Source organism: Micromonospora sp. NPDC005257, from assembly GCF_042872445.1.
Lineage (GTDB): Bacteria > Actinomycetota > Actinomycetes > Mycobacteriales > Micromonosporaceae > Micromonospora.
Genome location: NZ_JBIAKL010000002.1, coordinates 1 through 55,264, shown reverse-complemented (window position 1 = coordinate 55,264; position 55,264 = coordinate 1). Strand labels below are relative to the sequence as shown.

52 protein-coding genes and 2 pseudogenes (1 of these 54 cut by a window edge) are annotated in these 55,264 nt (G+C 72.2%); 20 read left to right on the top strand and 34 right to left on the bottom strand.

All coding sequences use genetic code 11. The features are described from left to right. Positions 1-624 carry the 3' end of a DUF6350 family protein gene (locus ACFYO8_RS03725; RefSeq protein ID WP_354870681.1) on the top strand. The gene continues 663 nt to the left of window position 1, outside the view, so 624 of the gene's 1,287 nt are visible here — the last part of the coding sequence; its start codon lies off the left edge, out of view; the stop codon is at positions 622-624. Positions 625-699: 75 nt separating this feature from the next. Here the strand turns inward: ACFYO8_RS03725 and ACFYO8_RS03720 are convergent, their stop codons facing one another. Next, positions 700-1,290 carry a DUF4190 domain-containing protein gene (locus ACFYO8_RS03720; RefSeq protein WP_357711086.1) on the bottom strand — a complete coding sequence of 197 codons (591 nt, stop codon included), beginning with the start codon at positions 1,288-1,290 and terminating at the stop codon, positions 700-702. Between the two features lie 35 nt (positions 1,291-1,325). Next, positions 1,326-1,619, bottom strand: a complete 294-nt coding sequence (locus ACFYO8_RS03715) for a CD225/dispanin family protein (RefSeq protein ID WP_354870687.1) — start codon at positions 1,617-1,619, stop codon at positions 1,326-1,328. 179 nt (positions 1,620-1,798) lie between these two features. Here ACFYO8_RS03715 and purN point away from each other — a divergent pair, with 179 nt between their 5' ends. The 3 genes from purN to ACFYO8_RS03700 all read left to right on the top strand — a co-directional run bounded on the left by purN (position 1,799) and on the right by ACFYO8_RS03700 (position 4,540). Then, a complete protein-coding gene (purN, locus tag ACFYO8_RS03710) occupies positions 1,799-2,419 on the top strand; it encodes a phosphoribosylglycinamide formyltransferase (RefSeq protein ID WP_354870690.1) in 621 nt (206 codons plus the stop codon). After that, the gene (gene purH / locus ACFYO8_RS03705; RefSeq protein WP_354870693.1) at positions 2,416-3,990 is read left to right on the top strand and encodes a bifunctional phosphoribosylaminoimidazolecarboxamide formyltransferase/IMP cyclohydrolase; all 1,575 of its coding nucleotides are present in this window, start codon (positions 2,416-2,418) and stop codon (positions 3,988-3,990) included. The genes purN and purH overlap by 4 nt, the downstream gene beginning before the upstream one ends. A 151-nt stretch (positions 3,991-4,141) precedes the next feature. Next, positions 4,142-4,540 (top strand): hypothetical protein, encoded by a 399-nt coding sequence (locus tag ACFYO8_RS03700; protein WP_354870695.1) that lies wholly within the window; start codon positions 4,142-4,144, stop codon positions 4,538-4,540. Between the two features lie 217 nt (positions 4,541-4,757). Here ACFYO8_RS03700 and ACFYO8_RS03695 read toward each other — a convergent pair whose 3' ends face one another. From ACFYO8_RS03695 to ACFYO8_RS03675, 5 genes are all read right to left on the bottom strand, one after another. Next, positions 4,758-5,786, bottom strand: coding sequence for a dipeptide ABC transporter ATP-binding protein (locus tag ACFYO8_RS03695; RefSeq protein ID WP_355094237.1), 1,029 nt, complete (start codon positions 5,784-5,786; stop codon positions 4,758-4,760). Beyond that, positions 5,770-6,807, bottom strand: a complete 1,038-nt coding sequence (locus tag ACFYO8_RS03690; RefSeq protein ID WP_355094240.1) for an ABC transporter ATP-binding protein — start codon at positions 6,805-6,807, stop codon at positions 5,770-5,772. The genes ACFYO8_RS03695 and ACFYO8_RS03690 overlap by 17 nt, the downstream gene beginning before the upstream one ends. A gap of 6 nt (positions 6,808-6,813) precedes the next feature. Then, positions 6,814-7,770, bottom strand: coding sequence for an ABC transporter permease (locus tag ACFYO8_RS03685; RefSeq protein WP_071097812.1), 957 nt, complete (start codon positions 7,768-7,770; stop codon positions 6,814-6,816). An 18-nt stretch (positions 7,771-7,788) separates the two neighbouring features. Next, the gene (locus ACFYO8_RS03680) at positions 7,789-8,727 is read right to left on the bottom strand and encodes an ABC transporter permease (protein WP_354870704.1); all 939 of its coding nucleotides are present in this window, start codon (positions 8,725-8,727) and stop codon (positions 7,789-7,791) included. Positions 8,728-8,816: 89 nt separating this feature from the next. Further along, complete coding sequence (locus tag ACFYO8_RS03675; RefSeq protein ID WP_354870707.1) at positions 8,817-10,415, bottom strand: ABC transporter substrate-binding protein; 1,599 nt, start codon at positions 10,413-10,415, stop codon at positions 8,817-8,819. Positions 10,416-10,807: 392 nt separating this feature from the next. On the opposite strand from ACFYO8_RS03675, the gene ACFYO8_RS03670 reads away from it, so the two are divergent. Together ACFYO8_RS03670 and mdh are read left to right on the top strand one after the other, a co-directional pair. After that, the gene (locus ACFYO8_RS03670) at positions 10,808-11,671 is read left to right on the top strand and encodes a bifunctional methylenetetrahydrofolate dehydrogenase/methenyltetrahydrofolate cyclohydrolase (protein ID WP_354870709.1); all 864 of its coding nucleotides are present in this window, start codon (positions 10,808-10,810) and stop codon (positions 11,669-11,671) included. 98 nt (positions 11,672-11,769) lie between these two features. After that, positions 11,770-12,720 (top strand): malate dehydrogenase, encoded by a 951-nt coding sequence (mdh, locus tag ACFYO8_RS03665; RefSeq protein ID WP_354870711.1) that lies wholly within the window; start codon positions 11,770-11,772, stop codon positions 12,718-12,720. 48 nt (positions 12,721-12,768) lie between these two features. Here mdh and ACFYO8_RS03660 read toward each other — a convergent pair whose 3' ends face one another. After that, a complete protein-coding gene (locus ACFYO8_RS03660) occupies positions 12,769-13,569 on the bottom strand; it encodes an MBL fold metallo-hydrolase (RefSeq protein WP_354870713.1) in 801 nt (266 codons plus the stop codon). Positions 13,570-13,708: 139 nt separating this feature from the next. On the opposite strand from ACFYO8_RS03660, the gene ACFYO8_RS03655 reads away from it, so the two are divergent. Next, the gene (locus ACFYO8_RS03655) at positions 13,709-14,926 is read left to right on the top strand and encodes an NADP-dependent isocitrate dehydrogenase (protein ID WP_354870716.1); all 1,218 of its coding nucleotides are present in this window, start codon (positions 13,709-13,711) and stop codon (positions 14,924-14,926) included. A 312-nt stretch (positions 14,927-15,238) separates the two neighbouring features. On the opposite strand, the gene galT is transcribed toward ACFYO8_RS03655, so the two are convergent. The 4 genes from galT to ACFYO8_RS03635 form a co-directional block, all read right to left on the bottom strand. After that, a complete protein-coding gene (gene galT / locus ACFYO8_RS03650) occupies positions 15,239-16,312 on the bottom strand; it encodes a galactose-1-phosphate uridylyltransferase (RefSeq protein ID WP_354870718.1) in 1,074 nt (357 codons plus the stop codon). Further along, positions 16,309-17,097 (bottom strand): DeoR/GlpR family DNA-binding transcription regulator, encoded by a 789-nt coding sequence (locus ACFYO8_RS03645; RefSeq protein ID WP_357711075.1) that lies wholly within the window; start codon positions 17,095-17,097, stop codon positions 16,309-16,311. Before ACFYO8_RS03645 ends, galT begins: the two co-directional genes overlap by 4 nt. Positions 17,098-17,267: 170 nt before the next feature. After that, positions 17,268-18,797 (bottom strand): adenylyl-sulfate kinase, encoded by a 1,530-nt coding sequence (cysC, locus tag ACFYO8_RS03640; RefSeq protein WP_354870722.1) that lies wholly within the window; start codon positions 18,795-18,797, stop codon positions 17,268-17,270. 128 nt (positions 18,798-18,925) lie between these two features. Continuing rightward, a complete protein-coding gene (locus ACFYO8_RS03635; protein WP_354870724.1) occupies positions 18,926-20,473 on the bottom strand; it encodes a glycosyltransferase family 2 protein in 1,548 nt (515 codons plus the stop codon). A 154-nt stretch (positions 20,474-20,627) separates the two neighbouring features. Here ACFYO8_RS03635 and ACFYO8_RS03630 point away from each other — a divergent pair, with 154 nt between their 5' ends. Genes ACFYO8_RS03630 through ACFYO8_RS03615 form a run of 4 tightly spaced genes read left to right on the top strand, consistent with a single transcriptional unit; the run spans position 20,628 to position 24,082 of the window. Next, positions 20,628-21,542 (top strand): ABC transporter ATP-binding protein, encoded by a 915-nt coding sequence (locus ACFYO8_RS03630; protein ID WP_354870726.1) that lies wholly within the window; start codon positions 20,628-20,630, stop codon positions 21,540-21,542. Further along, complete coding sequence (locus ACFYO8_RS03625; protein WP_354870728.1) at positions 21,535-22,416, top strand: ABC transporter permease; 882 nt, start codon at positions 21,535-21,537, stop codon at positions 22,414-22,416. Before ACFYO8_RS03630 ends, ACFYO8_RS03625 begins: the two co-directional genes overlap by 8 nt. Further along, complete coding sequence (locus tag ACFYO8_RS03620) at positions 22,413-23,372, top strand: ABC transporter ATP-binding protein (RefSeq protein ID WP_354870731.1); 960 nt, start codon at positions 22,413-22,415, stop codon at positions 23,370-23,372. Before ACFYO8_RS03625 ends, ACFYO8_RS03620 begins: the two co-directional genes overlap by 4 nt. Then, complete coding sequence (locus ACFYO8_RS03615) at positions 23,372-24,082, top strand: ABC transporter permease subunit (protein WP_354870733.1); 711 nt, start codon at positions 23,372-23,374, stop codon at positions 24,080-24,082. Before ACFYO8_RS03620 ends, ACFYO8_RS03615 begins: the two co-directional genes overlap by 1 nt. A 43-nt stretch (positions 24,083-24,125) precedes the next feature. On the opposite strand, the gene valS is transcribed toward ACFYO8_RS03615, so the two are convergent. The 5 genes from valS to ACFYO8_RS03590 form a co-directional block, all read right to left on the bottom strand. Further along, the gene (valS, locus tag ACFYO8_RS03610; RefSeq protein ID WP_355094245.1) at positions 24,126-26,690 is read right to left on the bottom strand and encodes a valine--tRNA ligase; all 2,565 of its coding nucleotides are present in this window, start codon (positions 26,688-26,690) and stop codon (positions 24,126-24,128) included. A gap of 331 nt (positions 26,691-27,021) precedes the next feature. Then, positions 27,022-28,854: an ABC transporter ATP-binding protein gene (locus ACFYO8_RS03605; protein WP_354870804.1), complete on the bottom strand. Its 1,833-nt coding sequence runs from the start codon at positions 28,852-28,854 to the stop codon at positions 27,022-27,024. A gap of 86 nt (positions 28,855-28,940) precedes the next feature. Next, positions 28,941-30,761, bottom strand: coding sequence for an ABC transporter ATP-binding protein (locus ACFYO8_RS03600; RefSeq protein ID WP_387188761.1), 1,821 nt, complete (start codon positions 30,759-30,761; stop codon positions 28,941-28,943). 37 nt (positions 30,762-30,798) lie between these two features. Further along, positions 30,799-31,311, bottom strand: coding sequence for a methylated-DNA--[protein]-cysteine S-methyltransferase (locus ACFYO8_RS03595; protein ID WP_354870735.1), 513 nt, complete (start codon positions 31,309-31,311; stop codon positions 30,799-30,801). After that, positions 31,308-32,759, bottom strand: coding sequence for an AlkA N-terminal domain-containing protein (locus ACFYO8_RS03590; protein ID WP_354870737.1), 1,452 nt, complete (start codon positions 32,757-32,759; stop codon positions 31,308-31,310). Before ACFYO8_RS03590 ends, ACFYO8_RS03595 begins: the two co-directional genes overlap by 4 nt. Before the next feature lie 243 nt (positions 32,760-33,002). Here ACFYO8_RS03590 and ACFYO8_RS03585 point away from each other — a divergent pair, with 243 nt between their 5' ends. Next, positions 33,003-33,467, top strand: coding sequence for a hypothetical protein (locus tag ACFYO8_RS03585; protein ID WP_354870739.1), 465 nt, complete (start codon positions 33,003-33,005; stop codon positions 33,465-33,467). Between the two features lie 50 nt (positions 33,468-33,517). On the opposite strand, the pseudogene ACFYO8_RS03580 reads toward ACFYO8_RS03585, so the two are convergent. Next, positions 33,518-34,339: pseudogene (locus ACFYO8_RS03580) on the bottom strand (EamA family transporter); the annotation flags it as partial. Positions 34,340-34,431: 92 nt separating this feature from the next. Here ACFYO8_RS03580 and ACFYO8_RS03575 point away from each other — a divergent pair. Genes ACFYO8_RS03575 through ychF form a run of 3 tightly spaced genes read left to right on the top strand, consistent with a single transcriptional unit; the run spans position 34,432 to position 36,861 of the window. Continuing rightward, positions 34,432-34,944, top strand: a complete 513-nt coding sequence (locus tag ACFYO8_RS03575) for a MarR family transcriptional regulator (RefSeq protein WP_354870741.1) — start codon at positions 34,432-34,434, stop codon at positions 34,942-34,944. A 26-nt stretch (positions 34,945-34,970) separates the two neighbouring features. Next, the gene (locus tag ACFYO8_RS03570; RefSeq protein ID WP_354870743.1) at positions 34,971-35,717 is read left to right on the top strand and encodes a peptidase E; all 747 of its coding nucleotides are present in this window, start codon (positions 34,971-34,973) and stop codon (positions 35,715-35,717) included. A 58-nt stretch (positions 35,718-35,775) separates the two neighbouring features. Beyond that, positions 35,776-36,861, top strand: a complete 1,086-nt coding sequence (gene ychF, locus ACFYO8_RS03565) for a redox-regulated ATPase YchF (RefSeq protein WP_354870745.1) — start codon at positions 35,776-35,778, stop codon at positions 36,859-36,861. A 184-nt stretch (positions 36,862-37,045) separates the two neighbouring features. Here ychF and ACFYO8_RS03560 read toward each other — a convergent pair whose 3' ends face one another. Further along, entirely contained in the window at positions 37,046-37,354 is a 309-nt protein-coding gene (locus ACFYO8_RS03560) for an aminotransferase class IV (protein ID WP_354870809.1), read from the bottom strand. On the opposite strand from ACFYO8_RS03560, the gene ACFYO8_RS03555 reads away from it, so the two are divergent. Then, a complete protein-coding gene (locus tag ACFYO8_RS03555) occupies positions 37,338-37,925 on the top strand; it encodes an isocitrate lyase/phosphoenolpyruvate mutase family protein (RefSeq protein ID WP_387256786.1) in 588 nt (195 codons plus the stop codon). The genes ACFYO8_RS03560 and ACFYO8_RS03555 overlap by 17 nt on opposite strands. Positions 37,926-37,973: 48 nt before the next feature. Here the strand turns inward: ACFYO8_RS03555 and ACFYO8_RS03550 are convergent, their stop codons facing one another. Then, positions 37,974-38,909 (bottom strand): NAD(P)H-binding protein, encoded by a 936-nt coding sequence (locus ACFYO8_RS03550; RefSeq protein ID WP_355094960.1) that lies wholly within the window; start codon positions 38,907-38,909, stop codon positions 37,974-37,976. Between the two features lie 63 nt (positions 38,910-38,972). Between ACFYO8_RS03550 and ACFYO8_RS03545 the strand changes: the two genes are divergently transcribed. Beyond that, positions 38,973-39,587, top strand: a complete 615-nt coding sequence (locus tag ACFYO8_RS03545; protein ID WP_354870747.1) for a TetR family transcriptional regulator — start codon at positions 38,973-38,975, stop codon at positions 39,585-39,587. A 145-nt stretch (positions 39,588-39,732) separates the two neighbouring features. Here the strand turns inward: ACFYO8_RS03545 and ACFYO8_RS03540 are convergent, their stop codons facing one another. The 9 genes from ACFYO8_RS03540 to ACFYO8_RS03500 form a co-directional block, all read right to left on the bottom strand. Further along, on the bottom strand, positions 39,733-40,428 hold the full coding sequence (locus tag ACFYO8_RS03540) for an ABC transporter permease (protein ID WP_354870749.1): 696 nt from the start codon (positions 40,426-40,428) through the stop codon (positions 39,733-39,735). Then, complete coding sequence (locus ACFYO8_RS03535) at positions 40,425-41,303, bottom strand: ABC transporter ATP-binding protein (protein WP_355094958.1); 879 nt, start codon at positions 41,301-41,303, stop codon at positions 40,425-40,427. Before ACFYO8_RS03535 ends, ACFYO8_RS03540 begins: the two co-directional genes overlap by 4 nt. Further along, positions 41,300-41,659 carry a GntR family transcriptional regulator gene (locus ACFYO8_RS03530; protein ID WP_354870754.1) on the bottom strand — a complete coding sequence of 120 codons (360 nt, stop codon included), beginning with the start codon at positions 41,657-41,659 and terminating at the stop codon, positions 41,300-41,302. Before ACFYO8_RS03530 ends, ACFYO8_RS03535 begins: the two co-directional genes overlap by 4 nt. A gap of 188 nt (positions 41,660-41,847) precedes the next feature. Continuing rightward, positions 41,848-42,339 (bottom strand): N-acetyltransferase family protein, encoded by a 492-nt coding sequence (locus tag ACFYO8_RS03525; protein ID WP_355094956.1) that lies wholly within the window; start codon positions 42,337-42,339, stop codon positions 41,848-41,850. A 99-nt stretch (positions 42,340-42,438) separates the two neighbouring features. Next, the gene (locus ACFYO8_RS03520) at positions 42,439-43,170 is read right to left on the bottom strand and encodes a class I SAM-dependent methyltransferase (protein WP_355094954.1); all 732 of its coding nucleotides are present in this window, start codon (positions 43,168-43,170) and stop codon (positions 42,439-42,441) included. A gap of 206 nt (positions 43,171-43,376) precedes the next feature. Then, entirely contained in the window at positions 43,377-44,090 is a 714-nt protein-coding gene (locus ACFYO8_RS03515; RefSeq protein ID WP_354870760.1) for an ElyC/SanA/YdcF family protein, read from the bottom strand. A 13-nt stretch (positions 44,091-44,103) separates the two neighbouring features. Next, the gene (locus ACFYO8_RS03510) at positions 44,104-44,466 is read right to left on the bottom strand and encodes a PH domain-containing protein (RefSeq protein ID WP_354870762.1); all 363 of its coding nucleotides are present in this window, start codon (positions 44,464-44,466) and stop codon (positions 44,104-44,106) included. Between the two features lie 93 nt (positions 44,467-44,559). Then, entirely contained in the window at positions 44,560-44,892 is a 333-nt protein-coding gene (locus ACFYO8_RS03505; protein WP_354870765.1) for a hypothetical protein, read from the bottom strand. 125 nt (positions 44,893-45,017) lie between these two features. Further along, a complete protein-coding gene (locus ACFYO8_RS03500) occupies positions 45,018-45,326 on the bottom strand; it encodes a 4a-hydroxytetrahydrobiopterin dehydratase (RefSeq protein WP_354870768.1) in 309 nt (102 codons plus the stop codon). A 184-nt stretch (positions 45,327-45,510) separates the two neighbouring features. Here ACFYO8_RS03500 and ACFYO8_RS03495 point away from each other — a divergent pair, with 184 nt between their 5' ends. Beyond that, complete coding sequence (locus tag ACFYO8_RS03495) at positions 45,511-45,951, top strand: (deoxy)nucleoside triphosphate pyrophosphohydrolase (protein WP_354870771.1); 441 nt, start codon at positions 45,511-45,513, stop codon at positions 45,949-45,951. 150 nt (positions 45,952-46,101) lie between these two features. Here the strand turns inward: ACFYO8_RS03495 and ACFYO8_RS03490 are convergent, their stop codons facing one another. From ACFYO8_RS03490 to ACFYO8_RS03470, 5 genes are all read right to left on the bottom strand, one after another. Further along, positions 46,102-47,238, bottom strand: a complete 1,137-nt coding sequence (locus ACFYO8_RS03490; protein WP_354870773.1) for a succinate dehydrogenase/fumarate reductase iron-sulfur subunit — start codon at positions 47,236-47,238, stop codon at positions 46,102-46,104. 3 nt (positions 47,239-47,241) lie between these two features. Continuing rightward, positions 47,242-49,152 (bottom strand): fumarate reductase/succinate dehydrogenase flavoprotein subunit, encoded by a 1,911-nt coding sequence (locus tag ACFYO8_RS03485; protein ID WP_354870775.1) that lies wholly within the window; start codon positions 49,150-49,152, stop codon positions 47,242-47,244. A gap of 10 nt (positions 49,153-49,162) precedes the next feature. Then, positions 49,163-49,984 carry a hypothetical protein gene (locus tag ACFYO8_RS03480; RefSeq protein ID WP_354870777.1) on the bottom strand — a complete coding sequence of 274 codons (822 nt, stop codon included), beginning with the start codon at positions 49,982-49,984 and terminating at the stop codon, positions 49,163-49,165. A gap of 224 nt (positions 49,985-50,208) precedes the next feature. Further along, positions 50,209-51,618 carry a metallopeptidase TldD-related protein gene (locus tag ACFYO8_RS03475; protein ID WP_387256784.1) on the bottom strand — a complete coding sequence of 470 codons (1,410 nt, stop codon included), beginning with the start codon at positions 51,616-51,618 and terminating at the stop codon, positions 50,209-50,211. A 76-nt stretch (positions 51,619-51,694) separates the two neighbouring features. After that, the gene (locus tag ACFYO8_RS03470; RefSeq protein ID WP_354870782.1) at positions 51,695-53,131 is read right to left on the bottom strand and encodes a TldD/PmbA family protein; all 1,437 of its coding nucleotides are present in this window, start codon (positions 53,129-53,131) and stop codon (positions 51,695-51,697) included. A gap of 139 nt (positions 53,132-53,270) precedes the next feature. On the opposite strand from ACFYO8_RS03470, the gene ACFYO8_RS03465 reads away from it, so the two are divergent. Together ACFYO8_RS03465 and ACFYO8_RS03460 are read left to right on the top strand one after the other, a co-directional pair. Next, positions 53,271-54,896, top strand: coding sequence for a hypothetical protein (locus ACFYO8_RS03465; RefSeq protein WP_355047485.1), 1,626 nt, complete (start codon positions 53,271-53,273; stop codon positions 54,894-54,896). Between the two features lie 189 nt (positions 54,897-55,085). Beyond that, a pseudogene (locus ACFYO8_RS03460) lies at positions 55,086-55,264 on the top strand (ABC transporter ATP-binding protein); the annotation flags it as partial.

Sequence of the window (55,264 nt, the reverse complement as noted above, 5' to 3'; positions counted from 1 at the left end):
GTCGCGGCGCTGCTCCTGTGCGGCGCGGGCGCCGGTGCGGCCGGGCTGGCGGTGGCCACCGGCGGCGGCGACGCGGCCGACATGATCGGGGCGTACCGGACCGGGGTGGCCGGTCAGGCGGGCATCACGCTGGTCAGCCTCGCCTACGCGCCGAACGCCGTCGCCTGGTCGGCCAGCTACCTGCTCGGTCCCGGGTTCGCGGTCGGCACCGACAGCGCCGTACGCACGAGCGAGGTCTCCGTCGGCGCGCTGCCGGCCGTACCGCTGCTGGCCGGCCTGCCGCGCGGGCCGATGGACGGGCTGGGTGGCGCGTTGCTGGCCGTGCCGGTGCTGGCCGCGATGGCGGCCGGCTGGCTGCTGGCCCGGCGGCTGCTGCGCACGGCGGCCGAGGAGCGGGCCGAGGTGGGCTGGCCGGCGCTGCTGCTGCCGGCAGCGCTCGCCGGGCCGGTCGCCGGCGCGCTGCTCGGACTGTTCGCGGCGGCCTCCGGCGGGCCGCTCGGCGGCGGCCGGCTGGCCGAGATCGGCCCGTCGCCGTGGGCGGTGGCCGCGGTGGCCACGCTCGTGATCGGCGTGGGCGCGGTGCTCGGCGCCGCCGCCACCCGCACGCTCGCCCGCGCCCGCTGACGCGCGGCGCCTGGCGGGGCCGGAATACGCGTCAGGGGCGCCCACCGGTCGGCGGACGCCCCTGAACGGGGACGATCAGGGCTGGGTCGGCAGGCCGATGTTGGCGACCACGCCCAGGATGATCAGGATGATGCCCAGGCCGGCGCCGATCGCGCCGCAGATCAGACCGGTCTTGGCCTGACCGTCGTTGTTGGCGAGCCCCTGCGCGGCCTTCTGGCGGCCCAGGTAGCCGGTGATGACCGCGGCGATACCGAGCGGGATGCCCAGGTAGAAGCAGCAGACCATCGGGATCGAGGCGATACCGAGGATCATCGAGACGAGACCCAGCGTGTTGCTCGGGGCCTGGCCCGGCCCGGCCGGGTAGCCGGTGCCCGGGTACTGCGGCGCGGCGCCGTACGGCTGCTTCTGCGCGTACGGGTCCTGGCCGTAGGCGGGCTGACCCGAGGTGGGCTGGCCGTACGGCTGGCCCGAGATGGGCTGCTGTCCGTACTCCGGCTGCTGTCCGTACTCCGGCTGCTGCCCGTACTGCGGCTGCTGCCCGTACTGCGGCTGCTGGCCGTACTGCGGGGCCTGCGGCGGCGGGGCGTACGGGTCATGCGGCTGACTGGTCGGATCCTGGTTCGGCTGCTGGCCGTACGGGTCCTGTCCGGGGTAACCGGGCTGCATGTCTGGGTGCTCCTCAGATCGGTTCGGGTTGTCGGTCAGTTCGTGCTGCTGCCACCGACGAGACCGGCCAGGCCGCCGAAGAGGCAACACACCACGATGATGCCGATCCAGATCAGGCCGACGATGAGGGCCCACTTGGACCACTTCTTGGACTCGGCGGCGGCGGCCTGGGCGCCGGCGTAGTCACCCTGCTGGATCAGCGGGTTGACCTTCGACGCGTTGATGATGGCCGGGATCGCGAGCGGCCAGAACAGGAAGATCGCGACGATGGACATCGTCATGTTGTTGTCGATCTGCTGCGGCTGCTGCGGGGGGTATCCGGGCTGCATGCGAAGACTCCTCGGTCCGACGGCACGCGGCGTGCCGGGTTCTACGTGGGGGTGCGGGCCGGGCGCGAGACCGGACACCGAGCGACCGGCAGCGTACCGCGATCGTGCCATCGGCGAGGTCAGCCGATGGGCTGCCGCCCCGTAACCGAGCCGCCTGACCTGCCCGATAGGGTTGCCCGGTGACCGAGCCCGCGTCCGTCGCCCGCCTCGTCGTCCTCATCTCCGGCTCCGGCAGCAACCTCCAGGCGCTGCTGGACGCCACCGCCGACCCCGGGTACGGCGCCCGGGTGGTCGCCGTCGGCGCCGACCGGGACGGGATCGCCGGCCTGGACCGGGCCGCCAACGCGGGTGTGCCGTCCTTCGTCGAGCGCGTCAAGGACCACCCCACCCGCGTCGACTGGGACAAGGCGCTCACCGCGCGGGTCGCCGAGCACCGGCCCGACCTGGTCATCAGCGCCGGTTTCCTCAAGCTGGTCGGCCCGGAGTTCCTGGCCGCGTTCGGCGACCGCTACCTCAACACGCACAACACGCTGCTGCCGGCGTTCCCCGGCATCCACGGCCCCCGCGACGCGCTGGCGTACGGCGTGAAGGTCACCGGGGCCACCCTGTTCTTCGTCGACGCCGGCATGGACACCGGGCCGATCGTGGCCCAGGTCGCCGTGCCGGTGCACGACGACGACGACGAGGACGCGCTCACCGAGCGCATCAAGTCCGCCGAGCGGCGCCAGCTCGTCGAGCAGGTCGGCCGCCTGGTTCGTGAAGGTTGGACGATCACCGGCAGAAAGGTCACCATCCCGTGAACGCCACTGAGGACGCCGGCCGCCGCCCGATCCGGCGCGCGCTGGTCAGCGTCTACGACAAGACCGGCCTGGCCGAGCTGGCCCGCGCTCTGCACGAGGCCGGCGTGGAGATCGTGTCGACCGGGAGCACCGCGTCGACGATCTCCGGCGCCGGGGTGCCGGTGACGCCGGTCGAGCAGGTCACCGGCTTCCCGGAGATCCTCGACGGGCGGGTCAAGACGCTGCACCCGACGATCCACGGCGGCCTCCTCGCCGACCTGCGCAAGGACGCGCACGCCGCCCAGCTCGACGAGCACGGCATCGCCGGCATCGACCTGCTGGTCTCCAACCTCTACCCGTTCCAGGCCACCGTCGCCTCCGGCGCCGACGCCGACGAGTGCGTGGAGCAGATCGACATCGGCGGCCCGGCGATGGTGCGGGCCGCGGCGAAGAACCACGCCTCGGTGGCGGTGGTGACCGACCCGGCGGCGTACCCGGCGGTGGTCGCCGCGCTCGCCGACGGCGGCTTCACGCTGGCCCAGCGCCGGGCGCTCGCCGCCCGCGCGTTCGCCGACATCGCCGACTACGACGTCGCGGTGGCCGACTGGTTCGCCACCACAGTGGCGCCGGCGCAGGACGGCTGGCCGCAGTTCGCCGGGCTGGCGCTGCGCCGCCAGGCGGTGCTGCGGTACGGCGAGAACCCGCACCAGGCGGCAGCGCTCTACACCGACCCGGGCGCGCCGGCCGGGCTGGCCCAGGCCGAGCAGTTGCACGGCAAGGAGATGTCCTACAACAACTACGTCGACGCGGACGCCGCCTGGCGGGCCGCCAACGACTTCCCGGACCAGCCGGCGGTGGCGATCATCAAGCACGCCAACCCGTGCGGCATCGCGGTCGGCGCGGACGTGGCCGAGGCGCACCGCAAGGCGCACGCCTGCGACCCGGTCTCCGCGTTCGGCGGCGTGATCGCGGTGAACCGGCCGGTCGGCGCGGCGATGGCCGGTCAGGTCGCGGAGATCTTCACCGAGGTGCTGGTGGCGCCCGGCTTCGACGAGGCCGCGCTGGAGTTGCTGCGGGCCAAGAAGAACCTCCGCCTGCTGCGGGCGCCCGCGTTCGCCGTACGGCCGGCGGAGTGGCGGCAGGTCAGCGGCGGCGTGCTGGTGCAGACGCGGGACGCGGTCGACGCGCCCGGCGACGACCCGTCCGGCTGGACGCTGGCCACCGGCGACCCGGCCGACGAGGCGACGCTGCGCGACCTGGCGTTCGCCTGGCGGGCGGTCCGCGCGGTGAAGAGCAACGCCATCCTGCTGGCCCGCGACGGCGCCACCGTCGGCGTCGGCATGGGCCAGGTGAACCGGGTGGACTCGGCGCGGCTGGCGGTCAGCCGGGCCGGTGACGAGCGGGCCCGTGGCTCGGTCTGCGCCTCGGACGCGTTCTTCCCGTTCGCCGACGGTCCGCAGATCCTCATCGACGCCGGGGTACGGGCGATCGTGCAGCCCGGCGGCTCGATCCGCGACGAGGAGACCATCGCGGCCTGCAAGGCGGCCGGCGTGACCATGTACCTCACCGGCACCCGGCACTTCTTCCACTGACCGGTCGGGCCCTGCCCGTCCGGGTGCGTCAGTCGTCCACACGGCGGACGCACCCGGACGCCGGGCCGTTGCCCGCCGACGGAGGCGGTTGCTAGCGTGTGCGCGGCGACGATCGATCGTCTCCGCTGTCTGTGAGCCCGGCAGGTGTGCCATGCGCGTTCGCGACCGGTTGATCGCCGTCGTCGTCACGCTGGCGTTCGTCCTGGCCGGGCTGGGAGCGGCGGCCGCGCCCGCCGTCACCGCACCGATCGTCGCAGCGCTCGCCGACGCGCCGCCCGCCGCGGCCGCCGCCTCGGCGAGCGGAACGAGCCCTGTCGCGCTGCGTGGCACGTACCCCGGAATCTCCCGGCCGGAGCTCGTCGCCGGGCCGTGGCACGAGCACGGCGGCGGCCTCGGCTACACCGACGGCCCGGACGACCCGGCCCCGGCCGCGCTCCCGCGCGTGGCCGGCCCGGTCGTGCCGGAGCCGGTCGCGCCCGCGCCCCGACCGCCGGTCGTGCCGCTGCCGCCGCGCGGCCCGCTCGCCGCGCGCGCCCCGCCGGCCGCCTGAGCGCACCGAACCCGCAGCCCGCGCCGGGACGCCGCGCTCGCGCCGTACCGGAACCGCCGCGTCGACCCGGCGGTTCCGCCGCGAGCTGCCGTGCGCCGGTACGGCGGCGCGCCTCACGCCGCCGGGCCCTCTCGGGTTCGTCCGGGTCCGCCGTCCGCACGCGTGCCCGCATCGGAGGCCCCGCCCCCTCTTCCTCCGGGGGACGGGGCCTCCGTCGTCACGCCTCGGCGCGTACCTCGGCGAAGTGGCAGGCGCTGGGGTGCGGGTCCGCCGCGCGGGGCACCGCCTGCGGATCCTGCGTCGCGCAGACCTCCTCGGCCTTCCAGCAGCGGGTCCGGAAGTGACAGCCGGACGGCGGCTCGGCCGGGCTGGGCACGTCGCCGGTGAGCCGGATGATGGTCCGCCGGTCGCGGGCCTCCGGGTCCGGCACCGGCACCGCCGACAGCAGCGCCTGGGTGTACGGGTGGGTAGCGCGCTGGTAGATCTGCTCCTCGGTGCCGATCTCCACGATCCGGCCCAGGTACATCACCGCCACCCGGTCGGAGATGTGCCGCACCACCGACAGGTCGTGGGCGATGAAGATGTACGACAGCCCCAGCTCGTCCTGGAGCTGCCCCAACAGGTTGATCACCTGGGCCTGGATGGACACGTCGAGGGCCGACACCGGCTCGTCGCAGACGATGATCTCGGGCCGCAGCGCCAGCGCCCGGGCGATGCCGATGCGCTGCCGCTGGCCGCCGGAGAACTGGTGCGGGTAGCGGTTGACGTGCTCCGGGTTGAGCCCGACCACCTCCAGCAGCTCCTGCACCCGCTGCCGCCGGCTGCGCTTCGGCGCGACCTCCGGGTGGATCTCGAACGGCTCGCCGACGATGTCGCCGACCGTCATTCGCGGGTTCAGCGAGGTGTACGGATCCTGCATCACCATCTGCATGTTGCGGCGCAGCCGGCGCAGGTCCGCCCCGGTGGCCCGGAGCAGGTCGCGTCCCTCCAGCGTGACCCGCCCGGCGGTGGGCGTCTCCAGGCGCATGAGCAGCCGGGCCAGCGTCGACTTGCCGCAGCCGGACTCGCCCACCACGCCGAGCGTCTCGCCGCGCCGCAGCTCGAACGAGACGCCGTCGACGGCCTTGACCTGGCCGATGGTCTTCTTGAACAGCACGCCCTGGCTGATCGGAAAGTGCTTGACCAGGTGGTCGACGGCGAGGAGCGTCTCGCCGCGCACCTTGGCGGGTTCAGCCGTCGCGGTCATCGTGCACCTCCTGGGCGAAGTGACACGCGCTGGTCCGCCCGTCGCCGAGCACCAGGTCGTGCGGCACCTCGTCCACGCAGACCGGCTGGACGTACGGGCACCGGGGGTGGAACGGGCAGCCGGACGGGATCGCCATCAGGTTCGGCGGCAGCCCGCGGATGCTGGACAGTGCCTGGCCGCGCACGTCCAGGCGCGGGATCGACTCCAGCAACCCCTTCGTGTACGGGTGAGCCGGCGCCCGGTACAGCGCGTGCACGCCGGCGTGCTCGATGATCCGGCCCGCGTACATGACCGCGATCCGGTCCGCCACGCCGGCGACCACGCCCAGGTCGTGGGTGATCAGGATGAGCGCCATGCCGAGATCCCGGCGCAGGTCGGCCAGGAGGTCCATGATCTGCGCCTGCACCGTGACGTCCAGCGCGGTGGTCGGCTCGTCGGCGATCAGCACCTTCGGGTCGAGCGCCAGCGCCATGGCGATCATGACGCGTTGCCGCATGCCGCCGGAGAACTGGTGCGGGTAGTCGCCGAGCCGCTTCGCCGCCGCCGGGATCCGGACCAGGTCCATCAGCTCGACGGTGCGCCTGCGCGCGTCGGCGCGGGACATGCCGGCCCGCTCGCGCAGCGACTCGCCGATCTGCCAGCCGACGGGAAAGACCGGGTTCAACGCCGACAGCGCGTCCTGGAAGATCATCGCGATCTCGGCGCCGCGGACCTGCCGGCGCTCCTCCTCCGGGCGGGTGAGCAGGTCCCGCCCCTGGTAGAGGATCTGCCCGCCGCGCACGTACGCGGGCGGAGTGTCCAGGATGCCCATGATCGCCTGCGCGGTGACGGACTTGCCGGAGCCGGACTCGCCGAGCACCGCGAGCGTCTCACCGGCGTCCAGGTGGTACGTCACCCCGTTGATCACCCGGGCCACGCCCTCCCGGGTACGGAACTCGACGTGCAGGTCCCGTACCTCAAGCAGGTGCCCGCCCGGCGGGGTGGGTGAGGCCGGCGTGGGCCGGACCGCGTTCTGAGACATGAACGGTCACCGCAGCTTCGGGTCGAAGGCGTCGCGGATCGCGTCGCCGAGCATGATGAAGGCGAGCACGGTCAGGGCGAGGAACGTCGACGGCACGATCAGCGGGGTGGCCGACTCGCGCATGTGCACCCGGCCGGCGTCGATGTCGATGCCCCAGGAGATGGTCGGCGCCTTGAGGCCGATGCCGAGGAAGCTCAGCGTCGCCTCGGCCGCGATGAAGGACCCGAGCGCGATGGTGAGGACCACGATGGCCGGGGCGAGCGCGTTCGGCAGGATGTGCCGCCACATGATCCGGCCGTTACCGGCCCCGAGCATCCGGGCGGCCGCCACGTAGTCCTGCTCCCGGGCGGTGATCACCGAGGAGCGGACCACCCGGGCCGCCGTGGTCCACCCGAGCAGCGCCAGGACGAGGATCACCGCGAACAGCCGTACCGTGTCGCCGCTGGTGCTCACGCGCTTGAGCAGCACGATCGCGGCCAGCAGCAGCGGGATGCCGAGCACGATGTCGATCACCCGGGACAGCACCGCGTCGACCCAGCCGCCGAAGTAGCCGGCGAGCATGCCGACGACCAGCGCGATGACGCCGGTGATCAGCGCGGAGAACGCGCCGACGAGCAGCGAGGCGCGAGCGCCGTAGACCGCCCGGGCGAACGTGTCGCAGCCCTGGAAGTCGTACCCGAAGATGGCCCCGCCGGACGGTCCGGCGTGCTGCCGGGACAGCACGCAGTCACGCGGGTCGTTGGCGGCGAACAGCCCGGGTGCGACGGCCATCGCGGCGACCAGCACCACCAGCAGCAGGCTGATCCAGAAGACCGGGTTGCGGCGCAGGTCCCGCCAGGCGTCCCCGGCCAGGCTGCGGGCCCGGTCCGGCCGCCCGGCGCGGCCGGGCGTGCCCGGTTCGCCGGAGACGCCGCGCCGCGCGGCCTGGTTCTCGGTCGCCGCCACCGTCTCGAAGTCGCTCACGGCCGCACCTCGCTGCGCTCACTCATAGCGGATCCTCGGGTCGAGGACGGCGTAGAGCACGTCCACCACCAGGTTGGACAGCAGGTAGACCACGACGAGCACGCTGACGATGCCGACCACCAGCGGGCCGTCCTCGGTGCGGATGCCGCGGAACAGGTTGAAGCCGACGCCGGGGACGTTGAACACGCCCTCGGTGATGATCGCGCCGCCCATCAGGTTGCCCAGCTCGACGCCGAGGAAGGTGATCACCGGGATGAGTGAGTTGCGCAGCACGTGCACGCCGACGATGCGGCGCCGCCGCAGCCCTTTGGAGCGGGCGGTGCGGACGTAGTCGGCGCGCAGGTTCTCGGTCACCGAGGTACGGGTCAGCCGCAGCGCGGTGGCCAGGGACAGCGAGCCGAGCACGATGCCGGGCAGCAGCAGCGCGTAGAAGGACGGCTGGGCCCCGGCGGTGGGCGGGAAGACCGGCCACCGTACGCCGAGGAAGTACTGGGCCAGCGGAGCCAGCACGATGGTGGGGATGCCGAGCACCAGCAGCGTGAGCACGAGCGTGGCGTGGTCGAACACGCCGGAGCGGCGGATGGCCGCGATCACGCCGGCGGTGACCCCGAAGATCACCGTCACGGCCATCGCGATCACGGCCAGCTTCACGGTGACCGGCCAGGCGGCGGCGAGGATGTCGCTGATCTGCCGCCCGGTCAGCGACTGCCCGAGGTCCCCCTGGACCAGGCCGCCCAGGTAGTCGAAGTAGCGGTAGAAGAAGCCGCCGACCCCCGTCGCGTCCAGGTGGTACTTCTCGGTCAGGTAGGCCCGCTGCGCCGCGGTCACCGGCCGCTCTCCGGCGAGGGCCTGGATCGGGTCGCCCTGCCCGGCGAACATCAGCGCGTAGACGATCAACGTGGTCCCGAAGAACGCGAGGACCATCTGGAGGAGTCGCCGCAGGATGAAGCGGAGCATGCTGGCAAGTCTGCCGAAAACAGGGTAAATGCGGGCCAATGCCAGGGCCGGGCCACCCGGTGGGGGTGGCCCGGCCCGTCAGCGGGGTGTCAGGCGATTTCGATCTTCAGCAGGTCCACCCGGTCGAACAGGTCCACGTGGACGTTCTTGACCTTGGTCGAGTGGCCGAAGTTGTTCTGCCCGTACCGCAGCGGGATCACCGGCATGTCCTGCGCCAGCAGGTCCTCCGCCGCCTGGTACTTCTTGATCGCCTCGTCCTCGGTGGCCGCGCGGGCGCCCTCGGCGAGCAGCTTGTCGAACTCCGGATTGCTGTAGCCGTAGTAGTTCGACGAGCCGGTGCTGCTGTACAGCGGGCCGAGGTAGTTCTCCATGGACGGGTAGTCCATGACCCAGCCCATCCGGAACAGGCCGACCGGCTGCTTCTGCTTGACCTTGGTCAGCAGGTCCGCGAACTTCGGCTCGGCGGTGCCGACGCAATCCACGCCCAGGTTGGCCTTGAGCTGGTTGCAGGTGGCGTCGACCCAGTCCTTGTGGCCGCCGTCGCCGTTGTAGGACAGCTCGATCTTCTTCGGGCCGCCCGCGGCCTCGTACGCCGCCTTGGCCTTGACCGGGTCGAACGCGCCGGCCGTGCCGATGGTGTTCTCCCGGTAACCCGCGACGACCGGCGAGACGAACGAGCGGGCCGGCTGCTGCGAGTCCTTGAAGATCGACTTGGTGATCTCGTCCCGGTCGATCGCCATCGAGATCGCCTTGCGCACCTCGGGCTTGCTGAACTCCTCCTGGAACGTCGGGAAGGCCAGCACCTGCAGCGACGAGGCCGGGCTCTGCAGGAAGCGGTCGCCCAGGTCGGTCCCGGCGGTGGACAGGTTCTCGGTCGGGATCGTCTTGATCACGTCGAGGTTGTCCGACAGCACGTCCGCGTACGCGGCGGTCGGCTGCTGGTAGATGCGGAACTCGACGCCGCCGACCTTGGGCTGCTGACCCGGGAACGCGTCGTAGCGCTCCACCTCGACCTTGGCGTCGTGCTGCCAGGTGCCCTTCATCTTGAACGGGCCCTGGCCGATCGGCGCCTGCTCGTAGCCCTCGGCCAGCACGCCCGGCGCGGAGAAGGCCGCCTCGGGCAGCGGGTAGAAGGCGGTGTAGCCGAGCATGGACCTGAAGTCCACGTACGGCTCGGTGAGCGTCACGGTGAAGGTCAGGTCGTCGACCTTCTTCAGGCCGCTGAGCGTCTTGGCCTTCGGGCTTTCGCCCTGCAGGTCGTCGTAACCGGCCACCTTCTCGAAGAAGTAGCTGGAGTTCTGGCCGTTCGGCGCGTACGCGCCGTAGTTCCAGGCGTCGATGTAGTTGTCGGCGGTGACCTGCTCGCCGTTGTGGAACGTGTAGCCGGGCTTCAGCTTGATCGTCCAGACCTTGTTGTCCGACGTCGTCACCGAGTCGGCCGCCACCTCGTGCGGCTTGTTCGCGTCGTCGTAGTCGACGAGCGGGCTGAAAAGGGCCGACAGGACCTGGGAGCCGCTCGTCTCGTTGGTGTTTGTGGGCACCAGGTGCTGCGGCTCGGCGATCTCGATCCGCACGGCCGCGTCGGAGTCGCCGGTGCCGCCGCCGCTGCCGCCCGAGCCGCAGGCCGTCAGGCCGAGCGTCACCGCGAGCGGGAGCGCGGCCCAGGCCGCGAGCCTACGAACACGCATGGGGGTCTCCTCATCTCCTCGCGCTGCGCGGTCGTCCCGACGCTGGGTGACTCTGCGCAACGAGTCGTAACGGTAGGTCGCGATTCGGCCGGTCGACAACATTGGCGTGGTCAATCGATGACAGATCGTGCTCGCCGCGCGTGGCCGAAGGTCGCCTCAGCGTGCTAGATAGGCCACTAGCTGGCCGTATGTTCGTCCTCGGCTGGTCGGGTGGGGTGTTGCCCGGGGCGTCTGGGGTGGTTGTCTCGTCCGTCCCGTGCATGCCCGCCGGGGTGCGGCAGGGCCTCCCTGTCGCCGTGACTAGTTACCCTCCGTGACGTACGGCACGTTGCGGAACGTGATCGTGGGCCGTGGTCGTCCGGCACCGGCGGCGGACGTGAGACGATCACGACGTGACGGCGACGATCCTGGACGGCAAGGCCACCGCGGCGGAGATCAAGGACGAGCTACGAGACCGGGTCAAGGCGCTGGCGGAACGCGGCATCACCCCGGGCCTCGGCACGGTGCTGGTCGGCGAGGACCCCGGCTCCCAGGCGTACGTCAACGGCAAGCACCGCGACTGCGCCGAGGTCGGCATCGCCTCGCTGCGCGTCGCGCTGCCGGCGGATGCCACCCAGGAGCAGCTCGACACGGCACTGGCCGAGCTGAACGCCGACCCGGCCTGCCACGGCTACATCGTCCAGCTCCCGCTCCCCGGGCACCTCGACACCCAGCGCGCGCTGGAGTCGATCGACCCGGACAAGGACGCCGACGGGCTGCATCCGGTCAACCTGGGCCGGCTCGTCCTCGGGTACGACGCGCCGCTGCCCTGCACCCCGCGCGGCATCGTGGAGCTGCTGCGCCGGCACGACGTGCCGCTGCGCGGCGCGAACGTCGCGGTCGTCGGCCGGGGCAACACGGTCGGCCGCCCGCTGGGCCTGCTGCTGACCCGGCGCAGCGAGAACGCGACGGTGACGCTCTGCCACACCGGCACGCTCGACCTGGCCGCGCACACCCGTGCCGCCGACGTCGTCATCGTCGCGGCGGGCGTGCCGGGCCTGCTCACCGCCGACATGGTCAACCCGGGTGCGACGGTGGTGGACGTCGGCATCACGCGGGTGATCGGCGAGGACGGCAAGGGCCGCTACACCGGCGACGTCGACCCGGAGGTCGCCGAGGTCGCCGGCAAGCTGGTGCCGATGCCCGGCGGCGTCGGGCCGATGACCCGGGCGATGCTGCTGACGAACGTGGTGGAACGGGCCGAGCGGGCGGGCTGACACCCAGGCAGGTCATAACCGTCCGCCCCTGACCCGATCGGTGCCAGGATGGCTGATACGGTCCGGAAAACCGACTGGGATCAGGGAGTGGGACGACCATGGGTAAGAAGGTCACTGTCGTCGGCGCCGGCTTCTACGGCTCGACCACCGCACAGCGCCTGGCCGAGTACGACGTCTTCGACACCGTCGTGATCACCGACATCGTGGAGGGCAAGCCGGCGGGCCTCGCGCTGGACCTCAACCAGTCCCGCGCGGTCGAGGGCTTCGAGACCAAGGTCGTCGGCGTCACCACCGGCCCGAACGGCGAGGGCTACGACGCCATCGAGGGCTCGGACGTCGTCGTCATCACCGCCGGCCTGCCGCGCAAGCCGGGCATGAGCCGGATGGACCTGCTGGAGACCAACGCCAAGATCGTCCGGCAGGTCGCCGAGAACGTCGCCAAGTACGCCCCGAACGCCGTCGTCATCGTGGTGTCCAACCCGCTCGACGAGATGACCGCGCTGGCCCAGCTCGCCACCCAGTTCCCGAAGAACCGGGTGCTCGGCCAGGCCGGCATGCTGGACACCGCCCGCTTCACCAACTTCGTCGCCGAGGCGCTGAGCGTACCGGTGAAGTCGGTACGGACCCTGACGCTCGGCTCGCACGGCGACACCATGGTCCCGGTGCCGTCCAAGAGCACCGTGAACGGCAAGCCGCTGCGTGACGTCATGCCGGCCGAGCAGATCGAGGAGCTGGTCGTCAAGACCCGCAACGGTGGCGCCGAGGTCGTCGCGCTGCTCAAGACCGGCTCGGCGTACTACGCCCCGTCCGCCGCCGCGGCCCGGATGGCGAAGGCCGTGGCCGAGGACTCCGGCGCCGTCATGCCGGTCTGCGCCTGGGTCGACGGCGAGTACGGCATCTCCGGCGTCTACCTGGGCGTCGAGGCCGAGATCGGTGCCGAGGGCGTGAAGCGGGTCGTCGAGACCGACCTGGACGCCGACGAGCTGGCCGCGCTGAAGGAGGCCGCCGAGGCGGTCCGCGCCAAGCAGGGCGACGTCGCCAGCATGTGACACCCGAACACTGCGCCTGAAGGCCCGCCGGCTCCCGCCGTCGGGCCTTCACCGTCCCGTCCGCGGCGGCGGGTGGGGGGTGAAGGGGGCGGTCAGGTGGGGAGTGGCCAGGACGGCGGGGGAGAGGGTTGCCAGCAGGTTCTGCCGGGAGTGGCGGGCCCTGTCCGGGTCCACCTCGTGGGCGTACGCCAGGTCCGGTTCCACCAACTGGATGGCGTGCACGAGCAGGTCGCCGGTGATCAGGAGACGGTCGTCGTCCGCCTCGACCAGCACCGACTGGTGACCCGGCGTGTGCCCGGGCGTGTGCAGCAGCCGTACCCCGGGGGTGAGTGACGTCGCACCGTCGACCACCCGCAGCCGGCCGGCGGCGCGCAACGGCGCCAGCAGCCGGGCCGGCAGGTCCGGGTGGAACAGCTCCAGCGCGTCCACCTCGGCGCGCTGGACCAGGTGGTCCGCGTTCGGGAAGAGCGGACCGGCCCAGCCCACGTGGTCGGTGTGCAGGTGGGTGAGGACCACGGTGCGGACGTCGGCCGGATCGATCCCGGCGGCGGCCAGCTCGGCGGGGAGCCGGCCCGGCACCGGCGCCCAACTCGCGGCGAGCGAGTCGGCCGGGCCGATCCCGGCGTCGACGAGCGTGACCGGCCCGTCGCCGACCCGCACGGCGAACGCGCGGAACCGCAGCCACCACCGGCCGTCGTCGGTGACCGCGCCCAGGTCGAGCCGGTCGGCCGCCTGCCAGTGCGTCTCGGTGGCGTCGGGAAAGGCCTCGCCGCGGGGCTGGAAGAAGGGCCCCTCGCCGTCGGAGAGCGCGGTGACCGTGATAGACCCGAGGGTGCGGTTGTGCGGCATCGGCAGATGATGCCAGCGGGTCGCGGTGCGACGCAGCCCGCTTTTCCGGCGGTCCACCCGGGCCGCCTGGGGACTGCCGGCCAGTTTCCAGTACGCTCGTACTGCTTGAGCACGTGTCCCCCGAGAGGAGCGCCGGCCGATGGCGAAGATCAAGGTAAACAACCCGGTCGTGGAGATCGACGGCGACGAGATGACCCGGATCATCTGGAAGCAGATCCGGGAGCAGCTGATCCTGCCCTACCTCGACGTCGACCTGCACTACTACGACCTGTCGATCCAGCACCGTGACGCCACCGACGACCAGGTCACGGTCGACGCCGCCAACGCCATCAAGGAGCACGGCGTCGGCGTCAAGTGCGCCACCATCACCCCGGACGAGGCCCGGGTGGAGGAGTTCGGCCTGAAGAAGATGTGGCGGTCGCCGAACGGCACCATCCGCAACATCCTCGGCGGCGTGGTCTTCCGCGAGCCGATCATCATGTCGAACGTGCCGCGGCTCGTCCCGGGCTGGACCAAGCCGATCATCATCGGCCGGCACGCGCACGGCGACCAGTACAAGGCCACCGACTTCGTCGTTCCCGGCCCGGGCAAGGTGACCATCACCTACACCCCGGCCGACGGCAGCGCCCCGATGGAGATGGAGGTCGCCAACTTCCCCGGCAGCGGCATCGCCATGGGCATGTACAACTACGACGAGTCGATCCGGGACTTCGCCCGCGCCTCGTTCCGGTACGGCCTGGACCGCAAGTACCCGGTCTACCTGTCGACCAAGAACACCATCCTCAAGGCGTACGACGGCCGGTTCAAGGACCTCTTCGCCGAGGTCTTCGAGAACGAGTTCAAGGCCGAGTTCGACGCCGCCGGCATCACCTACGAGCACCGGCTGATCGACGACATGGTCGCCGCCGCGCTCAAGTGGGAGGGTGGCTACGTCTGGGCCTGCAAGAACTACGACGGTGACGTGCAGTCCGACACCGTCGCGCAGGGCTTCGGCTCGCTGGGCCTGATGACCTCGGTGCTGCTCTCCCCGGACGGCCGCACCGTCGAGGCCGAGGCCGCGCACGGCACCGTCACCCGGCACTACCGGCAGTACCAGAAGGGCGAGAAGACCTCGACCAACCCGATCGCCTCGATCTACGCCTGGACCCGGGGCCTGGCCCACCGGGGCAAGCTGGACGGCACCCCGGCGGTCACCGAGTTCGCCGACACGCTGGAGAAGGTCATCGTGGACACCGTCGAGGGCGGCCAGATGACCAAGGACCTCGCGCTGCTCATCTCGCGGGACGCCCCGTGGCTGACCACCGACGAGTTCATGAACGCGCTCGACGAGAACTTGGCCCGCCGGCTCGCCGCCTGACGTGCAAGGAAGGGCCCCTTCTTAACGCCTCGCGTTGTAGAAGGGGCCCTTTTAACACCTCAGGGCCGTCGGGGCGGCGTGACCTCGCTCGGTGCGCTCTCGTTGACAGGGTGGACGAGATGCCAGTCGCGTCCAGGAAGGTGGGTCACGGTCGCGCGCCGGCCGGCCGACCTTCGTGGCTGCTGAGCGCAGCCAGCCGTCCCTTCCCTGCGGGGGGTCCTGTCCCGGGCCCCCCGCGCCCCCACGCCCGGGCCGCGGTTGTTAACAAGGGGCCCTTCCTCTACCGCAGGCGTTAATAGGGGGCCCTTCCTTTCACGCGGCGCGCAGCAGCTCGGCGGCGCGTTCCGGGGCGATGTCGTTGATGAACACGCCCATGCCGGACTCCGACCCGGCCAGGTACTTCAGCTTGTCCTTGGCCCGCCGGATGCTGAACAGCTGCAGGTGCAGGTGGCCCAGCTCCCGGTCGATCCGTACCGGCGCCTGGTGCCAGGCCGCGATGTACGGCATGGGCATGTCGAACAGCCCGTCGAAGCGGCGCAGCAGGTCCAGGTAGAGCGGCCCGAACGCGTCGCGCTCGGCGTCGTCGAGCGCCGGGATGTCCGGCACCGGCCGGTGCGGCGCCACGTGCACCTCGAACGGCCAGCGCGCCGCCGCCGGGACGTACGCCGTCCAGTGCGCGTTGCTCGTCACCACCCGCTCCCCGGCGGCCCGTTCGGCGGCCAGCACGTCGGCGTAGAGGTTGCCCCCGGTGCGCTCGGCGTGCCGCCGGGCGGCGGCAAGCATGGTGCGGGTGCGCGGCGTGACGAACGGGTACGCGTAGACCTGCCCGTGCGGGTGGTGCAGCGTCACCCCGATCTCCACGCCCCGGTTCTCGAACGGGAAGACCTGCTCCACGCCGGGCAGCGCGCTCAGCGCCGTGGTGCGGTCGGCGAGCGCGTCGAGCACCGTCCGCACCCGGTGCGGGGAGAGCCGGGCGAACGAGGCGTTGTGGTCGTCGGTGAAGCAGACCACCTCGCACCTGCCGAGTCCGGGGCGTACCGGGGTGAACGGCGTGATCTCGGCCGGTTCGTCGGCTACCCGCTGGCTCAGCGACGGGAACCGGTTCTCGAAGACCACCACGTCGTAGTCGGGTGCCGGGATCTCGCTGTGCCGCTCGCCCCGGGACGGGCAGAGCGGGCACTGGTCGGCCGGGGGCAGGAACGTGCGGGTCTGCCGGTGTACCGCCACCGCCACCCACTCGTCGGTCAGCGGGTCGTACCGCAGCTGTGAGGCGGGCGGGGGCGGGGGCAGGTCCCGCCGGTCCGGCTGGTCGCGGACCGCGTCGTCCCGCTCGTCGAAGTAGATCAGCTCGCGGCCGTCGGCCAGCGCGATCTGCGTACGCTTCACTCCGCCCCCCTCGTCGTGGGCACCGTCACCAGCTCGCCCACCCTGTCGTCGAGTACCCGTCGGGCCCCGGGTGCCAACCGGTCGTCGGTGACCAGCACGTCCGCCGCGTCCAGGGGCACGATCGACGAGATGCCGACGGTGCCCCACTTGGTGTGGTCGGCGAGCACCACGAGCCGGTCCGCCGCTGCCACGAGCGCCCGGTTCGTGTCCGCCTCCATCAGATTGGGCGTGGTGAAGCCGGCCCGTTCGCTGATCCCGTGTACGCCGAGAAACAGCAGGTCCAGGTGGAGCGCGGCGATCGCGGCCACGGCGAGCGGGCCGACGAGCGCGTCCGACGGCGTGCGTACGCCGCCGGTGAGCACCACCGTCTGGTCCGGCCGGCCCCCGACGTGCAGGACCTCCGCCACCGGCAGCGAGTTGGTGACCACCGTGAGGCCGGGCACGTCCACCAGCCGCCGGGCCAGTTCGGCCGTGGTGGTGCCGGCGGAGAGCGCGATCGCGGCGCCGGGCCGGACCAGCCGCGCGGCGTGCTCGGCGATCGCGGCCTTCTCGGCGGACTGGCGGACGGACTTGGCGTGGAAGCCGGGCTCGTCGGTGGAACCGGGACCGGCCGGCGTCGCGCCCCCGTGCACCTTGGCGAGCAGGCCCTGCTCGTGCAGCGTGTCCAGGTCGCGTCGGATCGTCATGTCGGAGACGCCGAACTCGGCCGCCAGCTCGGTGACCCGGACGCCGCCGGCGCGGCGCAGTCGTTCCAGGATCGCCGTCTGCCGCTGCCGCGCCAGCATCCCCGGCTCACCTCCGCGTCTCACCGACCGCGCGGACACTCGACGCGGTCGAACGTGTTCCAACAAAGGCGAACACTACCGCGCAGCGAGGGGTGAGGCGAAACCGCCGCCGTCCGGAAGGCCGGACGGCGGCGGTCGACGTGCGGGGTGTGCCGGAACGCAGCCGGCGATCAGGCGGGCTGGAGGCGGGGCTCCACCCAGCCCGTCTCGGTGAGGTGTTCCATCACCTTCCCGACGGCCTCCTCGACGCTGATCTCCGAGGTGTCGACCACCAGGTCGGCGTCGGTGGGCTCCTCGTACGGGTCGTCGATGCCGGTCATCCCGGTGATCAGGCCGGCGCGGGCGCGGGCGTACAGGCCCTTGCGGTCGCGCTGCTCACAGACCGCCAGCGGCGTCGCCACGTGGACCAGCAGGAAGCCCGCCCCGGCCGTCTCCGCCATCTCCCGGGCGGTGGCGCGAGCCGCCGCGTACGGCGCGATCGGGCAGCAGATGCCGACGCCCCGGTGCCGGGCGATCTCCGCGGCCACCCAGCCGATCCGGCGCACGTTGAGATCCCGGTCGGCCTTGCTGAACCCCAGCCCGGCGGAGAGCTCCCGCCGCACCACGTCGCCGTCGAGCAGCGTGATCGTGCGGTCGCCCTGCTCGCGGAGCACGTCGGCGAGCCCTCTGGCGATCGTCGACTTGCCCGAGCCGGACAGGCCGGTCAGGAAGATCACCAGGCCCCGGTGCCGCCGCGGCGGACGGGCCCGGGTCAGTTCCTTCGCCACCGCCGGCGGGGTGTGCCACTCGGGCAGCGGGAAACCCCGGTCCAGCAGGTCGTCGATCTCCCGTGTGCTCAGCGCCAGCCGGCGGTTGCGCGGCGGGATGTCCTCGCGCCAGCGCCACTGGCCGTCCCGGTTGTCGTAGGCCAGCTCGCGGGGCACCAGCACGCGCAGGCCGGCGCCGGAGAGCATGCCCTCGGTGGAGAGCAGGTGGGTAACCCCGTACGCGCCGGCGACCCGGGCCCGCAGCAGCGCGTCGCTGATCTCGTCGCGCCGCCGGACCAGCGGCGCCGCCACGAGCGTCGCCGGGGGCATCCGGTCGCGGGCGGCGAACACGCTGCGCACCAGCGCCTCGGCCGGCAGGCCGCCGATCGACTCCTCACCCACCGGGATCATCACCAGCAGGTGCGCGCCGAGCGTACGGGCCGCGTGCGCGATCTGCGCGAGCTGCGGCCGGTGCAACGGGCGGTCGGCGAACACGCCGAGCACCCGGCCCGGCGGCAGCAACCCGCGTACCTCGTCGGGGCCGCGCCGCAGCCGCTGGAACGGCCCGTGGCCGCCGTCGCCCAGGCGGCGCACCGCGCCACCGACCCCCACCATGCCCTCACGGCCCGGCCAGACGTCGGTCACGTCCATCGCCGCCACCGGCGCGCCCTCACCGTCGGTGAGCACCACCGCCCGGCGTGCCGGGTCCGCCGGGTCCAGCCCGTCGGCGAGCGCCGCCGGAACCTGGAGCGTCACCGGCACCGGCCACGACGTGCCGTCGGCCAGCCGGCCGCGCCGCTTCAGCGAGGCCAGGTCGGCCCGGCTCATGAAACCGGTGAGCGGTGCGTACGCGCCACTCAGCAACAACTGGAGATCGGCCAGCTCAGCGGGTCTGGGCGCGTACGACGGCGCATCCCGCAGAACGTCCTCGGGCAGCAGCCACCCGTTGCTCATCGAACCCCCAACTCACCGGCCGGCACACAGTTTCGCAGCCCACCGGCGATCGGTCGAGAGCGCCACCCGGCCTCCCGGTGATCGCGTGTCCGGCGACAGTGCCGAGGACGAGCCGGGTCACCGAATCCTTACCGGCCGGCCCCGGCCGGTCGATCGTGCGAACGGCTGCCGGCGCGCGCCGACCGGCCGACCGCGCGGTCCCGCAGTCGCCGGACCGCGTGGCGGATCCGGGACCGCAGCCGGCGCGCGTCCTCCACCCGGGGCGGGCCGCCGTCGGCCGCGCAACGCACCACCAGCGGCAGGCGGGTGTCGAGCGCCCAGCCGGCCTGGACCACCCGGGCCCGCACCTCCCAGGTGCCCCGGGTCCGGCCGCCGGCGAGCGCCGCGAAGTCGACGGTCGCGGTGCTGCGGTGCCGTATCCGGCCGTCGTCGACCCGCTCGGTGCTGGTGCCGACCGGCAGGAAGAACTCCTCCCGGGTCTCCCGGCGGCGGACGACGAGGTCGGTCCTCGCCCCGCCGGCCCGCAGCACGGCCCCGGCCGGCGCCGTGTTCGCCAGCGGAAGCACCGGCAGCCCCTGGTCGTCGAAGCGCAGCGGCTCGTCCCCCGCGGCCAGGTGGGCGGAGACGGAGACGGCCAGCGTCCGCCCCCGCACCCGCCACGTGTCGACTGTGGCGTGCGCCCGGACGCTGGCCTCCCACTCCGCCAGCCGGCGCAGATCCGCCATCCGCCCCTGCCCGGCGAGGTGTGCGATCACCTGGAAGATCGGCGGCAGCCCGGCGACCGCCTCCGGCGCGAAGCGCTCCTTGAGGAGCTGACCCACCTCGCCGGCCACCTGGTCCGCCCACTGCTGCGGCGCGCTCAGCAGGGCCTGCCCGCGCAGCCGGCTCAGCATCTCCTTGCGCAGCCAGCGCCGGTGCAGCCGGAGGCGGGCCGTGGCGGCCGGCCGGTGCTCGTCGACGATGTCCAGCGCCGAGCGCAACGCCGCGTAGTACTCGGCCGGGTCCATCCGGGTGGCGGTGACGTTGCCCGCGTCCACCCGGCGGACGTGGTGGTAGCAGGGGTGGTCGGCCAGCACGCAGACGTGCCCCGCGAGCAGGTAGGCCGCCGCCATCAGCCGGTGGTCCTCCAGGCGGCGGGGGTGACCCTCCGGGAACCGCAGCCCGTGCTGCTCCAGGAAGGACCGCCGGAACAGTTTGTGACAGGTCATGCTGTCGGCCAGCGGCGCGTCGGCGAGCGTGGCGGCGAACCGGTTCTCCCGGAACAGTTCCCGCGGGACGCCCCGCCGGTGCCCGACCATCCGGCCGATGACGATGTCCGCGTCGTGGTCCCGGGCGCAGGCGTGCAGGCGGGCCAGCGCCTCGTCGCCGAACCAGTCGTCGTCGTCGGCGAAGAAGACGTACTCGCCGCGCGCCTGCTCCAGGCCGCAGTTGCGCGGGTGCGACGGCCAGCCCGAGTGCTCCAGGTGCAGCACCCGCACGTGCGGGTCGGCGGCGGCCAGCTCGTCCAGCCGCTGCGGCGTACCGTCCGTCGACCCGTCGTCGGCGAAAACCACCTCGTATCCACCGGGCGGCAGGCCCTGCCGCGTCAGCGAGGCGACGAGCGGATCGATGTTGGCGCCGCAGTTGTACGTGGGCACCACCACGCTCACCGCCGGCCGGTCCGTGCCGTCGCTCATGCCGCCCCCGTCGATTCGCCCACATACGGTGGCAGCTTCCCCGCCCGGCCGCTACCCCGTCCCCGCCACCTAGGGGAGCAAGCGGTCGAGGATCAGGGGATCGCCGGGGTCCGGACGGGCTCGGGCGCAGCTCTGGAGTTCTACGCTGAACGGCGTGACACTGCTCGCGACCGAGTCGCTGACCAAGACGTACGGAGGCCGGGTCACCGCGTTGACCGACCTCACCGTGTCGGTCGAGCCGGGGATCATCGGGCTGGTGGGCGCGAACGGCGCCGGCAAGTCCACTCTGATCAAGATCCTGCTGGGTCTGCTCCCGCCGACCAGCGGTCGGGTGCAGGTGCTCGGCCTCGACCCCACCACCGACCCGGCCGCGGTCCGCGCCCGCGTCGGCTACATGCCCGAGCACGACGCCCTCCCGCCCGACCTGTCCGCCGCCGAGCTGGTGACCCACCTGGGCCGCATCAGCGGTCTGCCGCGCACCGTCGCCCGGGAACGGGCCTCCGAGGCGCTGCGCCACGTCGGTCTGCACGAGGAACGGCACCGGGCTGTCGGTGGCTACTCCACCGGCATGAAGCAGCGGGTCAAGCTCGCCCAGGCGCTCGTACACGATCCCGACCTGTTGCTGCTCGACGAGCCGACGAACGGCCTCGACCCGGCCGGCCGGGACGCCATGCTCGCGCTGATCCACCGGATCGGCACCGAGTTCGGCATCTCGGTGATGGTCTGCTCGCACCTGCTCGGTGAGGTCGAGCGGATCTGCGACACGCTCGTCGCCATCGACGGCGGCCGGCTGCTGCGCGCCGACCGGGTGGCCGCCATGACCACCGCCACCGACGTGCTCGCCGTCGAGGTGAGCGAGGGCACCGAGGAACTGGCCGCCCGGCTCGCCGCGCTCGACCTGCCGGTGAGCCGCGACGGGCGGCTGCTGCTCGTCCCGCTCGCCGACGACGCCACCTACGACCAGATCCTCGGCGCGGTCGCCGAGCTGGACCTGCCGCTGCACCGGCTGGACCAGCGGCGGCACCGGGTGGCCGAGCTCTTCGCCGCGAGGGAGCCCAGCCATGTCTGACGCGACCGGGGTCATCCACGACATCGGCTACCAGCGCTACACCGGTCCGCGGCTCGGCCGCCGGCAGGTCTTCGGTGCGCTCTACCTGCACGGTGTGCGTACCGTCTTCGGGCTGGGCCGCAGCGCCAAGGCCAAGATCTTCCCGTGGCTGGTGGTCTCCGTGGTCACCGTGGTGGCCGCCGGGGTGACCGCGGTGCGCAGCCAGATCGGCGAGGTGGTGATGACGTACGCCCAGTTCGCCGACGCGATGAGCTGGCTGGTCATCTTCTTCACCGCGGTGGCCGCGCCCGAGCTGGTCTCCCGCGACCTGCGCAGCGGCGTGCTGCCGCTGTACTTCTCCCGCCCGCTGCCGCGCGGCGACTACGCCCTGTCCAAGCTGCTGGCGCTCGTCACCGCGCTCTGGCTGCTGCTCGGCGGCCCGCAACTGGTGATGTTCCTCGGCGCCGCGTTCACCACGAACCGGGGCGTACGCGGGGTGTGGGACGAACTGCTCGACCTGCTGCCCGGCCTGCTCTACGCCGGGCTCTGGGCAGTGGTGTTCGCCTCGATCGCCCTGCTCGTCGCCTCGCTCACCGGCAAGCGCGCGTTCGCCGCCGGTGGCATCGTGGCGGTCTTCCTGATGACCACGCCGGTGGTCGGCGTGCTGTCCATCCTCCCGTCGGCCACCGTGAACGAGCTGGCCTTCCTCGTCTCCCCGCCGACGCTCGTCGGTGGCGTGGGCGCCTGGGCGCTCGGCGACGCGCTGACCCAGGGCCAGGGCGGGGGCATGCCGATAGGTGACTTCGGGCCGGTCTACGCCGCGGTCGCCGTGCTGCTGGTCGCCGTCTGCGTCAGCCTGCTGCTCCTGCGATACCGGAAGGTGGCCGCCCGATGACGGCGATCAGCACCCAGCCGGCGGCCGGCACGCCCGCCGCCACGACGAGCACGCTCGACCTGGCGGGCGTCTCCCGCTGGTACGGCAACGTGGTGGCCGTCAACGACGTCACCATGCGGCTCGGCCCCGGCGTGACCGGCCTGCTCGGCCCCAACGGCGCCGGCAAGACCACGCTGCTGCACATGATGGCCGGCTTCCTGTCCGCGTCCCGGGGCACCGTGACGCTGGACGGCGAGCCGACCTGGCGCAACCCCGCCGTCTACCGGCGGCTGGGTCTGGTCAGCGAGCGCGAGGCGGTGCACACGTTCCTCAGCGCGTACGAGTTCGTGCTCGCCAGCGCGAAGCTGCACGGGCTGCCCGACCCGGAGACGGCGACGCGGCGGGCGATCGAGCTGGTCGAGATGGAGGACGCGCAGACCCGCCGGATCGGCACCTACTCCAAGGGCATGCGGCAGCGCACCCGGGTCGCCGCCGCGCTGGTGCACGATCCGCAGGTGCTGCTGCTCGACGAGCCGTTCAACGGGATGGACCCACGCCAGCGGCTGCACATGATGGCGCTGCTGCACCGGCTCGGCGACGCGGGACGGACCATCCTGTTCAGCTCGCACATCCTGGAGGAGGTCGAGCAGGTCTCCGGCACGGTCCAGGTGATGGTCGCCGGCCGGCTGGCCGCCTCCGGCGACTACCGCACCATCCGCCGCCTGATGACCAACCGGCCGCACGTGTTCGCGGTCCGCTCCACCGACGACCGGGCGCTGGCGGTGGCGCTGATGGCCGAGGCGTCGGTATCCGGCGTCGAGCTGGGCCGTAGCGGCCTGACCGTCAAGGCCGGTGATTACGGCGCGTTCACCCGGGCCCTGCCCCGGATCGCGCTCCGGCACGGCATCCGGGTCCGGCAGCTCCTGCCGGAGGACGAGTCGCTGGAGAGCGTCTTCTCGTATCTGGTGGAGGCATGATGTCGACAGTCACCTGGATCACCGCGCGCGGCCTGTTCGGCCGGAGCCGGTTCCTCATGCTCCTGCCGCTGCCGCTGGTCCTCATCGGCCTGGCGGTGCTCTGCCGGTCGCTCGGCGTCGACCCGGGTCAGTGGGGTCCGCCGGTGCTCGTCGGCCTCGGCCTGGCGGTGGTGCTGCCGGTGGTCTCCCTGATCGTGGGCACCGGCGTGCTGGGCGCGGAGATCGACGACGGGACCGTCGTGCACATCCTCACCAAGCCGCTGCCGCGCTGGCAGATCGTGCTGCCGAAGCTGGCGGTCGCGGCCGGGGTCAGCGCGGTCACCGTGGGCGTCCCGATCTACGTCGCGGGCGTGCTGGCCGATTCGGTACGCCTCGGACTCGCCCTGGTCGCCGCCTCGGCGGCAGGCGCGCTGGCGTACTCGGCGCTGTTCCTGGCGCTGAGCCTGGTGACCCGGCGGCCGGTGCTGCTCGGCCTGGTCTACGTGCTGATCTGGGAAGGGCTGCTGGGCCGGTTCGTCGGCGGTACCCGGGTGCTGTCGATCCAGCAGTGGGTGATCGCCCTGGCCGACCGGATGGCGCCGACGCCGTTGCTCGGCACCAGCGTCTCGGTGCCGGTCGCGGCCGTCCTCACCGCCCTGGTGGCGGTCGGGTTCACGGTGCTGGCGATCGACCGCCTGCGCTCGTTCAGCGTGGCCGGCGAGACGAGCTGACCTCGGACGGGGCGGCCGGCATGACGCCGGCCGCCCCGCACGGTCAGAACGCGCAGGCGATGACCAGTTCGGTGGTGCGGTCGGGCAGCAGGTCCAGTTTCGCGATCCGGCCCGCCGAGCGTAGGTCGTCGGCGACGGCGCCGAGCTGGTCGAGCACTGCCGCCGGTCCGAGCGCCTCGGCCAGCGGCACGTCCGCCTTCATCGACAGCTTCCGTTCCGACTTGGCGCGGCGCACCTGACCCAGCGCGTCCGCGGCCAGCCGCAGCAGCTCCGGGTCACCCGGCGCGGCCATCGCGCGGCTCACCTCGTACGTGGTCGGCCACGGCGAGCGGTGCACCGAGCCGTACCGCCACCACGACCAGACCTCCTCGGTGACGAACGGCAGCACCGGCGCGAACAGGCGCAACTGCACCGACAGCGCGGTCGCCAGCGCCGCCCGGGCCGAGTCCGCCGCCGGCCCGGTGCCGTAGGCGCGCTCCTTCACCAACTCGATGTAGTCGTCGCAGAACCGCCAGAAGAACGCCTCGGTGGCCATCAGGGCGGCGGTGTGGTCGTACCCGTCGAAGGCGGACGTCGCCGTCCCGACCACGCCGGAAAGTTCGGCGAGCATCGCGGTGTCCAGCGGTTGGGTCACCGGGGCCCGCAGCGCGTCGGCGGCGCCCAGCCCGAGCGCGAACCGGGACGCGTTGAGCAGCTTGGTGGCCAGCCTGCGGCCCACCTTGACCTGGGCCGGGTCGTACGCCAGGTCCGTGCCCGGCTTGCCGCTGGCGGCCCAGTAGCGGACCGCGTCGGATCCGTTCTGCTCCAGCAGCGCCATCGGCGTGACCACGTTGCCCTTGGACTTGGACATCTTCTTGCGGTCCGGGTCGAGGATCCAGCCGGAGAGCACAGCGGTGTGCCAGGGCAGCGCGCCGTGTTCCAGGTGGGACCGGGCCACCGTGGCGAACAGCCAGGTCCGGATGATGTCGTGCCCCTGCGGGCGCAGGTCCATCGGGAAGACCCGGCCGAACAGGTCCGGATCGGTCTCCCAGCCGCCGACGATCTGCGGGGTCAGCGACGAGGTGGCCCAGGTGTCCAGCACGTCCGGGTCGCCGGTGAAACCACCCGGCTCGCCACGCTGCGACTCGTCGTATCCGGGCGGCGGCTCGCTCGTCGGGTCGATCGGGAGCATCGCCTCGTCCGGTGTGAGAGGGTGGGACCAGTCCGGCTCGACAGCGTCGTCGAGCCGGTACCACACCGGCACCGGCACGCCGAAGAACCGCTGCCGGCTGACCAGCCAGTCGCCGGTGAGGCCGCCCACCCAGTGCTCGTACCGGTGCCGCATGTGCTCCGGCGCCCAGCGCAGCTCCCGCCCCCGGGCCAGCAACTCCTCACGCAGGCCGGCGTCCCGGCCGCCGTTGCGCAGATACCACTGCCGGGTCGACACGATCTCCAGCGGCCGGTCGCCGCGCTCGTAGAACTTCACCGGATGGGTGATCGGCCGCGGCTCGCCGACCAGGTCGCCCGCGTCGGCAAGCAGCTCCACCAGCGTCCGCCGGGCGCCGTTGACGCTCTGCCCGGCCAGCGCCGCGTAGGGCTCCGCCGGCACGCCGGCCGGCGGCTCCGGCAGCAGCCGCCCGTCCCGGCCGATCACCACCCGGGTGTCCAGCCGCAGCTCCCGCCACCAGGTCACGTCGGTCAGGTCACCGAACGTGCAGACCATCGCGATGCCCGTGCCCTTGGCCGGGTCCGCCAGCGGGTGCGCGCGCACCGGCACCTCGACCCCGAACACCGGGGTACGCACGGACGCGCCGACCAGGTCCGCGTACCGCTCGTCGTCGGGGTGGCAGACCAGCGCCACGCAGGCCGGCAGCAGCTCCGGCCGGGTGGTGTCGATCAGGACCTCGCGGCCGGCCGGGCCGGTGAACCGCAGCCGGTGGTACGCGCCGGGCCGCTCCCGGTCCTCCAGTTCCGCCTGCGCGACAGCGGTGCCGTACCCGACGTCCCAGAGCGTCGGCGCCTCGGCCTGGTACGCCTCGCCCCGGGCCAGGTTGCGCAGGAACGCGCGCTGGCTGGCCGCGCGGGCCGCCGACCCGATGGTCGTGTACGTCAGCGACCAGTCCACCGACAGCCCGAGCCGCCGCCACAGCGTCTCGAACGCCTTCTCGTCCTCGACAGTGAGCAGCTCGCACAGCTCGATGAAGTTGCGCCGGGAGATCGCCGTCGGGTTCTTCCGGGCCGCGTCGTCCACCGGCGCGCCCGGCGGGCGCCAGTCCCTGTCGTACGGCAGCGCCGGGTCGGGGCGCACGCCGTAGACGTTCTGCACCCGTCGCTCGGTGGGCAGCCCATTGTCGTCCCAGCCCATCGGGTAGAAGACGGTCCGCCCGCGCATCCGCTGGAACCGGGCCACCGTGTCGGTGTGGGTGTACGAGAAGACGTGCCCCATGTGCAGTTCGCCCGACACGGTCGGCGGGGGAGTGTCGATCGCGTATACGTCCGAGCGCTCCTTCGTACGGTCGAACGCGTACGTGCCGTCGGACTGCCAGCGGCGAGCCCAGGTCTCCTCGAGGCCGTCCAGGCTCGGACGCTCGGGGACGCCGCCGCGGGCGCTGATCGTCGTGTCGGTCATCAGCCGATGGTAGGGATTCGGGCCGTGCCGCTCCACGGCTTTGCCGTGCTGAGCGGCGTGCGGCCCTTGACGGGTCGTGTAGGCATCGCACCGTCCACGATGCCGAAAAGGCGCCATGATCGCAGCCATCGGCGCCGGCCTGGCGATCGGCGCCGGTCTGGTACTGGTCGCCGCCGACCCGTCGGACGCCCTCGATCCGGAGCCCGGCCGGGCGGCCGCCGTGCTGGCGTCCGGCGCGGCCGCGATGACGGTGTCCGCCGTGGCTGGCCCCGGCCATGCCGCTGCTCCGCAGTGTCACCCGGGGCATGGCCGTACCGGCGCCGGATGCCTGTCAGCGCAGGGAGTCGCGCCACTGCCGGTGCAGGGCGGCGTAGCGGCCGCCGGCCGTGACGAGCCGGGCCGGCGGGCCGTCTTCCACGACCCGTCCGCCGTCGAGCACCAGCACCCGGTCAGCGGTTTCCACAGTGGACAGCCGGTGGGCGATGACGAGCGCGGTCCGGTCGCGCAACACCTGGTGCAGCGCCCGCTGCACCAGGCGTTCCGTCGGCACGTCGAGCGACGAGGTCGCCTCGTCGAGGATCAGCACCCGGGGGTCGGCCAGGAACGCCCGGGCGAACGCCACGAGCTGCCGCTGCCCCGCCGAGAGCCGCCCGCCGCGCCGGTGCACGTCGGTCGCGTACCCGTCGGGCAGCGCGGCGATGAACTCGTGCGCGCCGATCGCCCGGGCCGCCGCCACCACCGCCTCGTCGTCGGCGTCGGGGCGGCCGAACCTGACGTTGTCGGCCACGGAACCGCTGAACAGGTGGGTCTCCTGGGTCACCAGCACCACCGCCCGGCGCAGCTCGGCGTCGGCCAGGTCGCACAGATCCACCCCGTCCAGGCACACCGACCCGGCGTCCGGGTCGTGGAAGCGGGCCAGCAGCTTGGCGACTGTGGACTTCCCGGCGCCGGTCGGCCCGATCAACGCCACGGTCTGCCCGGCCGGCACGGTCAGGTCCAGGCCGGACAGGATCGGCGTCTGCCGGCGGTAGCCGAAGGAGACCGACCGAAAGGTCACCGCGCCGCGCGGCGGCCCGGCGGGCAGCGGCACCGGCCGGACCGGTTCGGGCACCGCCGGGCGTTCGTCGAGCACCCCGGCCAGCTTCTCCAGCGCCGCGGTCGCCGACTGGAGCGAGTTGTAGAACTGGCTCAGCTCCTCCATCGGCTCGAAGAAGCGGCGCAGGTAGAGCAGGAACGCGGCGAGCACGCCCACCTCCACGTCGCCGCCCAGCACCCGCCACCCGCCGTACCCGAGCACCACCGCCGCGGTCAGGTTGCCGATCAGCCGGATGCCCGGCGAGTAGATCGCGATCAGCCGGAACGCGCGCAGGCTGGAGCGCCGGTAGTCGTCGTTCACCCCGCCGAAGATGTGCTCGTTGCGCTCCTCCCGCCGGTACGCCTGCACGGCCCGGATCCCGCGCAGCGACTCGACGAAGTGCACGATGACCAGCGCCACCGCCTCCCGGGTGCGCCGGTACGCCCCGGCCGACGCGTGGGCGAACCAGCGCGACAGCACGAACAGGAACGGGAACGCGAGCAGCGTCACCGCCGCCAGCGGCAGGTCCAGCCAGAGCAGGATGCCCGCCACCGACAGCACGGAGAGCCCGGCCATCGCCAGCTTGTCGATGCCGCCGTCGACCAGCTCGGCGATCGACTCCAGGTCGCTGGTCAGCCGGGACACCATCCGGCCGGACGTGTAGCGCTCGTGGAACCCGACGTCGAGGCGGAGGAAGTGCCCGTACACCCGGCGGCGCAGGTCGAGCAGGACGGCCTGGCCGATCCGGGCGGCGAGGGTGAGGAACGCGCGCCGGGCCGCGTACTCGACAGCGGTCGCGGCCACGAACGCGGCGGCCACGGCGATCAGCGGGCCGGGACCACCGGACCGCAGCGGCCCGATGCCCCGGTCGATGCCGAGCATGACCAGGTACGGCCCGGACATCGCGGCGGCGTTCTGGGCCAGCAGCAACGCCACCGCCAGGCCGAGCGTCCGCCGGTGCGGGCGCAGCAGCCGCCGCAGCAGCAGCCGGCTGCGGGCGCGCAGCCGGGCCACCGCCTCCGGGGAGGAGTCCTCGGCCCGGCTGCGGTCGGCGTCCGGATCGCTGGCCCGCCCTCGCCAGTGGGACAGGTCGTCATCGTCGCCGTGGCGTTCGCCGGTCGCACCGTCACCGTTCGGCGCGTCGCGCGGCCGGGGCACCCGCGGCACACGGCCGGTCACGAGCGCACCAGTCCGACGCCGCCGGTCCGGCGCTCCGGCTCGGCGGACAGCACCGCCCGGTACGCGGGCACCCGGGCCAGCAGATCCGAGTGGGTGCCGACGGCGGCGATCCGGCCGTCGTCGAGCAACGCCACCCGATCCGCCAGCGCCACTGTCGAGGGGCGGTGCGCCACCAGCAGGGTGGTGGTCGCGGTCTCCCGCAGCACCCGGCGCAGGGCCGTCTCGACGAGCGCCTCGGTGTGCACGTCGAGCGCGGAGAGCGGGTCGTCGAGCACCAGCACCGCGGGCCGGCCGAGCACCGCACGCGCCAGCGCGAGCCGCTGCCGCTGCCCGCCGGACAACGACAGCCCCTGCTCACCGACCCGGGTGGCCAGCCCCCACGGCAGCCCGTACGCGAACTCCGCCTGGGCCAGCGCCAGCGCGGCCCGGACCTCGTCCTCGCTCGCGTCCGGCCGGCCCAGGGTGAGGTTCTCCCAGACCGACATGGAGAACAGCGTCGGCTCCTCGAACGCCACGGCGACCAGTCGGCGCAACGAATCCAACCGCAGGTCACGCACGTCGTTCCCGTCGAGTGTGAGCCGGCCGCCGGTCGCCTCGTGCAGCCGGGGGACGAGCGACAGCAGCGTGCTCTTGCCGCAGCCGGTGACGCCGACCAGCGCCATCGTCTCGCCCGGTTCGACGGTCAGGTCCAGGTCGCGCAGCACCGGCGCGGACGTGCCGGGATAGCGGAAGCGGACCCCCTCGAAGCGGAGCCGGCCGCGTACCTCGCTCCGGTCGAGCGGCCGGGCCTGCGGGCCGTCCACGATGGTCGGCGGCGTGTCCAGCACCTCCTGGATCCGGTCGGCGGCGGTCGCGGCCTCCTGACCGTTTGCGATGATCCAGCCCAGCGACTGTACCGGCCAGATCAGCATGAGCTGGAGGCTGACGAACGCGACCAGCTCGCCGATGGACAGGGCGCCGTCGGCGACCGCCGCGGCGCCGGCCACCAGGACGGCGCCGAGCGTCAGGTTGGGCACCAGGTCGAACAGCGCGGACGTACGGGCCAGCAGCCGGGCCTTACCGATCCCGGTGTCGTGCAGCCGGCGCGCGCCGACGGCGAACCGGGCCGCCAGTTCCGGCCCGCGCCCGTACGCCCGCATGGTGCGTAGCCCCAGCGCCGTCTCCTCGACCAGTGTGGCGACGTCGCCCTGCTGGTCCTGCATCCGGCGCGACGCCGCGTGGTAGTGGCGCGCGAAACGGCGGCTGATCAGGAACAGCGGTACGGCGCTGGCCGCGACCAGCAGTCCCAGCCACGGGTGCAGCCGGATCAGCAGCGCCACCACTGCCGCGTAGGTGACCAGGTTGAGCACCAGGAACAGCAGCCCGAAGGAGAGGAACCGCCGGATCACCGACAGGTCGCTGGTGATCCGGGACAGCAACTGACCGGACTGCCAGCGGTCGTGGAAGGAGGCCGGAAGCCGCTGCAGGTGGGCGTAGATCTCGGCGCGGATGGCGGCCTCCATGCCCACCGAGGACGACGACTGCGTCCAGCGGCGAATGAAGATCAGGACCGCCTCGGCCATGCCGAGCAGCAGCGCCAGGCCACCGAGCCGGAGCAGCCCGGCCTCGTCGTGCCGGGCCACCGGCCCGTCGACCACCCGCTGCACCACCAGCGGGACGGCCAGGCTCGCCGCGGTGGCGGCGAGCGCCGCCACCAGCAGCCAGGCGAACTCCATCGCGTACGGGCGCAGGTAGGGCCGCAGCCGCCAGAGGTTGTGCAGCGGCTGGGACCGGGCGTCGATATGCGCCGCGGGATTGCCGTCGCTGGACGCGGGCACTACCAGACGGTAGCCGCCGGGGGTGCCGGTGCGGCTGTCAGCTAGCCGTCACCCGTCCCTCATGCCCGAGAAGCCACTTCTTCACATCCAGCCCCCAGCGGTAGCCGCCCAGCGTGCCATCGGTGCGCAGCACCCGGTGGCACGGCACGAACAGCGCGGCGGCGTTGCGGGCGCAGGCCGCCGCGGCGGCCCGCACGGCAGCCGGTCGCCCGGCCAGCGCGGCGAACCCGGTGTAGGTGACCGGGTCGCCGGGCTTGACGTCGCGCAGCACCCGCCAGGCGTGCGTCAGGAAGGGCCCGCCGGTGTGCTGCTCGACCGCCACCGCGTCGATGGCGGCCAGGTCACCGTCCAGGTAGGCGCGAACGGCGGCGGTCACCGGACCGAGTTCGGCCCGTTCCCGCAGCTCACCGCGCAGACTCGGGTGGATCAACAGCATCAGGGCCGCCGGGTCGGCGGTGAAACCCGCCGCGCGTACCGCCCCGCTGGGGCCGGCGAGCACGCTCAACGGGCCGCTGGGGGTGTCGATGACTGTGCTGTCCACAGTGCTCATGCTGCTCTCCAGAGTCGGATGGTCGCGTACGACCGCCAGGGGCGCCAGCGGTCGGCGTACGCGGACAGGGTCTTCGGGTCGTCGGACAGGCCGAGCGCTGCCGCGCCGCGGCGGACGCCCAGGTCGGTGGTGAGCGCGACGTCGGGGTCGCCGAGTGCGCGCATGGCCAGGTAGCCGGTGGTCCACGGGCCGATGCCGGGCACCGAGGCCAGGAGCCGGACCGCCTCCTCCCGGTCGCCGCCGGGTTCCAGGTCCAGCTCGCCGTCGGCGACCGTGCGGGCCAGCGCCCGGATCGTCTCCCGGCGGGCCGCCGGCATCCGGAACGCCGTGTCCGGCGCGGCGAGCACCTCGGCCGGGCCGGGGAACGCCACCAGGCCGTCCGCCGGGTCGCCGGCACCCGTCCCGGTGGCGGACCGGGTGGCGGCGAGCAGGCGGGTGAGCGTGGTCCGCGCCGAGGTCAGCGAGACCTGCTGGGTGGCGACGGCGCGGACGGCCAGCTCGAAGCCGTCGACCGCGTGCGGCAGCCGGACGCCCGGCTCCGCCGCGACGGCCCGGGCCAGCGCGGGGTCGGCGGCCAGTGTGGCGTCCACCGCGACCGGGTCGGCGTCCAGGTCGAGCAGGCGGCGGCAGCGGGCCACGGCCGGGGCCAGGTCACGCATGTCGGCCAGCCGCAGCGTGGCGGCCACGTATCCGTCGGCGGGGGTCAGCGCCACCGTGGCGGGACCGTGCGGCAGGCGCAGCCCTCGGTGGTAGGTGCGCTCGCGGACCACCTCGATGCCGGGTAGCGCACGCAGCGCGAGGAAGTCCAGCAGCGCGCCCGCGTGCAGCGGAGGCCGGTGGGCCAGCCGTAGCGCGAGCGTGCCCGCCCCGGCGGTCGCGGCCGGGCCGCGTCGCCCGGCCCGCAGCTCGGACGGGGTGCCGCCGTAGACGTCGCGGACCGTGTCGTTGAACTGCCGGACGCTGCCGAACCCGGCGGCGAAGGCCACCTCGGCCAGGCCGAGGCCGGTGGTCTCGATCAGGATCCGGGCGGTCTGCGCGCGCTGGGCCCGGGCCAGCGCCAGCGGGCCGGCGCCCAGCTCGGCCCGGAGCATCCGGTGCAGGTGCCGCTCGGTGTAGCCCAGCCGGGTGGCCAGACCGGGCACCCCGTCCCGGTCCACCACGCCGTCGGCGATCAGCCGCATGGCGCGGCCGACCAGGTCGGCCCGGACGTCCCACTGGGGCGAGCCCGGTGCCGCGTCCGGCCGGCACCGGCGGCACGCCCGCAGCCCGGCTCCCTGCGCGGCGGCGGCGGACGGGAAGAACCGGACGTTGCGCCGCTTCGGTGTCATGGCCGGACACGACGGCCGGCAGTAGATCCCGGTCGACGTCACGCCGGTGTAGAACCAGCCGTCGAACCGCGGGTCGCGGCTGTCGACGGCCCGGTAGCACCGCTCGAAGTCCAGCTCCATGCCCTCGATCCTGCCTCGCAGCTCCCAGGCTCGGCTGGCGGGATTCGGACATGACGTGAGGCAGTCGCGCCAGCTCGGGGAGGTGGCGGTATCCCCGGCCCCGGGATGCCGCCACCTCGGCGAGGTGGCGTGGATCATGACCAGCGGACCCGAGAAAGTGTCGTAAGTGGTCGGTAGCGTCCCGCCACCAACTCAAGAAGAGGTGCGGGGGATGGCGAGCGTGGCCGGGCGGGGTGTCCGCTGATGCGATCGGGGCGGGCGCCGTTGGACGCGGCGGTGGTGGAGGGCTTCTACGAGCGGATGCGGGCGGTGGCGCCGGCCGCCTACGGCGCGATCGAGCGTGACCGGGCCGGTGACCCCGGCCGCCCCTTCGCGGACACCGCCTGCGGGCGGCTCGCCGGCTCTCTCGACCCGGACGGGCTGCGCGCGCTCGGCATGTGGGCACACCACTGGTGCATGCGCTTCTACGACGACGACACCCGGGTCGGCCTGCGGCTGGTCCGGGAGATCGCGGCCCGCCCCGGCCTGGGCTGGACCGCGGACGAGGTGCGGTGGCTGCTCGACCGGTCGTATGCGGCCGGGCCCGCCGCCGCGCACCGGTTCACGCTGCCGCTCGCGGCCGCGGCGCAGCTGCCGGCCGGTGTGCTGCCCGAGGGCATCGCCGCCGACACCCGGCCGGAGGACTGGCGCCGGCTGCGGGCCGGCTGAGCGCCGGGTGGCATCGCCGTTCGGTCCGGCAACTGGGCGAGCATCATGGCCGCCACGGCCACCGCGAACCCGGTGAGCTGGACCGGGTCCAGCGCCTGGCCGAGCACCACCCAGCCGAGCGCGGCGGCGGTGAGCGGGCTCAGCGCGCCCAGCACCGACACGCGGGACACCGGCAGCCGCGCCGCGCCGCGGAACCACAGCACGTACGCCAGCGCGGTGCCCGCCAGCCCGAGCCACGCGTACCCGAGCACTGCCGGCCCGTCGAGCGCGGGCGGCGCGCCCTCGACGGCCGCGGCGACCGGCGCGATCATCAGGCCGCCGGCCACGAGCTGCCAGCTCGTCGCGGCGAGGACGCCCACACCGGGTGGCCGTCCCCAGCGGCGGGTGAGCACCAGCCCGGCGGCCATCGCCACGGCGCCGGCCAGTCCGGCGGCGACGCCGAGCGGGTCGAGGCCGGCACCCGGACGCAGCACCACGAGGGCGACGCCGAGCGGTGCGGCCACGGCGGCGACCAGCGCCGGCCGGGTGGGGCGGTCGCGGAGCACCGCGACTGTGAGCACCGCCACCAGCAGCGGCTGTGTGGCGCCGAGCACGGCGGCGGTGCCGCCGGGCAGCCGGTACGCGGCGAGGAACAACAGCGGGAAGAACACCCCGATGTTCAGCGCGCCGAGCACGGCGGCTCGTCCCCACCAGGGGCCGTGTGGTCGCCGGCGGGTCAGGGCGAGCAGCAGCAGACCGGCCGGGAGGGCGCGGATCGCCCCGGCCCAGAGCGGCCGGTCCGGGGGAAGGAGTTCGGCGGTCACCAGGTAGGTGGTGCCCCAGGTGAGCGGCGCGGCGGCGGTGAGCGCGACGTCGGTCCAGTGGCGGTTCATGGCAGCCTCTTCTTGGGCATAAGTATCTTAGCGCTAAGCTAATCAGCCCCGAACGAAAAGGGGAAGTGGGACGTGCGGCACAATCGGCAGCCGTGACAGGCGACGAGGTGGACGTGATCGTCGAGCAGTGGCGGCGGGAGCGCCCCGGCATGCGGCCCGAGCCGATGGCCGTGTTCGGCCGCATCTACCGGCTCGCCCGCCTGGTCGGCGACGGCCAGGAGAAGGTGTACGCGGACTGGGGCATCGGCCGGGGCGAGTTCGACGTGCTGGCCGCGCTGCGGCGCTCCGGCTCGCCGTACACACTGGCGCCGAAGGCGCTCGCCGCCTCGCTGATGCTCACCTCGGGCGGCATGACCGGGCGGCTCGACCGGCTGGAACGGGCCGGCCTGGTGCGGCGCTCGCCGGACCCGGCCGACCGGCGGGCGCTGCGGGTCAGCCTCACCGACACCGGCCGCCGGGTGGTCGACGAGTCGGTCGAGGCCGGGCTCGCGGTGCAGCGGCGGATCCTCGACGCGCTTCCGCCCGCCGACCAGGACCGGCTGGCCGACCTGTTGCGCACGTTGCTCGCGGCGGCCGGCACCGACGCTTCGGGTCCGGCACAATGATCGGCACCGTCACCGGAAGGACGCCCATGCCCGCCAGCGAACCGACGATCGTCGCCACCAGCATGGGTTTCTCCAGCCGTCGGCGTGGCCCCTGGGACGCGCGGCCCAGCGCCCTGTTCGACCTGATGGCCGAGCTGGCCGGGGCCGGTGACGCGCCGCGCGTCTGCTACCTCGGCCAGGCCACCGGCGACCAGCCGACCGGGTTCACCGTCTTCTACGGCGCCTTCGCCGGCACCCGGTTCCGCGCCTCCCACCTGGCGCTCTACCCGATGCCGAACGTCGAGGACATTCGCGCCCACCTGCTCGCGCAGGACGTCATCTGGGTCGGCGGCGGTAGCGTGGCGAACCTCTGCGCGGTCTGGCGGGTGCACGGCCTGCCGGAGATCCTGCACGAGTGCTGGCAGGCCGGAGTGGTGCTCGGCGGGGTCTCCGCCGGGTCGATCTGCTGGCACACCGGCGGCGCCACCGACAGTTACGGCCCGACGCTGCGGCCCTTCACCGAAGGGCTGGGCTGGCTCCCGTACGGCAACGGCGTGCACTACGACAGCGAGGAGCAGCGCCGCCCGCTCATGCACCGGCTGGTCGCCGACGGCACGCTGCCGGCCAGCCACTGCACCGACGACGGGGTGGGGCTGATCTACCGGGGCACCCGGCTGGCCGAGGCCGTTGCCGACCGGCCCGGCGTGGCCGCGTACGAGTTGGTCCGCGCCGAGGACGGCACCGTCGCCGAGACCCGGATCGAGCCGCGCCTGCTGTCCGCCGCGTCGGAGTGACCGGCTTCGCGGACCTGCCTGCCCGGCGCGGGCGGCGAACCGCGTAAGCTGACTCGTCGTGAGTCTCACCATCGGCATCGTCGGCCTACCCAACGTGGGCAAGAGCACCCTGTTCAACGCGCTGACCAAGAACGACGTGCTCGCCGCGAACTACCCGTTCGCCACCATCGAGCCGAACGTCGGTGTGGTCGGGCTGCCCGACGAGCGGCTGGCCAAGCTGGCCGAGATCTTCTCCTCGCAGAAGGTGCTGCCGGCGCCGGTCTCGTTCGTCGACATCGCGGGCCTGGTCCGAGGCGCCTCCAAGGGGCAGGGACGGGGCAACGCGTTCCTCGCCAACATCCGGGACGCATCGGCGATCTGCCAGGTGGTGCGTGCCTTCTCCGACCCGAACGTGGTGCACGTCGACGGCAAGGTCTCCCCGGCCGACGACATCGAGACGATCAACACCGAGCTGATCCTGGCCGACATCCAGACGCTGGAGAAGGCGCTGCCCCGGCTGGAGAAGGAGGCCAAGCTCCGCAAGGACCGGGCCGCCGCCGTCGAGGCCGCCAAGAAGGCGGTCGAGGTCCTGGACAGCGGCGTCACCCTCTACGCGGGCGCCGCCGCCGCGAAGGTCGAGCTGGAACACCTGCGTGAGCTGCACCTGCTCACCACCAAGCCGTTCCTCTACGTCTTCAACGTCGACGAGGCCGAGCTGGGCAACGCCGAGTTCCTCGACGAGCTGCGCGGCCTGGTCGCGCCCGCCGAGGCGGTCTTCATGGACGCCAAGATCGAGTCGGAGCTGGTGGACCTGCCCGAGGAGGAGGCCCGCGAGCTGCTGGAGTCGATCGGGCAGTCCGAGCCCGGCCTGAACCAGCTCGTGCGGGTGGGCTTCCGGACGCTCGGGCTCCAGACGTACCTGACGGCCGGCCCCAAGGAGGCGCGGGCCTGGACGATCCCGGTCGGCGCGACCGCGCCGGAGGCCGCCGGGGTGATCCACAGCGACTTCCAGCGCGGCTTCATCAAGGCCGAGGTGGTCTCCTACGCCGACCTGGTCGCGGCCGGATCGATGGCGGCGGCCAAGGCCGCCGGCAAGGTCCGGATCGAGGGCAAGGAGTACGTGATGCAGGACGGCGACGTGGTGGAGTTCCGCTTCAACGTCTGAATCTGGCCTGTTGTCGCAGGTCACGAGGTTGGTTCCTCGCCTGGGGTTCACCGGGAGCACACCCCACGCCTGCACCCCGGAGGGCACGACGGTCGGCAGGCGGCGGTAGCCGAGTGGAGTCGCGGCAGCGTGCCACCTGTTCGCCCGGCAGCGGATGGCGGTCAACCAACTGCTCACACCGGTTTCAGGGCCGGGCTGAGGGCTCGGCGTGATATGCCTCGTGCAGGAGGTGGGCGAAGTTGGCGCCGTTCGCGAGCTGCCTGTCTCCCAGGCGGGAGACATGAATGGCTGGGGTCCACGAGTTCATGACGACGACGGCCAGGTCCTCGCTCAGGTCGGCTCGGCGGATTTCGCGAGTCTGCTGAGGGACGCCGAGCTTCTGGAGCTGGCGGGTGACGATCTGCATGGTTACTCCGGGCAGGATGTCGGCCTGCGGCCAGATGACCCGCTCGCCATCCCACAGGGCGAGGTTCCAAATGGTCGCTTCGCTCAACCGGCCCTCACCGAAGGCGGGTACGCGGAGGACCCCGTCGGGGTCGCCGAGACGATCCGGGGGGGGGCTCGACGCCGGGGCGGTAGGTGTCAACCTGGAAGACGGTCCGCGGCCGGCCGCCGAACACGCCGAACGGATCGCGGCTGCGCGGAAGGCCGCCGGTTCGGCGCTGTTCATCAACGCCCGGATCGACACCTACCTGATGTCGCTCGGAGATCCCTCCACCCGGCTGCGGGATACGCTTGACCGCGCGGCGGCCTACATCGCCGCTGGCGCAGACGGCGTCTTTGTGCCCGGTGTGGCCGATGCCGAGACCGTGGCGGCGCTCGCCGCCAAGCTCACGGTGCCGTTGAACGTCATGGCCGGTCCGGGCTCACCCTCGATCGGTGAGCTTGCCGGCCTGGGCGTCACGAGGGTCAGCCTCGGCCCGGCGATCGCCCTGGCCGCGTACGCGGCGGCGCGGCGCGCCGCTTGCGAGTTGCTGACCGCCGGCACCTACCAGGCCCTCGACGGCTCACTCGGCTTCGCCGAGACCGATGCGCTGATGGCTGCGATCCCCTCGAAGGGCTGACTCGAGCGGTGGTCCTCCGGTCGCCTGGTTGCGTTCGGTGGTCAACCCTCAATGTGTCGGGCCGGAGTCCTGGGTGAACGCCGTGGTGTGGTCGGTGGCCCACTGGCGGAACGTTCGAGCTGGCCTTCCGAGCAGGTCGGATACCGTGGAAGTGACGTGTGCGGGGCGTCCTGTCGCTGCGTTCCACGCGGCAAGGAGCATGTCCACGGCCGGGCGCGAGGCCACTGGGGTCTCACGCCGGAACTCGTCGGGCGACAGTTCCTCGAACGTGATCCGACGATCCAGCGAGTCTCCGATGATGCGCACCTGTTCGGCCTGGGTGAGTGATTCGGGGCCGGTCAGGACGTAATCGCCGCCGGCGTGCCCGTTCTCGGACAGGGTCCGCGCGACGACCGCAGCCACGTCTCGGTCGTCGACCGGGGCTGTCTCGGCCGCGCCGTAGGGCCACCGGACCACGCCGCCGCCACGGATCGCGGCGGCCCACCAGTGGAGGGCGTTCGACGCGAACATCCCCGGCCGGACGATCGTCGAGTCGAGGCCGGTGGCCGCGATGAGCCGCTCGATCTCGGCGTGCAGCCTCGCCATCGGGTTCGGTTGCTGGAAGAACGGGTGCGGGGTCCGATGTGGTGCGGACAGGTAGACGACCCGCCGTGCGTGGGTGGCCAGCCGGTCGACGACGGCCGCCGCGGTCTGTGGCGGGGCGGTCCAGACGAGGAAGACCGTGCTGACGGCGTGCAGCGCGGTGCCGAGCGATTCGGGAGCGGTGAGATCGCCGGTGACGATCTCGACATCGGGGGACAGTGTCGCCGCCGACTCTGCGCGGCGCACGAGGGCGCTGACCGGCACGCCCGCGTCGGTCAGCAGGTTGATCACGCCGCGTCCGACTCGTCCGGTCGCCCCGATGACGAGGATCGGTGGTCTCCCCCGAGGCGTCGTGGCAGCGTCGCCGGTTGCCGACGGGCGGCGGGTGTCTGTCTGTTCCATGACCCCCATCGAAACGTTACCGGGTAAAAAAAGCAACCCGGTAATAAATGTTACGGTGGCAGGGTGACCGAGCCGGTCGGGCTGCGCGCCCGCAAGAAGGTGCGAACCCGGGACGCGATCGCTGATGCGGCGATCTCGCTGGTCCTGGCGCGCGGGTTCGATCAGGTGTCGGTGTCTGACATCGCCGCGGCGGCCGAGGTGTCGAAGCCGACCCTGTTCCGCTACTTCGCCACCAAGGAAGACCTGATTCTGCACCGCTTCGCGGACCACAACGGCGAGGCCGCACGGGTGGTCCGTGACCGTCAGCCGGACATCGCCCCGGTGACGGCGCTGCACCGGCATTTCCGGGCCGGTCTCGATCGCTTCGAGCCGGTCACCGGCCTCAATGATCATCCGGAGGTGGTGGCCTTTCATCGGCTGGTGTTCACCACCCCGAGTCTGGCCGGACGCCTCCTGCAGTACATGTTCGACGATGAGGACGCACTGGCCGCCGTCATCGCACCGGGTGTTCGGGGCCGACTGCAAGCCGCCCAGTTGATCGCGGTGCAACGCGTACTGGCCCGCACCAACTGGCAGAAGATCGCCGACGGGCGGACCGCACGCGATGTGCAACCCGAGGCGGTCGCCGACGCAGACCAGGCCTTCGCCCAACTGGATCAGGCAACGGGCGGCTCCTGAGGCCGGACGTCGGCATCGCGGTCCTCACCGGCGCGGTAAGCCGTTCTTCGTGGCCCTGGACAACCGCTCCGACAGGCCGACAACCGTCGCGCAGACGACCGCCGGCCCGCGTTTCGCGGACCGGCGGCCGGGTGGTGCGCAACCGTCAGGCGTTGGCCCGGCGGATGGCCGCCATGCCCCCGAGCGCGGCCACGACGGCCACCAGGGCCGGCCATCCCACCAGCAGGCTGGCCTGGTCCTGGCTGCTCAGCCACTGCCAGATGTCGCCGAACCAGCCCTGCCAGATGACCAACGCGGTGAGCAGGCCGGTCACCAGGATCAGGGCCGCGCCGGCGCCGAGGAGGCCGTTCATGCCGAACCGGACGTACCAGACGGCGACGAAGATGGAGACGAAGTTCAGGAACAGGAACGGCACCGCGTAGACGGCGATCTGCAGCAGCCCGTTGTCGACGTCGATGTACGGGATCCGGAAGAACCGCAGCTCGATCCCGAAGCCGCCGGTGGCACCCTCGATCAGGTTGAGCAGGTAGAGCAGGACGCCGTAGACGACCGCCTGCACCACGTTCACCAGCATGGTGGCGAGATAGAAGGTACGTCTGGTGACGCCCATGCCGAGCGCGAACGGGAACACCTGGCTGATCGAGGCGGCGGCGACGATCGAGCAGACGATGTAGAGGCTGGCCAGGCCGCCCGTGGTGTTCTTGCCCGGCGCCGCCTCGCCGATCGAGGCGAAGATCAGCAGGTTGACGCCGAGCGAGAGGGCCATGATGCCCCACGGCCAGGCCAACTGGCCGAGCCAGGCGATGGTGTGCATCCGGGCGACGTCGAGGATGCGAGTCATCGGGAGTTCGTCCTTTCCGTCGTCAGGCGCACCACGGCCTGCTGCAGTGATACGGGCGCCAGGTCGATGCCGAGCTTCTTGGCGCGCAGCCGTTCGGCGTTGTCGAACGAGCCGCGCAGCGTCGTCCGGGCCGCACCGCCCAGATGCTCGCGGTGCAGCACCACGTACGCGGTCCCGAACTCGTCCACTGCCTCGGCGGGGCCGGTCGCCTCCATCACCTCTCCGCGCAGGTCGTCGCTGGGTGAGTCGAGCAGCAGCCTGCCGTGGTCGAGCAGCACCACGTGCTCGATCAGGTCGGCCACCTCGTCGATGAGGTGCGTGGAGAGCACGACGGTGCGCGGGTTCTCGGCGTAGTCGGCCAGCAGGCGGTCGTAGAAGAGCTGCCGGGCGACGGCGTCGAGCCCCAGGTACGGCTCGTCGAAGAAGGTCAGCGGCGCCCGTGCGGCCAGGCCGATCGTGACGCCCAGCGCGGACGTCATGCCTCGGGACAGCTTGCGGACGTTGCGCTTGCGTGGCAGCTCGAAGCCGTCCACGAGGGACTGCGCGAAGTCCTCGTCCCAGTTCGGGAACAGCCGCCTCGCCAGGCTCAGGACGTGCCGTACCTGGTAGGCGGCCGGGTACGTCTGGCTCTCCTTGATGAAGGCCACGCGCGACAGCGCCCGTTCGTTCTCGTACGGCCGCTCGCCGAAGACCGTCAGGTCGCCACTGGTGACGCTCTGCTGGCCGGTGATCAGTTGCATCAGCGTCGTCTTGCCGGCGCCGTTGCGGCCGAGAAGTCCGTAGATCTTGTTGCCCGTCAGCGTGAAGGTGACGTCGTCCAGAGCGGCCACGTCGCCGTACCGCTTCGTGAGGCCGGCAGCCGCCACGACGCTCATCGTTGTTCCTCCCATGTCTCGATGAGCTTCTTCAGCTCGTCGGTGCCGATGCCCAATTTGCGGGCCTCCTCGATGAGGGGCCGCACGTACTGATCAGAGAACTCGTGCCGGCGACGCTCTCGGAGCGTTTCGCTGGCCCCCGTTGCCACGAACATTCCGATTCCCCGGCGTTTGTAGAGAAGCCCGTCATCGACCAGGCGGTTGATCCCCTTGGCGGCGGTCGCCGGATTGATCCGGTGGAACGCCGCCAGCTCGTTTGTGGACGGCACCTGGGTCTCCTCCGCGTACGTCCCGTCGATGATCGAGTTCTCGATCAGTTCCGCGATCTGGACGAAGATCGGACGACCGTCATCCATGCCAGCTCCGTTGGTTCGTTACTCATGTAGCTAACCATCGCACCAGCGCGCCCTCGCGTCAAGTGCCTTTCGGGTACGCGCAGCCGCCCCCAACCGCCCGCGTGATCAAGGAGTTCGGGTCGCCTCAGCCGCCCAGAGCGGACACAAACTCCTTGATCACCGGGGTGAGGGGAGGGGGAAGGGGAGGGTCAGATGCGAGGGCTGCGGCGTTCGATGAGGGTTACGTCGCGCCAGGTGCCGTGGTGGCGGCCGACCCGCTCGCGGGTGCCGACGACCCGGAAGCCGCACGCCGCGTGCAGCGCGAGGCTCGCGGTGTTCTCCGGGAAGACGCCGGACTGGATGGTCCAGATCCCGGCCGCCTCGGTGGAGGCGATCAGCGCGTCCAGCAGCGCCCGGCCGACGCCGCGCCCGCGCCCGCGCGGGTGCACGTAGACGGAGTGCTCGACCACCCCGGCGTAGACGCAGCGGTCGGAGACCGCCGAGCAGGCCACCCAGCCGAGCACGTCGCCGGCCTCGTCGAGCGCCACCCAGCGGTGGCCGGGCAGCCGCCCGGCGGTGAACCGCGCCCAGTCCGGCGGCTCGGTCTCGAACGTGGCGTTGCCCTCGGCGATGCCCAGACGGTAGATCTCCAGCACGGCGTCGGCGTGCGAGTCGTCCATCGCGGCGACGGTGACGGTCATCGGCCCCTCCTGCCGGGGACCGCGCAGACCCCGGCGGCGTCAGCGTAATCGGCGCCGGCCGAGGACCGGGACGGGACGCCCCGGCCCCCGGCACGACCGCTACCGGGGCCGGTAGACGGAGATGTGCGAACGGCTGTCCGCGTCGAACGGCGACCGGTCCCAGTCGGCGTACCGCTCGGTGAGCCGCAGCCCGGCCCGCTCCGCCAGCTCGTCGACCTGCTCCGGCCAGGCGTAGCGCATCGCGAACGGCTTCAGGTGCACGCCGGAGGCGTCGAACGTGACGGTCTGCCGCACGAACGTCTGCGCCGCCCGGTCGTACCGGTGCATGCGGACGGTGGCCGAGTCCTCGGTCACCTCCCGCACCTGGACCTGCTCGTCCCGGTCGAAGTCCGCCGGGTCGGGCACGAATGCCTCGATGACGAACGCCCCGCCGGGCGCGAGCACCCGGGCGACGTTGCGGAAGCACGCCGCCTGGCGCTCCTCCGAGACCAGGTTGAACAGCGTGTTGAACACCAGGAAGACCAGACGGTACGGCCCGGGGACCGGGACGTCCGCCATGTCGCCGATGGTGACGGGCATGTCCGCGCCGCCCGGCTTGGCGCGCAGGTGCGCGACCATCTCCGGGGACGCCTCGACGCCCTCGACTGCGAGCCCGCGCTCGGCCAGTGGCAGGGCCACCCGGCCGGTGCCGATCGCCAGTTCGAGCACCGGGCCGCCCTCGGCCAGCCGGGCGAGGAGGTCGACGGCCGGGGCCGGGTCGGGATTGCCGGGACCGTCGTAGGTGGCGGCCCAGAGCCGGCCGAACAGGCCGGGATCGTCGAAGACGGACATCACGCGCCCGCCCGTCGGGTGGAGGGGACGCGACGCGGCGCGAGGTCAGTGACCTGCGCCGGAATGGGGTACGACAACACGAAGCCTCGTTTCGGATGAGGGGACGACGGGTGGGCTGGGCTTCGCAGCGTTCGGCATGGCGGTGCTCCCTCCGGTCGGCTTCGAGGGGTCCAGCAGACCAGCAGCCGTGCCGAGGGACAACCGGATTACGTCCGCAGCGCGTCGTCCACTCCGGTCTCCCGGCGGCCGAGGTGCACCGGGTCACGCCCGGTGAGGACGTCGGCGGCGGCCTTCAGACACGCGCCGTACTCCCGGGTGGAGCTGATCCGCCACTGGCCGGCGTATCGCCTGGCGGTGTCGTCGCCGACGCCGACGGCCTCGATGCCGGCGGCCCGGCAGAGCGCCACCGCGCGCGGCAGGTGGAACGACTGGGTGACCACTGTGGCCTGCCGCACCCCGAAGACCCGGTACGCGCGCACGCACGAGTCGTACGTGTCGAATCCGGCGTGGTCCAGCACCGTCTTCTCCGCCGGCACACCCCGGTCGACGAGCCAGCGCCGCATCGCGTCCGGCTCGTCGTAGTCCCAGTCCATGTGGTCGCCGGAGAGCAGGAGCACCTTGACCTTGCCGCTCGCGTACAACCGCCGGGCGGTCTCCAGCCGGCCGGCCAGGAACGGTGCGGGCGTGCCGTCCGGTTCCACCTTGGTGCCCAGCACCAGGGCCACCGGCGTCTCCGGCACGCCCGCGGCGTCGAACAGGTGGCCCTCTGCCGCGTCGCGAACCCAGGTCACGCTGGCGACGGTCGCGGCGCCAAGCAGCAGCGCGACGGCGGTGGCGAGCACCAGGAGGCGGCCGACCAGGCGTACGACCCGCCGATGAGCGTCTCGAAAGACCCGCCATCGCGCTGTCAGCCCTCGCATGGCGGCGATTGTGTCAGGAGATGTGATGCAGGATCACGTTGTGTACGTGGTGGCTCTTCTGCTCGCCCCGGAACTCGACCTCGTAGGTGTGCGTGCCGACGTGCACAGCGATCGACCCGGTGGAGAAGAACGAACCACCCCAGGACTTGTTGCTCACCACGCTCACGCTGGTGATCTTCGAGTACGGGATGCTGGTGATCGCGTACCGCTTGCCGACGAATGAGCGGTCCTGGATGATCACGCGGCGGTCGGTCAGGCCGATGAAGCCGGTGCCGGTGCCGATCGCGTCGTAGACGGCGATGATCTGCTCACCGGGCAGCAGCCCGCTCTGGACCTGCTGGAACTGTTCCTTGCGGTCGTACGTGGGGCCAGACATGCGCCCAGGGTAGGCGGGGTGCGCCAGCCCGGAGGAGCCCCGAACGGTCGTGGCCCCGTCCACCGGGACGGGGCCACGAGCGTGTACCGGGGGTCAGTGGTCGACGCGCGGGTCGTGGTCGCGGCTGCGGCTGCCGGCCTTGGCCAGGCCGCGGCTGACGAGGTAACCGATGGTCAGCAGCGTGATGTACCACCACGCCTTGTCGGCGGCGAAGTAGTCGGCGCCGTTGTCCGCCGCGCCGTCACCGACGGCGTTCGAGGCGATGAGGACACCGATGACGGCGAGCACGTAGACGGCCAGCTCGGTGGTCTTCCATGCCGGCTTGGTCTCCTCGCCGTGGCGGCGCGGGTGCCGCACGTCGCGTTCGACGTGTCCGGTGTGCCCGTGGTCGGTGGACCGGTCGGTGGCCGCGGTGGGTGTCGTCATGGTCAGCTCCTATGGGGTTATCGCACAGTCCGTCTGCTTCGGGAGCCTTGCGCCTCCCGTTGCTGGATGTCCCACCCCTACAGGTTTTTCCGAATCCGGAATTTCCAGCGATCTTTGAGGAAACGTCAGGATTCGGTGACGGCCCGGACCGCGTCCTCGATGCGTGCCGCCAGCAGGACCTCGCCCTCGGTGAGCGGCTCGCCGTCGTCGTGGCCCAGCCTGATCTGCGTACGATCGGCCCGCCGGCTGATCTCGGGGCGCAGCCGCAGCGCGTCGGCCACCACCGCCACCCGCTCGGTGAGCGCGGCGTGCTGGGTGTCGTCGAGAACGATGGTGCGGCGGATCTGTTCGCCCTCCCGGGTCCACCCGGTCAGCAGGGCCAGTGCGTCGCTGAGGTAGTCGTGCTTCGCACGGCCGCTGAACAGCACGCGCATCACCGCACCTCCCAGGCGTCGTTGCCGGCTTGTGGCCAAATCGTCGCCATCCCGTGTCCCAGTCGACGCCCTCTAGTCTCTCGCCACTCAGATGGTGTGTCCACGCCCACACTTCCGTGTTCTGCTGACCTGACGGCCGACGCCGCTACCCAAACCGCCGATTGATCTGGCACGCTGGTGGTCCGTGCGGACCGAACGGGTTAGCGGAGGCGGGCAGGCCGACCGGCGGGAGCCGAGGGTGGTCGTCGGGGCGGCGATCATCGAGGGTGGCCGGGTGCTGGCGTGTGAGCGCTCCGCGCCCCCCGAGGCGGCGGGGCGCTGGGAGTTCCCGGGCGGAAAGGTCGAGCCGGGCGAGGCCGAGACCGACGCGCTGGCCCGGGAGTGCGCCGAGGAGTTGGGCGTACGGGTGGCGGTCGGTGCGCGTGTCGGCCGCGACGTACGGATGGCGCACGGCCGGTCCGTGCTGCGCGTCTACGCTGCCCGTCTGCTGCACGGCGAGGAGCCGAAGGCCCTGGAACACGCCGAGTTGCGCTGGCTGTCCGCAGCCGAGCTGGACAGCGTCGACTGGCTGCCGGCCGACGTGCCGATCGTGGCCGCGCTTCGCCCGTTGCTCGACGCCTCCTGACCGTCGCCGGGCGTCGTGCCCGCCGCGTCGGTGAGCCGGGCCGGCCGGACGCCACCGGCTGGGCTCGACGTCGCACCGGACAGCCCGGGCGTAAACGGGACGGGGGCCTGCGGCGTGTGCCGCGGGCCCCCGTCATCGTCGTGCTGCTGTTCAGTGCTTCGGCTCGTCCTGCTGCGGGTGAGCGAAGTTGAGGTGCTCCGGTGGCAGGGGGAACGTCACGTCGTCGCCGAACGGCGACGGCGCGGCGGCCTTGTTGAACGTCAGTTCGGTCAGCGGCAGCCTGCCGTTGGCGTCCACCGCCGGGGCGGTCGGGTGTGGCACCTCGCGGTGCCAGTTGACGCCCTGCTGCGCCTGACGCTCGGCGGCGCTGTCGTGCGAGCCGCCCGCGTGCGAGTGCACCCCGGCGGGCGAGGAGCCGCCGTGCGCGTGCGCCCCGCCGTGCGCCGCTCCGGACGTGCCGGTACCGCTCGAATGCCCGCTGGTCGCGCTGGTCTGAGGCACCTGACCCCTCCGGAAGATCTTGTTACCGAGCCACACAAGGGGATCGTACCTGCGGTCGACGACCCGTTCCTTCATGGGGATGATCCCGTTGTCGGTGATCTTGATGTGCTCGGGGCAGACCTCGGTGCAGCACTTGGTGATGTTGCAGAATCCGAGCCCCATGTCCGACTGCGCGTACTCCCGCCGGTCGGTACGGGCGTCGAGCGGGTGCATGTCCAGCTCGGCCGCCCGGATGAAGAACCGGGGACCGGAGAAGGCCGGCTTGTTCTCGTCGTGGTCACGGATCACGTGGCAGACGTTCTGGCACAGGAAGCACTCGATGCACTTGCGGAACTCCTGCGAGCGCTCCACGTCGACCTGCTGCATCCGGTAGTCGCCGGGCGCCACGTCGGCCGGCGGCGCGAACGCCGGGGTCTCCCGGGCTTTCTCGTAGTTGAACGAGACGTCGGTGACCAGGTCCCGGATCACCGGGAAGGTGCGCAGCGGGGTGACAGTGACGGTCTCGGACTCCTCGAACGTCGACATCCGGGTCATGCAGCCCAGCCGCGGCTTGCCGTTGATCTCCATGGAGCAGGAGCCGCACTTGCCGGCCTTGCAGTTCCACCGGCACGCCAGGTCCGGCGCCTCGGTGGCCTGGAGCCGGTGGATCACGTCGAGGACCACCTCGCCCTCGTTCACCTCGACGGTGTAGTCCTGCAGGTCGCCGCCGGTCTCGTCGCCCCGCCAGATGCGGAACTGGCGTTTCGCGCCCGGCTTGCCGGTCGCCTGCTGCGGATCGGTTCCCATTCCTCAGCGCTCCTGTTCGGTGAGGGCGTCGAACTCGGCGAGTTCCTCGTCGGTCAGGTACTTGGCCAGCTCGGCCCGGTCGAACAGCCCGATCAGCTCCGGCCGCATCTTCGGCAGCGGCTTCTCGGTGAGCCGGACCGCGTCACCGTCCAGCGAGCAGACCAGGTTGACCCGCCGCCACTTCGGGTCCATCGCCGGATAGTCCTCCCGAGTGTGCCCGCCGCGTGACTCCTGCCGCTCCAGCGCCGCCATCGCGGTGCACTCCGAGACCACGAGCATGTTGCGCAGATCCAACGCCAGGTGCCAGCCCGGGTTGTAGCGCCGGCCCCCGACCGCGCTCACCTTCGCCACCCGCTCCCGCAGCTCGGCCAGCCTGCGCATGGCGTCTTCGAGCTCACTCTCCCGGCGGATGATGCCGACCAGGTCGCCCATCACCGCTTGGAGGTCCTGCTGGAGCTGGTACGGACTCTCGCCGGTGTCCCGCTGCAACGGCGCCAGCGCCGTCTCCACGGCGGCCTCGACCGCCGCCACCGACACCGCCGGGCGGGCGGTGAGCTGGTCGGTGTACGTGGCGGCGTGCCCGCCCGCGCGCTTGCCGAAGACCAGCAGGTCGGACAGGGAGTTGCCGCCGAGCCGGTTCGAGCCGTGCATGCCGCCGGACACCTCGCCGGCTGCGTAGAGGCCGCGCACCGTGCCGTACGCCGCGCCGGAGTCCGGGTCCACCTCGACGCCGCCCATCACGTAGTGACAGGTCGGGCCGACCTCCATCGGCTCCTTGGTGATGTCGACGTCGGCCAGCTCCTTGAACTGGTGGTACATCGACGGCAGGCGGCGGCGGATCTCCTCGGCCGACTTACGGGAGGCGATGTCCAGGTAGACGCCGCCGGCCGGCGTACCCCGGCCCTCCTTGACCTCGCTGTTGATCGCGCGGGCGACCTCGTCGCGGGGCAGCAGCTCCGGCGGACGCCGGTTGTTGTCCGGGTCGGTGTACCAGCGGTCCGCCTCCTCCTCGGTCTCCGCGTACTGCTTGCGGAACACGTCCGGGACGTAGTCGAACATGAACCGCTTGCCCTCGGAGTTCTTCAGCACCCCGCCGTCGCCGCGTACCGACTCGGTGACCAGGATGCCCTTCACCGAAGGCGGCCAGACCATGCCGGTCGGGTGGAACTGGAGGAACTCCATGTTGATCAGCGTGGCCCCGGCGCGCAGCGCCAGCGCGTGGCCGTCGCCGGTGTACTCCCACGAGTTCGAGGTGACCTTGTAGGACCGTCCGACACCGCCGGTGGCCAGCACCACCGCGGGCGCCTCGAAGAGGATGAACTCGCCGGACTCGCGGTAGTAGCCGAACGCGCCAGCGATCCGGTCGCCGTCGAGCAGCAGCTCGGTGATCGTGGTCTCGGAGAAGACCCGGATCCGCGCGTCGTAGCTGCCGAACTCCTGCTTGTCCTCCTGCTGGAGCGAGACGATCTTCTGCTGGAGCGTACGGATCAGTTCCAGGCCGGTCCGGTCGCCGACGTGTGCCAGGCGCGGGTACTCGTGGCCGCCGAAGTTGCGCTGCGAGATCTTCCCGTCCTTGGTGCGGTCGAACAGCGCGCCGTACGTCTCCAGCTCCCAGATCCGCTGCGGCGCCTCCTTGGCGTGCAGCTCGGCCATCCGGAAGTTGTTGAGGAACTTGCCGCCGCGCATGGTGTCCCGGAAGTGCACCTGCCAGTTGTCGCGCGAGTTCACGTTGCCCATGGCGGCAGCGGCGCCGCCCTCGGCCATCACCGTGTGCGCCTTGCCGAACAGCGACTTCGAGATGATCGCGGTCTTCTTGCCGGCCAGCCGGGCCTCGATCGCCGCGCGCAGGCCGGCGCCACCGGCCCCGATCACGACGACGTCGTAGTGGTGTCGTTCGATTCGCGTCTCAGTCATGTCCAGGCTCTCAGTTGATGAACCGCAGGTCGCTGAACCAGCCGGCGGCCAGCGCCATCACGTAGAAGTCGGTGAACGCCAGGGTGCCCAGGGTGATCCAGGCGAGCTGCATGTGCCGGACGTTCAACCAGGACACCCCGGTCCACGCCTTGTAGCGCATCGGGTGCTTCGAGAAGTGCTTGAGCCGCCCGCCGATGATGTGTCGGCAGGAGTGGCAGGAGATCGTGTACGCCCACAGCATCACCACGTTGCCGATCAGGATGATGTTGCCCAGGCCGAAGCCGAAGCCCTCGGGGGAGTGGAAGGCCAGGATCGCGTCCCAGGTGTTGATCAGCGAGATGATCGCGGCGGCGTAGAAGAAGTAGCGGTGCAGGTTCTGCCCGAGCAGCGGGAACCGCGTCTCGCCGCTGTACGACTGGTGCCCGTCGGGCACGGCGCAGGCCGGCGGCGACAGCCAGAACGACCGGTAGTACGCCTTGCGGTAGTAGTAGCAGGTCAGCCGGAACAGCAACAGGAACGGCAGGGTGAGCGCCGCGTCCGGGATGATCCACCAGCCGGGCAGGAACGAGCCGAAGTGCGAGGAGCCCTCGACACAGCGGTCGGTGACGCAGGGGGAGTAGAACGGCGTCAGGTAGTGGTACTGCTCCACCCAGTACCACTTGTGCATGAAGACCCGGACCGTCGCGTAGATGACCCACGCGCTGAGCCCCACCACTGTGATCAGCGGGGCGAGCCACCATCTGTCGGTCCGCAACGTCTTCGCCGCGATGGCGGCGCGTGCCCGCCCTCCCCGCGGCTGCGGTCTCGGCGTCCTGGCCGACGTAGTTGTCATTCGAGTCATCTCCCTGACGTCACTGTCACGTCCTGCGCACGCGCGAGGCCACACCGGCGAACCGGTGCGGCTAGGTGACACACGTTACGCCGATCTTCACGGCCCGGCCGCGCAACGCAGTGTCCCGTGTGTCCCGCAGCTTGGAAAGAGTCAGTTCATGATCAATGTGACGGTGGGTCGAACGGTGCGCCGACCGGTGCCCTGGCACGCCCGGAGGCGCGGCGTCACCCGGACGCGCCGCCGGTGAAGTGCCAGGAGGACAGCCGCAGCGTCGGCGCCTCGTACCAGGAGCCGTCGACGCGGCCCGGCTGGCGCACCGCCGTCCGGCCCAGGCCGAGCACCCGGCCCGGCCCCAGCGCCCGGGGGTACGACTCGGTGAACCGGAAGTCGCGTACCGCGCGGGTCGGCACGCCGTCCTCGACCAGCCACACCCCGTTGCGGGTCAACCCGGTGACCACAAGTTGCTTCGGGTCCAGTACGCGGGTGTACCAGAAGTCGCTCACCAGCAGCCCGCGTCGCATCCCGGCCACCAGTGCGGCGGTGTCCGGGTCGCCCACCGCCCCGGTCACGCCCGCGCTCAAAGGGCCGTCCGCGACGGTCACGCCCGCATCGGCGACGCGCGGGTCCGCCGACAGGCGGATGTTGTGCGGGATCGGCCCGAAGGTCGCGCTGCCCGGCATACCGTGGCCGGTGGACCCGGCGCCCGCCGCCGCGCCGGCGCGCCTGTCGTACGCCACCGCCCCGGTGGTGCCCCCCTCGACCAGCGGCAACGCCCGCCGGGGCGTGCCCTCCAGGTCGAACGGCAGCGTGCCGGCGCGCAGCGGGTCGTCCACCAGCGTCACCGCCGGGTCGAACTGGGCGGTGCCCGGCTCGGCGAAGGACTGCCGCTCGGCGTACCGCTTGCCGTTGAAGCCGTACCAGGCCAGGTTCTGCAGCAGGTCGGCGACGGCCGCCGGTTCGAGCACCACCTCGTAGTGCCCGGGCGGCAGCTCGACCGGGTCGGCCGCGGCGCGCGCCTTCGCCGCCGCGCTGGCGCCGAGCGCCGTGCCGTCGAGGCCGGCCAGCCGGTCGGCGCAGAGCCGAGCCACCCCGTCCGCGCCGCCGGCCCGGGCGATGCCGTCCATCGCCGCCTCGGCCGCCCGGCCGGTCGCCGTGTGCCCGGCGGAGTTGGCGAACGCCCCCGACCGGTACGCGGTGCGGCAGTAGCCGGCCGCCTCCAGTCCCTCGACCGCGTCCACGAACGCGCGTACCCGCTCGGCCCGCTCGTCGGGCGCGGCGAACGCGGTGGCCTCGTCGACGGCCGGACCGGACGGCACCGGCGTCGGCGGGGTGAGTCCCGGCCAGGCCGGGTCGGGCGGCGCGAGCCGGGTCGCGGCCCGGGCCCGCTCGACGAGCGCGGCCAGCCCGTCCGCGTCGACCCGGCTGCCGCTGCCGGTCGCGGTCCGCCCGTCCACGTGCAACCGCAGGTGTACGGCGACGCCGGTCTCGGCCACGTTCTGGTGGATGAACGAGTTGGCGAACCGGGTCAGCGCCAGATCGGTTCGGGTCACCAGCACCTCGGCCTCGGCGGACGGACCGGCCGTGTGCCGGACCAGGTCCACCACCCCGACGGCGATCTCCAACTCGGCGCTCATGCCGGCACTCCGCTTCGCTCCGTGCCGTCATGAGGCACCGTCGCCCTGAGCCTGCTGATTCGCTCGCTGCGCTCGCTCATGCCCGCACCCCCACCCGGACGCCGCGGAACCGGGCCGGCGCGGCCGGGTGGCCGGTGTGCCCGATCTGGCCGGGCTGCCCCTTCCCGCAGTTGGGCGTGCCCCAGGCGACGGTCTCCGAGGAGAGCATGTCCATCGAGCGCCAGAAGACCGGCCCGATGCCGGTGTAGGTCGGGTTGCGCAGCATCCGCCCCCGGCGGCCCTTCTTCACCTCCCAGCCGATCTCGCAGCCGAACTGGAAGTTGAGCCGCTTGTCGTCGATCGACCAGGACCGGTTGACGTCCATCAGCACCCCGTCGTCGGTGGCCGCGATGATCTCGTCGAGCGTGTGCGGGCCCGGTTCCAGGCCCACGTTCGTCATCCGCACCATCGGCAGCCGGGCCCAGCCGTCCGCCCGTACGCTGCCGCCGTAGTCAACGCCGGCGACGGCGGCCGAGTCCCGCCCGGCGAGCACCCCGACCCACCGCCCGTCGCGCACCGCGTCGCGGGCGACCGCCGGTGAGCCCTCGTCGTCGTAGCCGAAGCTGCCGAGCGCGCCCGGGATGGTCGGGTCGATCGTCACGTTCATCAGCTCCGAGCCGTAACGCAGCGAGCCGAGCCGGGCCAGGTCTAGCCAGGACGTGCCGGCGAACGCCGCCTCCCAGCCGAGGATGCGGTCCAGCTCGATGGCGTGCCCGACCGACTCGTGGATCTGAAGCGCGAGCTGCTCGCCGCCGAGGATCAGGTCGGTCTCGCCGCTCGGGCAGAGCGGCGCGCTGAGCAGCTCGCGGGACTCCTCGGCGATCCGGGCGGCGTGCGCGGCCAGGTCCAGCGAGGTGACCAGCTCCCAGCCGGTGGTGCCGTACTGCCCCCGGTAGCTCGGGTAGGACCGGCGTTGGGTCTCGCCGGCACCGATCGAGGTGGCCGAGATCCCGCCGCCGCACTCACGGATGCGCTGGTCGATGCGGTGACCCTCGCTGGAGACGAACCACTTCGAGGTGTCCCAGATCTGATAGAGCCCTTCGCCCAGGTCGGCGCCGTGCTCGCGCATCGTGGCGGTGGCCCGGACCAGCAGGTCGCCCTTGTCCGACAGCGGCACCCCGAGCGGGTCGACAACGCAGTCCGAGGCCCAGCTCGCCACCGTCGCCTCGACCGGCACCAGGTCGATCGGCGGCCCGGGAACCCGGGCGCTCGCGGTGGCGATCGCCGCGGCACGCCGGCCGGCGTCGCGGGCCGCCGCGTCGGACAGATCGGGTACGGCGTGGAAGCCCCAACCCGACCCGACGAGCGCGCGGACGCCCAGCCCGATGCTCTCGTCCTGGCTCAGCTCCTCGATGTCGCCGTTGCGTGCCGACATCGACTCGTAGCGGCGGTGCATGACCCGGGCGTCGGCGTAGCGGGCGCCCGCGTCGAGGGCGGCCTGGACGGCGGCGGTCGCCGCGTCGAACTCGCTCATGCGTTCGACCCTAGGCGAGCGCACCGACATCCGTCAGGGGACGAGGTCATCCGGCGGTGCGGCCGCCTGTCTCGAAATCGACGCCGGTCAGGGCGGTCGCGGGGCAACCGGAATCGGTCAACGCTGATAAGAAATCCCCATGTCTGCCACTTCCGCGCACCGACTACTCCGCGGTGCGTTGACGCTCGTCGTCATGGTTGCCGCGACCATGTTCGGCGCCACTGCCGCCCACGCCGCGGCCCCGCGACTCGGGCTCGCCGCCCTCGCGTTCGCCGAGACCACGGTGGACGCGACGGGTGACTACGCCGCCAACAAGCTGACCTGGACGGTCACCAACTCCGATCCCGCCGCCGACTTCGTCTTCGGTACGGTCACGATGCGCATGCGTAGCACGGTCACCGGCGAACTGGTCGGCCACGACTGGGTCGCGCGCTACGCGTACCAGGAGACCTGCTGCGGCGACGGCGTGTACGAATCGGGAACGCCGCAGAGGTCCACCTACTCCTTCGACCTCCCGGTCCGGCGCTTCTCCGACGCGGACACCGCCCTGTGGGAGGTCACCAAGGTCACCATCGGTTACCGGGGCACCACGGCCACGGTCTCCGGAACCCGCCTCCAGGCCTTCGGCTACCAGTTCACGGCCCGGACGCTGATCGACTCGTCCGGGCCGAGCGCCGACTCGATCTCGTTGAACTGGCTCCTGCGCCGTCCCTACCTCTATCTGGGCAACGGTCCGGCGACGGTGGCCTACGACTTCACGGTGCAGGACTGGCAGTCCGGCTTCTGGAAGGGCACGATCCGGCTGGCCGGTCCGGGCGGCGCGAGCATCACCACGGCCTTCACCTGGGAACGTGAGGAGTACAGCACGGGTCTGCGGTGCGGCCGGGTCAGCAGCGGTCAGCAGGACGGCGTCTCCATGACGTGCGCTGTCGACGTGGCGTTGCCCTCCGACACGGCCACCGGCAACTGGCGGGTGGCGGCCCTGGTGCTCCGGAACAATGCCGGCGGGACGACCACCTACAAGAATCCGACCGCGCCGTCCGTCACCACCACGACGAACTCCACGCTACGGGCGAGCGACTTCGCGGTGAGCCCGAACCCGGTGGACAACTGGCGTGACTCGGTGATGACCGATGTCAGCATGGTCGTGACCGACGCGCGGAAGGGGCTCTCGACCATTCAGCTCGACCTCGTCGGCGGCTGCCAGCAGTACGGCCTGCCCACCGCCGGGGCGGACGGCCGCGTGGCGGTGCGGGTCATGGTGTACCAGCAGACCGAGAAGTGCGTGGTCGAGGGCCTGGCGGTGGTCGACGGCGCGGGCAACGTGGCGCTGTACGGGAGCATGTACCGCGCGCCGGATCCGGGGTTGACCATCACCCGGGTGCCGAGCACCAACCCGCCGATGGCGCGGAGCGCCACTCTCGACCCGTCCTCGGTGCCGTCGAGCGAGGTGGGACAGGCCTCGGTCAAGCTCACCATCGACGCCGAGGTGCAGGTCGCACCCATCAACGGCGTGGACGTCCACCTGTACGACGCCGACGGCGACGTGGTGTCCCAGTCCTTCGGGGGCACAAGTCAGGCGCCCGACGGGACGGTGACCACCTGGCTCTACCTTCCGTGGCAGGGGTTGTCCCCGGGGAGGTACACGGTGGGATTCGCGCTGAGCGACGCCGCCCGGGCCAGCACCACCTGGAACATGCCGGATCGCTCCGACAGTCGCACGCTGCCCGGTGGCCCGGTGGTCCTCACCGTCACCGAAGGCTGATGTGTCTCCCGGTGGGCGGGCCGAGCCGCCCACCGGGAGCGCGTGCGGTGAGGGCGGATCTGCGGCAGGATCGGCTGATCGGAAACCATGTCGTTACACTCCGGCCGCTGACAGCTCGCTCTTTGTAGCTTATTTTCACCTTCGGTGATTTCCTGTAGGTTCTCTTCATCACCGAAGGGGAGGCGGTCAATGGGCAGGTCGGAGGCGGTGCCGTCTGGGGAGCCGGACCGCCCGGAGGTGCCGGAGCAGCGCTCCGGCGACGGGCCCTATCTCCAGGTCAGGGATCTGCGGGTGCGGTTCGACACCGAGGACGGTGTGGTGCGGGCTGTGGACGGTGTGTCGTTCGCGGTCGAGCGGGGTCGCACGTT

Excerpts from the sequence above, each read along its gene's own strand:
- ACFYO8_RS03505 (WP_354870765.1), bottom strand. The coding sequence starts at position 44,892 with ATGACGACACCCACCGCGGCCACCGACCGGTCCACCGACCACGGGCAC.
- ACFYO8_RS03585 (WP_354870739.1), top strand. The coding sequence starts at position 33,003 with ATGCGATCGGGGCGGGCGCCGTTGGACGCGGCGGTGGTGGAGGGCTTC.
- ACFYO8_RS03535 (WP_355094958.1), bottom strand. The coding sequence starts at position 41,303 with ATGAGCGTCGTGGCGGCTGCCGGCCTCACGAAGCGGTACGGCGACGTG.
- ACFYO8_RS03635 (WP_354870724.1), bottom strand. The coding sequence starts at position 20,473 with ATGAGCGACGGCACGGACCGGCCGGCGGTGAGCGTGGTGGTGCCCACG.
- ACFYO8_RS03475 (WP_387256784.1), bottom strand. The coding sequence starts at position 51,618 with ATGAGCGCCGAGTTGGAGATCGCCGTCGGGGTGGTGGACCTGGTCCGG.
- ACFYO8_RS03510 (WP_354870762.1), bottom strand. The coding sequence starts at position 44,466 with ATGTCTGGCCCCACGTACGACCGCAAGGAACAGTTCCAGCAGGTCCAG.
- ACFYO8_RS03500 (WP_354870768.1), bottom strand. The coding sequence starts at position 45,326 with ATGCGCGTGCTGTTCAGCGGCCGTGCGAAGCACGACTACCTCAGCGAC.
- ACFYO8_RS03690 (WP_355094240.1), bottom strand. The coding sequence starts at position 6,807 with ATGTCTCAGAACGCGGTCCGGCCCACGCCGGCCTCACCCACCCCGCCG.
- ACFYO8_RS03615 (WP_354870733.1), top strand. The coding sequence starts at position 23,372 with ATGTCGACAGTCACCTGGATCACCGCGCGCGGCCTGTTCGGCCGGAGC.
- ACFYO8_RS03490 (WP_354870773.1), bottom strand. The coding sequence starts at position 47,238 with ATGGGAACCGATCCGCAGCAGGCGACCGGCAAGCCGGGCGCGAAACGC.
- ACFYO8_RS03515 (WP_354870760.1), bottom strand. The coding sequence starts at position 44,090 with ATGCGAGGGCTGACAGCGCGATGGCGGGTCTTTCGAGACGCTCATCGG.
- ACFYO8_RS03540 (WP_354870749.1), bottom strand. The coding sequence starts at position 40,428 with ATGACTCGCATCCTCGACGTCGCCCGGATGCACACCATCGCCTGGCTC.
- ACFYO8_RS03720 (WP_357711086.1), bottom strand. The coding sequence starts at position 1,290 with ATGCAGCCCGGTTACCCCGGACAGGACCCGTACGGCCAGCAGCCGAAC.
- ACFYO8_RS03655 (WP_354870716.1), top strand. The coding sequence starts at position 13,709 with ATGGCGAAGATCAAGGTAAACAACCCGGTCGTGGAGATCGACGGCGAC.
- ACFYO8_RS03595 (WP_354870735.1), bottom strand. The coding sequence starts at position 31,311 with ATGAGCACTGTGGACAGCACAGTCATCGACACCCCCAGCGGCCCGTTG.
- ACFYO8_RS03620 (WP_354870731.1), top strand. The coding sequence starts at position 22,413 with ATGACGGCGATCAGCACCCAGCCGGCGGCCGGCACGCCCGCCGCCACG.
- ACFYO8_RS03700 (WP_354870695.1), top strand. The coding sequence starts at position 4,142 with ATGCGCGTTCGCGACCGGTTGATCGCCGTCGTCGTCACGCTGGCGTTC.
- mdh (WP_354870711.1), top strand. The coding sequence starts at position 11,770 with ATGGGTAAGAAGGTCACTGTCGTCGGCGCCGGCTTCTACGGCTCGACC.
- ACFYO8_RS03660 (WP_354870713.1), bottom strand. The coding sequence starts at position 13,569 with ATGCCGCACAACCGCACCCTCGGGTCTATCACGGTCACCGCGCTCTCC.
- ACFYO8_RS03555 (WP_387256786.1), top strand. The coding sequence starts at position 37,338 with ATGGTCGCTTCGCTCAACCGGCCCTCACCGAAGGCGGGTACGCGGAGG.
- ACFYO8_RS03695 (WP_355094237.1), bottom strand. The coding sequence starts at position 5,786 with ATGACCGCGACGGCTGAACCCGCCAAGGTGCGCGGCGAGACGCTCCTC.
- ACFYO8_RS03530 (WP_354870754.1), bottom strand. The coding sequence starts at position 41,659 with ATGGATGACGGTCGTCCGATCTTCGTCCAGATCGCGGAACTGATCGAG.
- ACFYO8_RS03465 (WP_355047485.1), top strand. The coding sequence starts at position 53,271 with ATGTCTGCCACTTCCGCGCACCGACTACTCCGCGGTGCGTTGACGCTC.
- ACFYO8_RS03625 (WP_354870728.1), top strand. The coding sequence starts at position 21,535 with ATGTCTGACGCGACCGGGGTCATCCACGACATCGGCTACCAGCGCTAC.
- ACFYO8_RS03470 (WP_354870782.1), bottom strand. The coding sequence starts at position 53,131 with ATGAGCGAGTTCGACGCGGCGACCGCCGCCGTCCAGGCCGCCCTCGAC.
- ACFYO8_RS03590 (WP_354870737.1), bottom strand. The coding sequence starts at position 32,759 with ATGGAGCTGGACTTCGAGCGGTGCTACCGGGCCGTCGACAGCCGCGAC.
- ACFYO8_RS03480 (WP_354870777.1), bottom strand. The coding sequence starts at position 49,984 with ATGACAACTACGTCGGCCAGGACGCCGAGACCGCAGCCGCGGGGAGGG.
- ACFYO8_RS03520 (WP_355094954.1), bottom strand. The coding sequence starts at position 43,170 with ATGTCCGTCTTCGACGATCCCGGCCTGTTCGGCCGGCTCTGGGCCGCC.
- ACFYO8_RS03525 (WP_355094956.1), bottom strand. The coding sequence starts at position 42,339 with ATGACCGTCACCGTCGCCGCGATGGACGACTCGCACGCCGACGCCGTG.
- ACFYO8_RS03570 (WP_354870743.1), top strand. The coding sequence starts at position 34,971 with ATGCCCGCCAGCGAACCGACGATCGTCGCCACCAGCATGGGTTTCTCC.
- ACFYO8_RS03715 (WP_354870687.1), bottom strand. The coding sequence starts at position 1,619 with ATGCAGCCCGGATACCCCCCGCAGCAGCCGCAGCAGATCGACAACAAC.
- ACFYO8_RS03485 (WP_354870775.1), bottom strand. The coding sequence starts at position 49,152 with ATGACTGAGACGCGAATCGAACGACACCACTACGACGTCGTCGTGATC.
- ACFYO8_RS03680 (WP_354870704.1), bottom strand. The coding sequence starts at position 8,727 with ATGCTCCGCTTCATCCTGCGGCGACTCCTCCAGATGGTCCTCGCGTTC.
- cysC (WP_354870722.1), bottom strand. The coding sequence starts at position 18,797 with ATGAGCAACGGGTGGCTGCTGCCCGAGGACGTTCTGCGGGATGCGCCG.
- ACFYO8_RS03645 (WP_357711075.1), bottom strand. The coding sequence starts at position 17,097 with ATGCTGGCGCGGCAGCGGCAGACGGCGATCCTGGAACGACTGCGCCGC.
- ACFYO8_RS03675 (WP_354870707.1), bottom strand. The coding sequence starts at position 10,415 with ATGCGTGTTCGTAGGCTCGCGGCCTGGGCCGCGCTCCCGCTCGCGGTG.
- valS (WP_355094245.1), bottom strand. The coding sequence starts at position 26,690 with ATGACCGACACGACGATCAGCGCCCGCGGCGGCGTCCCCGAGCGTCCG.
- ACFYO8_RS03550 (WP_355094960.1), bottom strand. The coding sequence starts at position 38,909 with ATGGAACAGACAGACACCCGCCGCCCGTCGGCAACCGGCGACGCTGCC.